Annotated in this window: 48 protein-coding genes (2 of these 48 running past the window's edge); 26 read left to right on the forward strand and 22 right to left on the reverse strand. The window is 63.8% G+C overall.

Going from position 1 to position 57,463, the window contains the following annotated elements; translation table 11 throughout:
• Both AC1DDS_RS14935 and AC1DDS_RS14940 read right to left on the reverse strand, forming a co-directional pair.
• Nucleotides 1-2,253 carry the 5' portion of a GcvT family protein gene (locus tag AC1DDS_RS14935; protein ID WP_477479610.1) on the reverse strand. 195 nt of this gene lie to the left of the window's left edge, so 2,253 of the gene's 2,448 nt are visible here — the first part of the coding sequence; it begins with the start codon at nt 2,251-2,253; its stop codon lies off the left edge, out of view.
• The gene (locus AC1DDS_RS14940) at nt 2,250-4,700 is read right to left on the reverse strand and encodes a GcvT family protein (RefSeq protein WP_477479611.1); all 2,451 of its coding nucleotides are present in this window, start codon (nt 4,698-4,700) and stop codon (nt 2,250-2,252) included. Before AC1DDS_RS14940 ends, AC1DDS_RS14935 begins: the two co-directional genes overlap by 4 nt.
• A 129-nt stretch (nt 4,701-4,829) precedes the next feature.
• On the opposite strand from AC1DDS_RS14940, the gene AC1DDS_RS14945 reads away from it, so the two are divergent.
• The 5 genes from AC1DDS_RS14945 (at nt 4,830) to AC1DDS_RS14965 (ending at nt 12,351) form a co-directional block, all read left to right on the forward strand.
• The gene (locus AC1DDS_RS14945; RefSeq protein WP_310416547.1) at nt 4,830-5,678 is read left to right on the forward strand and encodes a LysR family transcriptional regulator; all 849 of its coding nucleotides are present in this window, start codon (nt 4,830-4,832) and stop codon (nt 5,676-5,678) included.
• Between the two features lie 138 nt (nt 5,679-5,816).
• On the forward strand, nt 5,817-9,101 hold the full coding sequence (locus AC1DDS_RS14950; protein ID WP_477479612.1) for an adenylate/guanylate cyclase domain-containing protein: 3,285 nt from the start codon (nt 5,817-5,819) through the stop codon (nt 9,099-9,101).
• Between the two features lie 16 nt (nt 9,102-9,117).
• Nucleotides 9,118-9,798, forward strand: a complete 681-nt coding sequence (locus AC1DDS_RS14955; RefSeq protein WP_310416552.1) for a redoxin family protein — start codon at nt 9,118-9,120, stop codon at nt 9,796-9,798.
• Nucleotides 9,799-10,180: 382 nt separating this feature from the next.
• Complete coding sequence (locus AC1DDS_RS14960; RefSeq protein WP_477479613.1) at nt 10,181-10,975, forward strand: DUF1194 domain-containing protein; 795 nt, start codon at nt 10,181-10,183, stop codon at nt 10,973-10,975.
• Between the two features lie 185 nt (nt 10,976-11,160).
• Nucleotides 11,161-12,351: an aromatic ring-hydroxylating oxygenase subunit alpha gene (locus AC1DDS_RS14965; RefSeq protein ID WP_477479614.1), complete on the forward strand. Its 1,191-nt coding sequence runs from the start codon at nt 11,161-11,163 to the stop codon at nt 12,349-12,351.
• Between the two features lie 283 nt (nt 12,352-12,634).
• On the opposite strand, the gene AC1DDS_RS14970 is transcribed toward AC1DDS_RS14965, so the two are convergent.
• On the reverse strand, nt 12,635-14,056 hold the full coding sequence (locus AC1DDS_RS14970) for an aminotransferase (RefSeq protein ID WP_477479615.1): 1,422 nt from the start codon (nt 14,054-14,056) through the stop codon (nt 12,635-12,637).
• A gap of 226 nt (nt 14,057-14,282) precedes the next feature.
• Between AC1DDS_RS14970 and AC1DDS_RS14975 the strand changes: the two genes are divergently transcribed.
• From AC1DDS_RS14975 to AC1DDS_RS14985, 3 genes are read left to right on the forward strand one after another with little or no spacing between them, the layout of a single operon-like run.
• A complete protein-coding gene (locus AC1DDS_RS14975) occupies nt 14,283-15,200 on the forward strand; it encodes an ABC transporter permease (protein ID WP_477479616.1) in 918 nt (305 codons plus the stop codon).
• Nucleotides 15,200-16,012, forward strand: coding sequence for an ABC transporter permease (locus AC1DDS_RS14980; RefSeq protein WP_477479617.1), 813 nt, complete (start codon nt 15,200-15,202; stop codon nt 16,010-16,012). Before AC1DDS_RS14975 ends, AC1DDS_RS14980 begins: the two co-directional genes overlap by 1 nt.
• A gap of 26 nt (nt 16,013-16,038) precedes the next feature.
• Nucleotides 16,039-17,136, forward strand: coding sequence for an ABC transporter ATP-binding protein (locus AC1DDS_RS14985; protein WP_477479673.1), 1,098 nt, complete (start codon nt 16,039-16,041; stop codon nt 17,134-17,136).
• Between the two features lie 232 nt (nt 17,137-17,368).
• On the opposite strand, the gene AC1DDS_RS14990 is transcribed toward AC1DDS_RS14985, so the two are convergent.
• Genes AC1DDS_RS14990 through AC1DDS_RS15000 form a run of 3 tightly spaced genes read right to left on the reverse strand, consistent with a single transcriptional unit; the run spans nt 17,369 to nt 19,985 of the window.
• On the reverse strand, nt 17,369-18,451 hold the full coding sequence (locus tag AC1DDS_RS14990) for an extracellular solute-binding protein (RefSeq protein WP_477479618.1): 1,083 nt from the start codon (nt 18,449-18,451) through the stop codon (nt 17,369-17,371).
• Between the two features lie 20 nt (nt 18,452-18,471).
• Entirely contained in the window at nt 18,472-19,131 is a 660-nt protein-coding gene (locus AC1DDS_RS14995) for a TetR family transcriptional regulator C-terminal domain-containing protein (RefSeq protein WP_477479674.1), read from the reverse strand.
• A gap of 41 nt (nt 19,132-19,172) precedes the next feature.
• Nucleotides 19,173-19,985, reverse strand: coding sequence for a methyltransferase domain-containing protein (locus AC1DDS_RS15000; RefSeq protein WP_477479619.1), 813 nt, complete (start codon nt 19,983-19,985; stop codon nt 19,173-19,175).
• 161 nt (nt 19,986-20,146) lie between these two features.
• On the opposite strand from AC1DDS_RS15000, the gene AC1DDS_RS15005 reads away from it, so the two are divergent.
• The 4 genes from AC1DDS_RS15005 to AC1DDS_RS15020 all read left to right on the forward strand — a co-directional run bounded on the left by AC1DDS_RS15005 (nt 20,147) and on the right by AC1DDS_RS15020 (nt 24,938).
• Nucleotides 20,147-21,766 (forward strand): phytoene desaturase family protein, encoded by a 1,620-nt coding sequence (locus AC1DDS_RS15005; RefSeq protein ID WP_477479620.1) that lies wholly within the window; start codon nt 20,147-20,149, stop codon nt 21,764-21,766.
• A complete protein-coding gene (locus AC1DDS_RS15010) occupies nt 21,753-23,345 on the forward strand; it encodes a phytoene desaturase family protein (protein WP_477479621.1) in 1,593 nt (530 codons plus the stop codon). Before AC1DDS_RS15005 ends, AC1DDS_RS15010 begins: the two co-directional genes overlap by 14 nt.
• Before the next feature lie 62 nt (nt 23,346-23,407).
• The gene (locus AC1DDS_RS15015) at nt 23,408-24,580 is read left to right on the forward strand and encodes an aminomethyl transferase family protein (RefSeq protein ID WP_477479675.1); all 1,173 of its coding nucleotides are present in this window, start codon (nt 23,408-23,410) and stop codon (nt 24,578-24,580) included.
• Nucleotides 24,581-24,614: 34 nt separating this feature from the next.
• Nucleotides 24,615-24,938 (forward strand): hypothetical protein, encoded by a 324-nt coding sequence (locus AC1DDS_RS15020; protein ID WP_477479622.1) that lies wholly within the window; start codon nt 24,615-24,617, stop codon nt 24,936-24,938.
• A 51-nt stretch (nt 24,939-24,989) separates the two neighbouring features.
• Here the strand turns inward: AC1DDS_RS15020 and AC1DDS_RS15025 are convergent, their stop codons facing one another.
• The 9 genes from AC1DDS_RS15025 to AC1DDS_RS15065 all read right to left on the reverse strand — a co-directional run bounded on the left by AC1DDS_RS15025 (nt 24,990) and on the right by AC1DDS_RS15065 (nt 36,705).
• Nucleotides 24,990-25,613, reverse strand: coding sequence for a TetR family transcriptional regulator (locus AC1DDS_RS15025; RefSeq protein WP_477479623.1), 624 nt, complete (start codon nt 25,611-25,613; stop codon nt 24,990-24,992).
• A gap of 78 nt (nt 25,614-25,691) precedes the next feature.
• Nucleotides 25,692-28,832, reverse strand: coding sequence for a multidrug efflux RND transporter permease subunit (locus AC1DDS_RS15030; RefSeq protein WP_477479624.1), 3,141 nt, complete (start codon nt 28,830-28,832; stop codon nt 25,692-25,694).
• 11 nt (nt 28,833-28,843) lie between these two features.
• Nucleotides 28,844-30,061, reverse strand: coding sequence for an efflux RND transporter periplasmic adaptor subunit (locus AC1DDS_RS15035; RefSeq protein WP_477479625.1), 1,218 nt, complete (start codon nt 30,059-30,061; stop codon nt 28,844-28,846).
• Between the two features lie 201 nt (nt 30,062-30,262).
• Nucleotides 30,263-31,264 carry an ABC transporter ATP-binding protein gene (locus AC1DDS_RS15040; RefSeq protein WP_477479626.1) on the reverse strand — a complete coding sequence of 334 codons (1,002 nt, stop codon included), beginning with the start codon at nt 31,262-31,264 and terminating at the stop codon, nt 30,263-30,265.
• A gap of 13 nt (nt 31,265-31,277) precedes the next feature.
• Nucleotides 31,278-32,342, reverse strand: a complete 1,065-nt coding sequence (locus tag AC1DDS_RS15045; protein ID WP_477479627.1) for a Gfo/Idh/MocA family protein — start codon at nt 32,340-32,342, stop codon at nt 31,278-31,280.
• Nucleotides 32,339-33,178, reverse strand: a complete 840-nt coding sequence (locus AC1DDS_RS15050; RefSeq protein ID WP_477479628.1) for a carbohydrate ABC transporter permease — start codon at nt 33,176-33,178, stop codon at nt 32,339-32,341. Before AC1DDS_RS15050 ends, AC1DDS_RS15045 begins: the two co-directional genes overlap by 4 nt.
• Before the next feature lie 11 nt (nt 33,179-33,189).
• Nucleotides 33,190-34,140, reverse strand: a complete 951-nt coding sequence (locus tag AC1DDS_RS15055) for a carbohydrate ABC transporter permease (protein ID WP_477479629.1) — start codon at nt 34,138-34,140, stop codon at nt 33,190-33,192.
• A gap of 365 nt (nt 34,141-34,505) precedes the next feature.
• Nucleotides 34,506-35,765: an ABC transporter substrate-binding protein gene (locus tag AC1DDS_RS15060; protein WP_477479630.1), complete on the reverse strand. Its 1,260-nt coding sequence runs from the start codon at nt 35,763-35,765 to the stop codon at nt 34,506-34,508.
• 46 nt (nt 35,766-35,811) lie between these two features.
• Nucleotides 35,812-36,705, reverse strand: coding sequence for an N-acetylmuramic acid 6-phosphate etherase (locus AC1DDS_RS15065; RefSeq protein WP_477479631.1), 894 nt, complete (start codon nt 36,703-36,705; stop codon nt 35,812-35,814).
• A gap of 196 nt (nt 36,706-36,901) precedes the next feature.
• On the opposite strand from AC1DDS_RS15065, the gene AC1DDS_RS15070 reads away from it, so the two are divergent.
• From AC1DDS_RS15070 to AC1DDS_RS15120, 11 genes are all read left to right on the forward strand, one after another.
• Nucleotides 36,902-37,792, forward strand: a complete 891-nt coding sequence (locus AC1DDS_RS15070; protein WP_477479632.1) for a glucosamine kinase nucleotide-binding domain-containing protein — start codon at nt 36,902-36,904, stop codon at nt 37,790-37,792.
• Complete coding sequence (locus AC1DDS_RS15075) at nt 37,789-38,553, forward strand: GntR family transcriptional regulator (RefSeq protein WP_477479633.1); 765 nt, start codon at nt 37,789-37,791, stop codon at nt 38,551-38,553. The genes AC1DDS_RS15070 and AC1DDS_RS15075 overlap by 4 nt, the downstream gene beginning before the upstream one ends.
• 28 nt (nt 38,554-38,581) lie before the next feature.
• Nucleotides 38,582-39,604: an SIS domain-containing protein gene (locus tag AC1DDS_RS15080; protein WP_477479634.1), complete on the forward strand. Its 1,023-nt coding sequence runs from the start codon at nt 38,582-38,584 to the stop codon at nt 39,602-39,604.
• Entirely contained in the window at nt 39,601-40,779 is a 1,179-nt protein-coding gene (gene nagA / locus AC1DDS_RS15085; protein ID WP_477479635.1) for an N-acetylglucosamine-6-phosphate deacetylase, read from the forward strand. Before AC1DDS_RS15080 ends, nagA begins: the two co-directional genes overlap by 4 nt.
• Before the next feature lie 168 nt (nt 40,780-40,947).
• Nucleotides 40,948-42,000, forward strand: coding sequence for a dipeptidase (locus AC1DDS_RS15090; protein ID WP_477479636.1), 1,053 nt, complete (start codon nt 40,948-40,950; stop codon nt 41,998-42,000).
• A gap of 41 nt (nt 42,001-42,041) precedes the next feature.
• Nucleotides 42,042-43,685 (forward strand): ABC transporter substrate-binding protein, encoded by a 1,644-nt coding sequence (locus AC1DDS_RS15095; RefSeq protein WP_477479637.1) that lies wholly within the window; start codon nt 42,042-42,044, stop codon nt 43,683-43,685.
• Between the two features lie 24 nt (nt 43,686-43,709).
• Nucleotides 43,710-44,768, forward strand: a complete 1,059-nt coding sequence (locus AC1DDS_RS15100) for an ABC transporter permease (protein WP_477479676.1) — start codon at nt 43,710-43,712, stop codon at nt 44,766-44,768.
• Nucleotides 44,765-45,694, forward strand: a complete 930-nt coding sequence (gene nikC, locus AC1DDS_RS15105) for a nickel transporter permease (protein WP_477479638.1) — start codon at nt 44,765-44,767, stop codon at nt 45,692-45,694. Before AC1DDS_RS15100 ends, nikC begins: the two co-directional genes overlap by 4 nt.
• Nucleotides 45,691-46,524: an ABC transporter ATP-binding protein gene (locus AC1DDS_RS15110; protein ID WP_477479639.1), complete on the forward strand. Its 834-nt coding sequence runs from the start codon at nt 45,691-45,693 to the stop codon at nt 46,522-46,524. The genes nikC and AC1DDS_RS15110 overlap by 4 nt, the downstream gene beginning before the upstream one ends.
• Nucleotides 46,521-47,279, forward strand: a complete 759-nt coding sequence (locus tag AC1DDS_RS15115; RefSeq protein WP_477479640.1) for an ABC transporter ATP-binding protein — start codon at nt 46,521-46,523, stop codon at nt 47,277-47,279. The genes AC1DDS_RS15110 and AC1DDS_RS15115 overlap by 4 nt, the downstream gene beginning before the upstream one ends.
• 221 nt (nt 47,280-47,500) lie before the next feature.
• Entirely contained in the window at nt 47,501-47,779 is a 279-nt protein-coding gene (locus AC1DDS_RS15120) for a hypothetical protein (protein ID WP_477479641.1), read from the forward strand.
• Between the two features lie 143 nt (nt 47,780-47,922).
• Here the strand turns inward: AC1DDS_RS15120 and AC1DDS_RS15125 are convergent, their stop codons facing one another.
• The 3 genes from AC1DDS_RS15125 to AC1DDS_RS15135 form a co-directional block, all read right to left on the reverse strand.
• Nucleotides 47,923-48,423, reverse strand: a complete 501-nt coding sequence (locus AC1DDS_RS15125; RefSeq protein WP_477479642.1) for a heme-degrading domain-containing protein — start codon at nt 48,421-48,423, stop codon at nt 47,923-47,925.
• An 82-nt stretch (nt 48,424-48,505) separates the two neighbouring features.
• Nucleotides 48,506-49,456 (reverse strand): formylglycine-generating enzyme family protein, encoded by a 951-nt coding sequence (locus tag AC1DDS_RS15130; protein WP_477479643.1) that lies wholly within the window; start codon nt 49,454-49,456, stop codon nt 48,506-48,508.
• A 163-nt stretch (nt 49,457-49,619) separates the two neighbouring features.
• The gene (locus tag AC1DDS_RS15135; protein WP_477479644.1) at nt 49,620-50,168 is read right to left on the reverse strand and encodes a LysE family translocator; all 549 of its coding nucleotides are present in this window, start codon (nt 50,166-50,168) and stop codon (nt 49,620-49,622) included.
• 269 nt (nt 50,169-50,437) lie between these two features.
• Between AC1DDS_RS15135 and AC1DDS_RS15140 the strand changes: the two genes are divergently transcribed.
• Nucleotides 50,438-51,079 (forward strand): alpha/beta hydrolase family protein, encoded by a 642-nt coding sequence (locus AC1DDS_RS15140; RefSeq protein ID WP_477479645.1) that lies wholly within the window; start codon nt 50,438-50,440, stop codon nt 51,077-51,079.
• 16 nt (nt 51,080-51,095) lie between these two features.
• On the opposite strand, the gene AC1DDS_RS15145 is transcribed toward AC1DDS_RS15140, so the two are convergent.
• Nucleotides 51,096-51,713, reverse strand: a complete 618-nt coding sequence (locus tag AC1DDS_RS15145) for a hypothetical protein (protein WP_477479646.1) — start codon at nt 51,711-51,713, stop codon at nt 51,096-51,098.
• A 442-nt stretch (nt 51,714-52,155) separates the two neighbouring features.
• Here AC1DDS_RS15145 and AC1DDS_RS15150 point away from each other — a divergent pair, with 442 nt between their 5' ends.
• The gene (locus tag AC1DDS_RS15150) at nt 52,156-53,613 is read left to right on the forward strand and encodes a peroxidase family protein (RefSeq protein WP_477479647.1); all 1,458 of its coding nucleotides are present in this window, start codon (nt 52,156-52,158) and stop codon (nt 53,611-53,613) included.
• Nucleotides 53,614-53,641: 28 nt separating this feature from the next.
• A complete protein-coding gene (locus AC1DDS_RS15155) occupies nt 53,642-54,064 on the forward strand; it encodes a hypothetical protein (RefSeq protein WP_310416657.1) in 423 nt (140 codons plus the stop codon).
• A 23-nt stretch (nt 54,065-54,087) separates the two neighbouring features.
• On the opposite strand, the gene AC1DDS_RS15160 is transcribed toward AC1DDS_RS15155, so the two are convergent.
• The 3 genes from AC1DDS_RS15160 to AC1DDS_RS15170 all read right to left on the reverse strand — a co-directional run.
• Nucleotides 54,088-55,326, reverse strand: coding sequence for a YcaO-like family protein (locus tag AC1DDS_RS15160; RefSeq protein WP_477479648.1), 1,239 nt, complete (start codon nt 55,324-55,326; stop codon nt 54,088-54,090).
• A 103-nt stretch (nt 55,327-55,429) separates the two neighbouring features.
• Nucleotides 55,430-56,212, reverse strand: a complete 783-nt coding sequence (locus tag AC1DDS_RS15165; protein ID WP_477479649.1) for a transporter substrate-binding domain-containing protein — start codon at nt 56,210-56,212, stop codon at nt 55,430-55,432.
• Between the two features lies 1 nt (nt 56,213).
• A protein-coding gene (locus AC1DDS_RS15170) for a BTAD domain-containing putative transcriptional regulator (RefSeq protein ID WP_477479677.1) crosses the window boundary here: on the reverse strand, nt 56,214-57,463 show its 3' portion. It continues 847 nt past the right edge of the window; only the last 1,250 of its 2,097 coding nucleotides appear in the window; its start codon lies beyond the right edge, outside the window; it ends in the stop codon at nt 56,214-56,216.

Raw genomic sequence — 57,463 nt, forward strand, 5'->3', positions numbered from 1 at the left:
GACGATCTTGCCGTCGCGCACCAGCGCCTCGTTGTGGAAGAGCAGCGGTTCCGGGTCCGCGAGCTTGAACTGCACCATCCGGCGCTTCAGGCCCTCCTCTTCCTTGCGCAGCACCGCGTCGCGACCGATGAACTCGCCTTTCTTGGTCCGCACCGCAAAGCCGAGGCCGGCCTCCAGCACATGGTCCTCGTCGGTGATGTCATGGCCGAAGTGGCGGAAGGCCTTTTCGATGCGGCAGCTGTCGAGCGTGTGCAGGCCGCACAGTTTCAGGCCGACATCCGCACCGGCCGCCTCCAGCGCCTCGAAGACGTGCGCCGTCTGGTCGGTGGAGACGTAGAGCTCCCAGCCGAGCTCGCCGACATAGGTGACGCGGTGGGCGCGGGCCATTCCCATGCCGATCTCGATCTCCCGCGCCGAGGCAAAGGGATGGGCGGCGTTCGAAAAGTCGTTCGGGCTAACCTTCTGCATCAGCTCGCGCGCCTTCGGTCCCATCACGCAGAGTACGCTTTCGGCCGCCGTCACATCGGTGATGACGACGAACTCGTCGCGGACGTGCTTGCGCAGCCAGGCAAGGTCACGCTGCAGCGTCGCGCCGGGCACGACGAGGAAGAAGGCAGTCTCCGACAGCCGCGTCACCGTCAGGTCGCTCTCGATGCCGCCGCGGGCATTGAGCATCTGCGTGTAGACGATGCGGCCGGGGGCCACGTCCATCTGGTTGGCGCAGAGTTTTTGCAGGAAGGCGAGCGCATCGCGGCCCTCGACGCGGATCTTGCCGAAGGAGGTCATGTCGAACAGGCCGACGCCATTGCGGACGGCGAGATGCTCTTCCTTCTGGTTCTCGAACCAGTTCTGCCGCTTCCAGCTGTAGCGGTATTCCCGCTCCTGGCCTTCCTTCGCGAACCAGTTGGCGCGCTCCCAGCCGGCGACCTCGCCGAAGACGGCGCCGCGGGCCTTCAGATGCTCGTGGATCGGCGAGCGGCGCACGCCGCGGGCCGTCGCCATCTGGCGGTAAGGGAAGTGGTCGGCATAGAGCAGGCCGAGCGTTTCGGAAACACGGTCCTTCAGATAGGCGCGATTCTTCTGGAACGGCTGGGCGCGGCGAATGTCGACTTCCCAGAGGTCGAAGGGCGGCTCGCCGTCATTCATCCACTGCGCCAGCGCCATGCCGGCGCCGCCGGACGAGACGATGCCGATCGAATTGTAGCCAGCAGCGACCCAGTAGCCCTTCAGCTCCGGCGCTTCGCCGAGATAGTAGCGGTCATCCGGCGTAAAGCTCTCGGGGCCGTTGAAGAAGGTATGGATGCCGGCGGTTTCCAGCATCGGCATGCGGTTGATCGCGTTTTCGAGGATCGGCTGGAAGTGATCGAAATCCTCCGGCAGCTGGTCGAAGCAGAAGTCCTCGCTGATGCCGTCCATGCCCCAGGGCTTGGCCTTAAGCTCGAAGGCGCCGATCAGCATCTTGCCGGCATCTTCCTTGTAATAGGTGCATTCGTCCGGCACGCGCAGAACCGGCAGCCGCTGCAGGTTGGGGATCGGTTCGGTGACGATGTAGAAATGCTCGCAGGCGTGCAGCGGCAGCGTCACGCCCGACATGTCGGCGAGCGTCCGCCCCCACATGCCGGCGGCGTTGACGACGTTTTCCGTCTCGATCGTGAAGGTCTCGCCGTTCTGCTCGCAGGTGACGCCCGTCACGCGGCCGTCCTTGGTGACAACGGACGTGACCTTGACGTTCTCGATGACGGTGGCGCCGTTTTGCCGCGCGCCCTTCGCCAAGGCCATCGCGATGTTCGCCGGATCGCACTGGCCGTCGAGCGGCAGGTGCACGGCGGCCTTCACATCAGCCGTGTTGAGGTGCGGATACATCGCCTTCACTTCGTCGACCGAAATCTCGCGCACGTCGACGTCGAAGGCCCGCGCCAGCGAGGCCTGGCGATAGATCTCCTCTTTGCGCTCCTCGGTCAGCGCCACCGTCATCGAGCCGCACTGGCGCATGCCGGTGCCGATGCCGGTCTCCGCCTCGAGCTTGACGTACAGGTCGGCGGAATATTTCGCCAGCCGCGTCATGTTCTGGGAGGCGCGCAGCTGGCCGATGAGGCCGGCGGCATGCCAGGTCGTGCCTGACGTGAGTTGCTTGCGCTCGAGCAACACGACATCCGTCCAGCCGAGCTTGGCCAGATGATAGGCGACCGAACAGCCGGAAACGCCGCCGCCGATGATGACGGCTCTCGCCTTGGAGGGAATGGGTTTGCTCATGCACGCAGTCTTTCATTGTTGGGGTCGAAGAGCGGGCCGTCCGGCTGGACGGTCGCCTTGAAGCGGTCGCCGTAGATTTCCACCTCGATTTCCGTGCCCGGTTCGGCGAGATCGGCACGCAGCATACCGAGCGCGATCGACTTGCCGGTGCGATAGCCCCAGTTGCCGGAGGTCGTTTCACCGACCACCTTGCCGCCGTGCCACAGCGTCGACATGTAGGGCGCGTCGCATTCGCCGGCCTCGACCGTCAGCAGCACGAAACGCTTGGAAACACCCTGTTGCTTCTCGCGCTCCATCGCCGCCTTGCCCTTGAAGTCCGGCTTGCCCCAATCGACGAAGCGGTCGAGCCCGCCCTGCAGGATCGTGTAGTCGGTCGAAAGGTCGCCCTTCCAGGCGCGATAGCCCTTCTCGATGCGCAGGCTGTCGAGCGCTTCCATGCCGAAGGGCTTCAGACCGTGCTTCTGGCCGGCCGCCCAGACGGCGTCGAAGATGACAGCGGTGTCCTCGACCTTGGTGTGGATTTCCCAGCCGAGTTCGCCGGCGAAGGAGACGCGCACCAGCTGGCACCAGCGGCCGGCGATCTGGCAGCTCTGGTGCGTCAGCCAGCCCTTGGAAAGGTCGGCATCGGTGACCTCGGCCAGGATCGCCCTGGAATTGGGGCCGGACAGGATCTGGCAGGAGAAGGCCTCGGTGACATCCTCGATCGTGAAGGCGGCATCCTTGGGCAGATGCTTCTTCAGCCACTCGAAATCGTGCCACTGCGCCGTCGCCGCGGTGATGAGGAAGAAGAAATCCTCGTCCAGCATCATCACCGACATTTCCGTGACGATCCGGCCCTTGTCGTCGGCGAAATAGGCAAGGCCGATGCGGCCCGGCTTCGGCAGCTTGCCGGTGGTGAGCGTCGACAGCCACGCCGTCGCGCCCTGACCCTTGACGCGGAAGCGCGAGAAGCCGGGAAGGTCGAGGATGCCGGCGGCCTCGGTGACGGCGCGGCATTCCTCCTCGATGCGCGGCCGCCATGGGCCTTCGCGGTTCCAGGTCTGCGTCGCCTGTTCAGAGGTGTCGTCACCGGGCTTGGCGTACCAGTTGGCGCGTTCCCAGCCGTTAAAGGGCTTGAACTGCGCGCCGAGCGCGGCGATGCGGTCGTGGATCGGCGAGTGCTTCCTGTCGCGCCCGGCCGGCCAAGCGTGTTTTGGGAAATGCATCGCATATTCGTGGCCGTAGATCTCCATGCCCTTGGCGATGCAGTAGTCCTGGTCCGCGGCGAAGCTGGTGTAGCGGCGCGGATCGCACGACCACATGTCCCACTCGGTCTCGCCTTCGGTGATCCATTCGGCCAGCACCTTGCCGGCACCGCCCGCCTGGCAGATGCCGAAGGTGAAGACGCAAGCCTCGAACGCGTTCGGCACGCCCGGCATCGGCCCGATCAGCGGATTGCCGTCCGGCGCATAGGGGATCGGCCCGTTGATCACGCGCGACAGGCCGGCGGTGCCGAGAATCGGCACGCGCTCGCAGGCGTCGTTCAGGTACCATTCCAGCCGCTCCAGATCGTCCGGGTAGAGCTGGAAGGAGAAATCGTCCGGCATCGGATCGTCCGGCGTCGTCCAGTGCGCCTTGCAGTTCTTCTCGTACGGCCCGAGGTTCATGCCGTTCTTTTCCTGGCGCAGGTAGTACGAGCTATCGACGTCACGCATCAACGGCAGCTTGTGGCCGGCCTCCTTCGACCACGCAGCGAGCTCCGGGATTTCCTCGAACAGGACGTACTGGTGGCTCATCACCATCATCGGCACATCGCGGCCGAACCATTTCCCCACCTCGCGGGCGTAGTAGCCGGCGGCGTTGACGACGTATTCGCAGCGGATCTCGCCCTGCGGCGTCGAGATCACCCATTCCTCGTTCTCCCGGCGGGCGCCGGTCGCGGGACAGAAACGGAAGATCTTCGCGCCCATGTCGCGCGCGCCCTTGGCCAGCGCCTGGGTGAGCTGCGCCGGGTCGATGTCGCCGTCATTGGGATCGTAGAGGGCGCCGGTCAGGTCATGCGTCTCGGCGAAGGGATAGCGGGACTTGATCTCGTCCGGCGTCAGGATGTCGAGGTCCATGCCCTGGTAGCGGCCCATGCCGACGACGCGCTTGAACTCCTGCAGCCGCTCCTTGGAGTGGCCGAGGCGGATCGAGCCGGTGACGTGGTAGTTCATCGGGTAGTCGACCAGCGCGCCAAGCTCCCGGTAGAGCGAGGCCGAATAGCGCTGCATGTTCATGATCGACCAGGAGGCGGAGAAGGTCGGCACGTTGCCGGCCGCGTGCCAGGTCGAGCCGGCCGTCAGCTCGTTCTTTTCGAGAAGCACGCAATCCGTCCATCCGGCCTTGGCCAGATGATAGAGCGCGGATGCGCCGACGGCACCTCCGCCGATGATGACGACACGGGCATGGCTTGGCAGTCCGGACATTCTCGCTCCCTTTCTTTGAACCGGATTTGTGGCAACCAAAGCGCACCGCGGCAAGCGGGTGGAATTCGCTTTATTAATCGACTTTATCGATTACACTTTCGCCAAACACGAAGGAATTGCGGCGCATTCATGCAAATTGTCCTGATTGAGACATTCCTCGACCTGATGGAAACGCGAAATTTCAACCGCACCGCGGAACGGCTGAACATCACGCAATCCACGGTCACCCACCGCATCAACGCGCTGGAGGCGATATTCGCCCGCAAGCTCTTCGCGCGGAACAAGGGCGGCACGCAGCCAACGGCGGCCGGCCTGCGGTTTCTCGATCACGCCAAAGCGCTCCAGCACCAGTGGCACGAGGCTTCGCGCGCGGTGGAGACGGCCGGCGCCTACGAGCGCTCGATGCGCATCGGCCTACAGCACGACCTCGCCGCCCACTACGCCGGCGACTGGCTGACGGCGGTCCGCAAGGAACTGCCGGCCACCTCGATCTATCTGGAAGTCGACTATTCCAACCAGATGAACCGCGACCTCGGCGCCGGCGCCCTCGACCTGGCGATCCTCTTCACGCCGCACTACCTGCCCGACCTGCATTATGAGCGCATCGGCGAGGTGCATTACGAGATGGTGAGCAACAAGGTGACCCGGCTCGAAGATGTCCGGCCGGAGGACTATATCCAGGCGGTCTATTCCCCCGCCTTCGATCGCCTGCACCGGCAGGCCTATCCGCATCTGTCTACGGCGCCGATCGCCAGCGGCGAGACAACGGCCATCATCGCGCTCATGACCAAGCTCGGCGGTTCCGCTTTCGTCATCGAACCGGACGCGCGGCGCCTGCTGCGCACCGGCGCCGTCAACCGTGTGGCCGGGGCGGATCCCATCTGGCAGACAGTATACGCCGCCGTCAACGTCCGCACCCGGCATGCCCACCAGCACCGGCGCATCACCAGCTTGATGCAGACACTTCTAAACGGCTGACGCTCCCTTTCGCAGAATACTGGAAAAGCACCTCTCGACACCCGCATTGCCATGGTCCGGCTTCGAGCGCATGATCCGCCATCTGCCGGATGCGCCGCTGTTGCGATGGTGTCCGCCGGTTCGCGAGGCATGTGTCGGATGAACTGCACCGCCTGCGGTTTTGCGGTCGAAAGCGGCTTCGCCTTCTGTCCGAAGTGCGGAACGCCGCAACCGCGGGCTTGCGTCTCCTGCGGATATCCCTGCCCTCCGGAATTCGCCTTCTGTCCGAAATGCGGAGCCGCTCTTTCGGGGACGAGCGGGTCTTCGCCGCGGCAACCAACTCCGCCCGATCGAGCCCGCCCGCTCGAGCCGTCGATACCTTCCGTCACTAGTCGACGGGCTGAACCGAGAGCGGAAATGGAGGCCGACCGGCGCATCGTCACCGCGCTCTTCGCCGATCTCTGCGGCTACACGACACTGGGCGAACAGATCGACCCGGAACTGCTGCAGACACTGCAGAACGAGATCTTCGAGGATCTCAGCGCGGCCGTTGCCACGCATGGCGGCTACGTTGACAAGTTTATAGGTGACGCCCTGCTCGCTCTCTTCGGCGCGCCGGTTGCACACGAGAAAGACCCCGAGCGGGCGCTTGGAGCGGCACTCGACATGCAGCAGCGGATGGCGGGGATCGAGGAGCGCTGGCGGACAAGCCTCGGCCAGCCGCTGACGATCCATATCGGGGTGAACACCGGCCCGGTCGTCACCGGCGTCGTCGGCGCCGGCGACAGCAAATCCTATTCGGTCACCGGTGATACCGTGAACACAGCCCAGCGTCTGCAGGCGATGGCGGGACCCGGCGAAATCCTGGTCGGCACCGTCACGCGCCGGCTCACGCAGCACGCCTTCTCCTTTGCCTCCCTCGGCACCCTGCCGTTGCGCGGCAAGGCCGAGGAAACACCGGTGTACCGGCTGGAGGGAACAGTTGCCGCAGCCCCGACGGCGCGCGGCCTCGGCGGCTTCGGGATTCAACTCCCGATGATCGGCCGCGACGGCGAGTTGGCGAGCCTCGTGCGATGTCTCGACGCCATTCGCGATGGGGCCACCCAACTCGTCCGCGTCGTGGGAGACGCCGGCATCGGAAAGACCCGCCTCGTCGGCGCCTTCCTCGACCGGGTTCAGGCCGACCCGGAGCTGGCCGGCATCACCATCCGCCAGACGGCCTGCTCCTCGTTGGGCGACCCCTCCTACGGCACGCTCGCGGCCATGCTGCGATGCGCCTATCAGATCGACGCCATGGACAACCTGGAGCGCTCCCGTGCCCTACTGCACACCGGATTGACGGGCCTCGGCCTGCCTGCCGACGCAATCGAGCGGCTTGAACCTTTCTTCCTGTTCGTTCTCGGTTTCGGCGATGCCCACGGCGCGCTGAAACATCTGGAGCCCGATCAGTTGCGCCGGCAGATATTTCACGCGGTTCGCACGCTGTTCGATCGCCGCATGGAGCAGTCGCCGCTGCTCCTTGTCATCGAGGACCTTCACTGGGCCGATCGCGTATCCCTCGAGGCCCTGCGCTTCATCATGGACCGGATCGAGCGCCGCCGACTGATGCTGCTTGTGACCCATCGACCCGGCTTCGAGACGGAAGCGCTTAGCTCGGCGCGTGCCAGCCAGACCACCCTGCGCCTCGATCTTCTGTCCGACCGGAACGCGGAATCGCTCCTGTCCACCGCATTCGGCCCGGATGTGCTGCCGGCCGGGCTTCGGAGCAGGATCATCGACCGCGCCGAAGGCAATCCGTTCTTCCTGGAGGAGATCCTGCGCACCTTGATCGAGACCGGCGCCATCCGGCGTAGCGAAGATCACTGGGCCACCTCTTCCGGTGCGGAGGAGACGGAAACGCCGCTTGGCATCCAGGCGATGATGCTCGCGCGCATCGACCGCCTTTCCCCGGATGCGCGGCGGCTCGCTCAGGCCGCATCGGTCATCGGCCACCGCTTCGACAGTCCCTTGCTGCGGGCCTTGCCGATCAATGTCGCCAACATCGAAGACAACCTTCAGCGCCTCTGCGAAGCGGACATAATCGAGGAACAGGCGGACATCCGTGCACAGGGGCCGCCGCGATACACCTTCCGCCAAAGGCTGCTGCACGAAGTCGTCTACGACAATCTGTTGCTGCGTCGCCGCACGGAATTGCACGGTGCAGTCGGCGCCGTGCTTGAGCGACAGCATGGCGAAACGCCGGAGCATCTCGAGCAATTGATCGAGCTCGGGCATCATTTCTCCGCCTCGTCGGATAAATCCAAAGGCGCCCGATACCTGACGTCGGCGGGAGACCTGGCCCGCAAGGCGTACGCGAACGAAGACGCCTTGCGCCTTTATGCGCGCGCGCTTTCCGCCGGCGAGGCAGCCGGTGGCGATGCCTGGCGCGTTCCCGGCGAGCGGTATGCGGACCTCTGCAATCTGACAGGGCGCCGAGAGGAAGCGCGAAACCGATACGACGCGCTGCTCAAGGCCTGCCGTGAGGGCAATGATATTTCCGGCGCGGCGCGCATCCTGCGCAAGCTTGGCAAACTCGCCTTCGATTCCGGCGAGCGCGACAGGGCAACGGCCTGCTTCACGCAAGCTGCCGAATTCCTGGAAGGCATCGACGCACCGATCGAACTCGCCCACCTGATGCAGCGGCAGGGCCATCTGGCATTCCGCACCGGCGATTGGGAAATGGCGGTGCAATGGGCCGAGCGTGCGTTGGAATGCGCAAACCATCTTCCAGCAGGAACCGATGCCGCGGGCAAGGCGGAGATCGCCCTTGCCGTCGCTCGGGCATTCAACACCAAGGGCGTGGCGCTGGCACGCATGCATCGGACCGGCGAAGCCGTCCGGATGGTGGAACGCAGCGTGGAGGTCGCACTGGCCGCAAATCACCTCAACACCGCCTGCCGCGGTTACACCAATCTCGGCGTACTCTATACGACGATCAATCCGGGCCTTGCGATCGACGTCTGCAAGCGCGGCTACGAGATGGCGAAGAGAATTGGCGATCTCGGGCATCAGGCCCGCCTGCTGACCAATCTCGCCGTCGCCTACTGCACCTTCACCGACAGATGCATGCAGGAAGGGCTGCCGGCGGTCGAGGAGGCGATCGCGATCGACCGGGCGCTCGGCCAGCGAGACCACTTGCCGGTGCCCTTGCTGGTACTCGGACAGATCCGGCAATGTCACGGTGCATCGAAGGCGGCGCGCGAAAATTATCTCGAAGCGCTTGAACTCGTCCGCGACAGCGCGGAGGCACAACTGCTCTTTCCGTGCTATGATGGCCTTGCGACGCTGTGCCTCGACATGAATGAAATGGACGAGGCAGAGCGGTACTTCGAACTGGCGCAGGGGGTCTGCGCCAAACACGGTCTCGACCCTGAAGCGCTGATAGTCTTGCCTTTTCTCGACTAGCCGGAGGAACTTACCAATGGCAGAGCATGCAATGGAACGGCTGCTGAAACCGGGGGATCGCGCGCCGAACGTTGTTCTCGACGCGATCAACCATGGCGGCAAGGTAGCAATCGACGACTTTCGCGGCCAATCACCCGTCTTGATTGGCCTCTATCGAGGGCTTCAGTGCCCCTTCTGCCGCCGCCATATCGCGGCGTCTGCGCTGCTCTCCTCGGCACTGCGTGAGAAGGGCATCGACAGTCTCACGGTCGTCAACACGCCGATCGACCGGGCGCGCCTTTATTTTCGCTATCACCCCATGCCCGGTATCATCACCGCCTCGGATCCGGAGAACGTCGCCCACCGGGCTTTCGGCTTGCCCAACCTGCAGTTCACCGAGAATGAGGACGACTGGCCATACAAGGTCTCCATGCCGACCGTGATGGCGATGCGCGTCGATATGCCGGGGGAGCTTCCCGAACCGATGAGTTGCTTTGACGCCGCAGCCTTCCTGAACAACCAGGACGGCTACGAGATGACGCCGGCCGACCAGCAGACGGACGAAAAATATGGCGGCCAACTCGTCGGTGAGTTCCTGCTCGACCGCGACGGCATCGTGCGTTGGTCCTTCACCGAGGTTGAAGGCGGCGGCAGCAACATGTTTGCCATCCCCAAGGCAGACGAAGTGATGTCGGTCGCCTCCCAACTCACCCACTGAGGGTTTCAGTGACAGTACTGCCATGCGCTTCCGGCACGGCAGTGCCAACCCGCTCACCGCCCCTGCATAGGGTCACGCACGAAACAGCATCACGGCTCCGCGGGGGTGGCCCAGACTGGAGCGATGCCCCGCAACAGGCTTACCTCACCGAGAGTTGAACGCGCGAGCGGATCGGTCGAAACAGCCGCATGTGCTAGAGTTTGATTGGGACCGATGGCCCGGCAACTGCCTGGGTGAGCAGGTAGCTGGTGGTGCATACGGCGCCACGCGGGCCGTCCGATACCGCCGACCACATCCGATCGTCCGCTATTGCATTTTGTAAATGCTCCGCCTGCCCGCCCGAGGCGCGGCGGAGACCGGTTCGGAGACAAGGAGGTGCAGGATGTTGCTTGCCGCACTCGCCACGCTTCTCAGTCTGACAGCCTTCGCTGAAACCAGGGACGTCGCCGCAGCATCGGAGACGGCCGTCGACCTCGAGCTTGTGCTTGCTGTCGATATATCCGGATCGATGGACCTGGAGGAAGCGCAGATCCAGCGCGCCGGCTACGTGTCCGCGCTGACGCATCCTGAGTTTCTCGCCGCAGTTCACGAAGGTTTCAACGGACGGATCGCCATCAGCTATTTCGAGTGGGGCGGGGTCATCGGGCAGAACTCGCAGCTGCCGTGGACGCTGATCGCGACGGCCGACGACGCCGCCCGCTTCGCCGAACTGATCAAGAAGCGACCGTTCGCGTCCCTGCGCGGAACCTCGCTCTCCACGGCCATCGCCTACGGTTCGAAATTGTTCGACGCCAACGGCTTTTCCGGCGCGCGGCGGGTCATCGACATTTCCGGCGACGGGCCGAACAACTACGGCGCACCGGTAACGCCGGCCCGCGACGCGGCAACATCCCTCGGCATCGTCGTCAACGGGCTTGCGATCATGGTTCGCCCCTCGGCCGCCTTTGGTCCGCTCGACCGCTACTATGCCGATTGCGTCATCGGCGGCCCCGGGGCTTTCGTCGTCGCGGTGCAGGAGCCGGAAGACTTCGCCATGGCCATTCGTCGCAAGCTGGTCCTCGAGGTCAGCGGCCGCCAGCCCTCGGCCCGCTTCGTTCCGGTTGCGAACGACACCGACTGCATGATCGGCGAAAAGCTGCGCCCCGCCTTCGAGCGGTATCCCGAACTGGACCGGTAGCCCGAACTACCAGGGGCCGCCAAAGGCCGAACAGCAACACATCGGCAAGCGGGCCGCGTCCTCATTCCGACCGATCCGGTGCGAAGGAGATCCGCTCGCGCGTGGATGCACGGAACCAACCTATTCCTTCCTCTATGAAAATATGCTTTACTTGAATGAACGTTCAGCAAGACATAGGGGCGGTCATGAACACGGTTGTGCGCGACATCACCATTCCGAATGACTGGGACCGCAGCGGCCTGCCGGGCTGGTGCTATCACAGTGCCGCCCTGCTGGAACTGGAGAAGCAGCATATTTTCCGAGAACACTGGCAGATCGCCTGTCACGTCTCAGACGTCGCCGAGCCGGGCAACTACATCACCCTCGACATCGTTGGCGAGCGCGCCGTGGTTCTGCGCGGCCAGAGCGGCGAGATCAAAGCGTTCCACAACATCTGCCGCCATCGCGGCTCACGGCTTGTGGCCGACGAGAAGGGCACCTGCCGCAACGCGCTAGTCTGTCCGTTCCATGGCTGGGTCTACAATCTCGACGGCACCCTTCGCGGGGCGGCTCGTCCCCGCTCCTTTCCGCCGATGGACAAGAACGAATTTGCACTGAAGGCCATCGAATGCGAAGTCTGGCAGGGCTTCGTCTTCGTCCGGTTCGCGCCCGGCCCGCAACCCTCGGTCGCCGAGTTGATGAGGCCGTTCGAGGCGGAGCTGTCGTGCTATCGGCCCGCCGAGATGGTGCCGGCAGGCGGCATCTACACCCAGGAAACGCCGGTCAACTGGAAATCGGTGCGCGACGTCGACAACGAGGGCTACCACGTGGCGATGGCGCACCCCGCGCTTCAGGACCTCTACGGTTCGACCTACTTCGACGAACCCTTCGTCAACGGCGTCAGCCGCTCGTTCGCCACCTACAATCCGCACGCCGGACGGCGCTGGAGCGTCGGCCGCTATATGAAGATCGCCCCGGAGAACGCGCTCCTCCCGCAACATCTGCGCAAGGCCTGGATCTATTACGGCCTGTTTCCGAATTCCGTTCTCGCCGTGACGCCGGAGGCGGTGCAGTTCTATCAGGAGTTCCCGTTGTCCGTCGGCAGGACGCTGCTACGCGGCGGCGTCTACCGGTATCGGGACGAGACGCGGGAGCAGGCCGCTGCCCGCTATCTCGCCGCCCGCATCGATCGCGACACCCAGGCTGAGGACGTCCAACTGACGATCTGGTCGAACGAGGCGATGACTTCGGCCGCCTTTGCAGGCTTCTATCTGTCCGACCTCGAATACGGCGTGCGCACCCACCACGATCATCTGCGCAAGGTGCTCCCGGTCATGACGCTGAAGCAGGCACCGGCTGAGAACGAGATGCCAGCGGTCAACGCGGCGATGATCTAGTTTCGGCATGCAGTTGCCGCATTGCCAAGCCGGGGCGCACGCAGCATTCAACCTGTCCGTCATGCCGGACTTGATCCGGCATCCAACTCGCTCAAGTCCTTGAGCGCAGAACTCTTTTCGCGCCGCAGACGCGGCGCCGCTGGACCCCGGATCAAGTCCGGGGTGACGGAAGGAAGGTTGCGTTACGGCTATTGCGGTCTGTGGCCTCGGCCCGCTTTCGCGGGCCGAAATGTGCCAAGGCCCGAAACGAGAAGCCCTGACGTTCACGCAATTTTCGTCGTCATCAGCGCCACAACCCCTCCCGCACCAGATCGTCCATCGTCAACTCGATGCCGCGGCGCAGGATCGCCGCCATGTCGTCGATCTGGCTCATGGTGATCGTCAGCGGCGGGGACATGACGCACATATTGATGAGCGGCCGCACCAGAAGCCCGAGTTCCTGGCAGTGATTATCGATGCGCTTACCCACCTCCAGATCGAGCGTCAGCGGATTGTTGCTGACGCGGTCGGCGACGCACTCGACGCACGCCATCAGCCCGAGCCCACGCACCTCGCCGACCAGCGGCAGGTCTTCCAGCGCCTTGAGGCTCGCCTGGAAGTGGCCGGACACGGCGCGGGCATGATCGAGCAGCCCGCCCTCGAGAATATCGAGGTTCTTCAGCGCGACCGCGCAACCGATGGGATGGCTGGAATAGGTCAGGCCATGCGCGAACATCGCGTCGGAATGGTTCGATCGGCGCAGTTCCTCGAACAGCCGCCCCGCGATCATCACGCCGCCGAGCGGGAAGTAGCCCGAGGTTACCCCCTTGGCGAAGGTGATCATGTCCGGGTCGAGCCCGAAGACATCCTCCGACGCGAAGACATGGCCAAGCCGGCCGAAGGCGGTCACCACCTCGTCGGCGATGAAGAGGATATCGTTGTCCCGGCAAAGTTCGCGCATGCGGACGAGATAGCCCTCCGGTGGGACGATCACACCGCCCGATGCCATGATCGGCTCGGCGATGAACGCGCCGATGCGCTCGGCGCCCACCCTCTCGATCACATCGCGGAACTCGGCCACGAGAACGTCGCAGAACTGCGCCTCATCCACACCTTCGGGCCGGCGGAAGGGGTTGGGGCAGGCCAACTTGATCACCAGGCCTTCGGCACTGTCCATCCAGTCGTGGTCGCGCGGACGGCCGTTCAGCGAGGCAGAGAGATAGGTGGACCCGTGGTAGCCGCCCTGGCGCGACACGATCAGCTTCTTGTCCGGCCGGCCCCTCACGTTGTTGGCAAACTGCATGAAGCGCAGCGCCGTTTCCACCGCCGAGGAGCCGCCTGTCGTGTAGAAGACGTGATCAACGCCGACGGGTGCATGATCGGCCAGCCGTTTCGACAGCACCGCCGATGCCGCGTTCGTCGTGTACCACGGCGAATTATAGGACAGTTCCATGGCCTGCGCGGCCATGACATCGGCAAGCTCCTTGCGCCGGTGACCGGCATTGACGCACCACATGCCGGCGGGACCATCGATCAGCCTGCGGCCGGCCGCGTCGGTGACATAGATCCCCTCGCCCGCCTCCAGTCGCCCGCGCGCCTCGGCGCCGATGGAGCCGGAAACAGGCCACGGCTGCACCAGATGGCGCTCGGCGAGCAAGGTCAGTTCGTCCGGCCCATCGCCAATCGCATCATCATTGCCGCCGTCTGCCCTCGGTATTGCAGCCATGTTCACCCCCATTTAAATTTCAACAAAGCACACAAGATGATGACAACAAAGAATTTTCTTCCATCATATTGAATGTTTGTTCAATCAATATCGCAGAAATAGCGCTTGATTTCAATGGCGATTTGCGCTCATCTTTGAGCCGGGAACAGCAAACAGCCGGAAAGGCGGGCGCGATGAACTCGGCATTCCACGAAAGCGGGCCCTGTCCCGACCGGCGAAAGCAACGATGAGCGCGGCGGCGATCGTCACGACAGCGGAAACGCCGTCCCCTTCCGCGGGCAGCCGGTGGCTGCGAAGCGAGGAGGCCAGAGGCCTCGCGATGATCTCACCGACCTTGCTGTATGCGCTCGCGCTGTTGCTCGTGCCGGTGCTGCTCGTCATCGCCTACAGCTTCTGGACACAGAACTATCTGGAAATCGACCGGACCTTCACCTTCGAGAACTACCGCCTCGCGCTCACCGAACCGATCTACCGCGACCTGTTCGTCCGCTCGCTGTGGATCTCGCTGCTGACCAGCGCCATCACCGTCGGTTTCTCCTACCCCATCGCCTGGTACATCTCGTTCCATGGTGGGGTGCACAAGAACCTGTGGCTGTTCCTTGTGACGATCCCCTGCTGGACGAGCTATCTCCTGCGCGTGATGTCGTGGAAGGTGATCCTCGGCTACGGCGGCGTGCTGAATACCGGGCTCATGTCGGCCGGCATCATCGACCAGCCGATCACGTCGCTGCTCTACAACGCCAACGCCGTCGTCATCACGCTCGTCCATAGCTGGGCGGCCTTTGCGATCCTGCCGATCTACGTCTCGCTGCAGAAGATCGACCGGTCGCTGATCGAGGCGGCGCGGGACCTGGGCGACACGCCGCTGCGCGCCTTCCTGCGCGTGACCCTGCCGCTGTCGATGCCGGGTGTCATCTCCGCCTTCCTGATCGTGATGATCCCGACGGTCGGCGATTACGTCACGCCAAAGCTTGTCGGCGGCAAGGATGGCGTGATGATCGCCACCGCCATCCAGGCGCAGTTCGGCAAGGGCGCAAATTGGCCCCTGGGCGCCGCACTTTCGGTGACGACCATGGTTCTCGTGTCGCTCGCGGCAGCCGTCATCGTGCTGTCGCTGCGCTATGGTGTGCGGAGGCTCCGCTGATGTTGCAACGGATGCGCCTCCTGCCCTTCCTGCCGATCTATGTGGCGGTCTACTTCGTCTTCCTTTACCTGCCGATCCTGCTACTGCCGGTCTTCTCGTTCAACAACGCTGCAACCACGACCTTCCCGCTCGCAGGCTTCACGACCAAGTGGTACGCCTCGCTCTGGGGCAACACCGTCCTGCTGGAGGCGGCCCGCAACAGCCTCGTGGTCGGCATCTGCGTTTCTCTGCTCAGCACGACACTCGGCATTTGCGCTGCACGCGCCATCACGCGCTATCGCTTCCGCGGCCAGAATCCGGCCACCGGCCTGATCATGGCGCCGCTGTTTCTGCCGGAGATCATCGTGGCCGTGTCGCTCCTGATGATCACGCTGCAGCTCGGCCTTGAGCTATCGCTCCTGACCGTGATCCTTGGCCAGGTGGTCTTCTGCATCCCCTATTCGATGTCCGTGCTCGTATCCGGTTTCGAGGGCTTCGATCGCAGCCTCGAGGAGGCCTCCTACGATCTTGGCGAGACCGCGTTCGGCACCTTCCGCCGCGTGACCTTGCCGGTCGTCGCACCGGCGATCGTTTCCAGCCTGCTCGTCACCTTCACCATCTCGCTCGACGAGTTCATCCTTGCCTTCTTCCTTTCCGGCACCGAGCCGACGCTGCCCGTCTACATCTGGGGCCAGCTTCGCTTCGCCGCCAAACTGCCGGCCGTGCTCGCGCTCGGCAGCCTCATGATCGTCGCTTCCGTGCTGCTTTTGACCACCGCCGAAGTCTTGCGCCGGCGGGCGGAGCGACGCACGCAGGCCGCACTTGGACATTGACAGGAGCCACCATGCCGGACCGTCCGATGATCTCCATCGAAAACGTCTCCAAGTACTACGGGATCTACAAGGCGCTGGACGACGTCTCGCTGCAGATCGGCGAAGGCGAATTCTTTTCGCTGCTTGGTCCCTCGGGCTGCGGCAAGACCACGCTTCTGCGCTCGATCGCCGGTTTCGACGTGCCCACCAATGGCGAAATTCGAATCGACGGCGTGCCTTGCACGCTGTTGCCCGCCAACAGGCGCCCGACGAACATGGTCTTCCAGAATTACGCGATCTTCCCTCATCTCGATGTGGGCGAGAACGTCGCGTATGGCCTGAAGCGTCTGCGACTCGGCGCGGCCGAAGAGCACAAGCGTGTTTCCGACGCCCTCGACCAGGTTCGACTGACCGGACTCGACAAGCGCAAGGCGAACGAACTTTCCGGCGGACAGCGCCAGCGGGTGGCACTGGCGCGCGCGCTCGTGATGCGTCCGAAGGTGCTCTTGCTTGACGAACCGCTCTCCGCGCTCGACAAGAAGCTGCGCGAACAGATGCAGGTGGAACTGCGCAGCCTGCAGAAGGCCGTCGGCATCACCTTCATTCTCGTCACGCACGACCAATACGAGGCGCTTGCCCTGTCCGATCGCATCGCCGTCATGTTTGGCGGAAGAATTGCGCAGATCGACACACCGAAGGAGATCTATCAGCACCCCCGGACACGCAAGGTCGCCGACTTCCTCGGCGGCATGAACTTCCTGCAGGCGAAGCTGCTCGGCGACCATTCGGGGAACGTCTCGGTCGAAACATCCAGGTTCGGTACGATCAACCTCAGCAAGCCGCAGGGTTTCGCCGCCGCCAACGGCCATGTCACCGTCGGCATCCGTCCGGAGCGGCTTCGCTTACTCTGGGATGAGGAACGCGCGCCTCATGAATTGACGGGAAGAGTGGAAAACCGCGCCTACTTCGGCGAGGTGACCTATCTCACCATCGGTGTCGACGGACTGGAACAGCCGCTATCCATGGTCGAGACGAACGACTACGGCGCCGACGACCTGCCGATCGGTGCCGAGATCCGGCTGGCCTACGATCCGGATGCGTTCGTGCTTTTGGCAGAGGACGAAGCGGTGTCGCGGGTGGGATGACCCGGGAATCCGAGGCGGGTTAGGCCTCGGCGCAAGAGCGCAATTGGCAACTGCCGCCGAAGCTGGCTTCGTGACGGAAACCGCTCCCGCTTGATGCTCCCCGGTTGTCGGCGATTGAGACCCCCGGGTCGGCAAAGCGCTCGTCGCTAAACATCCCTCGACGGTTTTTCGGGACCCGGATACCGGACCCCGCCAGCTTGAAGCCGATGCGGCCGCCGCTGCGATACTGGCATCAATAGCCCGATTTGATCTTCTCGAACTCGGCGATCATTTTCTGCCGCAGTTCGGTCGGCATCGGCGACTGGAACAATGTGTTGGCAACGAACTTGTCGATGTCGCCATAGCCCTTCTGCTGCAGCATTGCCGGATCGACCGCCGCCATGCCCTTTGCATTGGAGTGGCCGTAGCCCCAGGCTTCCACCATGTACTTCGAGACCGCAGGATCGGTCACGGCATTGAGGTAGTCATACACCTTCTCTTCGCTGCCCTCCCCGCCCTTCAGGTGTACGAAACCGCAAACCCAGGTCGAAAGACCCTCCTTCGTGTCCTTCTTGATCGCGACGGGCACGTTGTCGGTCTGAAGCTGGGTCGAGGTGTCGTTCCAGGCCCAGGCCAGATCGACCTCCCCGCTTGCCATGGCCTGACTGAGTTCGGTGTTGTCGGTCCAGTACAGGCGGACGTTCTTGTGCACCTGCCGCAGGAAGTCGGATGCCTCCTTGAACTGCTCGTCGGTCATCTTCGTCCAGTCCTTCACCCCGATGGCGAGGCTGGCGAGCGCATAGGCGTCATCCACGTTGTCGCCGATCGAGACGCGATCCTTGAACTTCGGATCGGCGAAGACCTTCAGGGACTCGATCTCCTCCGGCTTGACGGTATCGGAGCGGTAGGTGAGGACCGTGTTGCCCCAGTCGAACGGCAGCATCCATGCGGTGCCGTCGGCCGACGTCATGAGGTCCTTCATCGCCTTGAAGCCGGGCAGCACGTCGTTCCAATACTTCAGCTTCGACGTATCCAGCGGCTCCAGCAGGCCTGCTTCACGCCATTTGACGACACTCTGCGAACAGGGATGGCTGATGTCCGCCTTGAAGCCGGAGCGCAATTTTTGGAACGCTTCCTCCTCGTCCCCGAAGAAGGCAAAGTCGGGCTCGGCACCATATTTCTCCGTATAGGCGGGATGGATCGCCGGATCCTCGTAACCCGACCACTCGAAGATGGTAAGTCCATCACCGGCAACGGCCGGCATGGCGGTGGAGAGCGCAAGTGCTGTAACGAAGGCGGTCGTGACCAGTTTTCTGGTTCTGTTCGAAGTGCTCATGCTGCTCCCCTTTTGGCTGGCTATTTTGGCCCGTTTCGCGCGATGTGCATCGGAAAAAGCGCGACGATCGCTTCGATCGCCGCCGTGAGCGCGCTCTCCCGCGTGGTTCCATCGCCCATCATCAGGCGCAGCCACAGCCCTTCGAGCGTCGCGCAAACGGCAAGCGCCATCGCTTCCGGCGCATAGCTGTAGCCGCCCTCTTGCTTGAGAGCTGTGCACAGCGAGATCACGGTTTCCTGGTATTTGACGTCGCGCGCACCGCAGAGCGCCTGATAGGTCGGCCGCGACTTGGCCTCCCCCCAGAAGGCACACCAGGCCGCAAGCTTGCGCTTGGTGCAGATCTTGCGGTCGAAATCGGCCGCAACGAGCGCCCAGAGCCGGTTCGCAGCCCGCTCCCCCGCCTTTTCCAGCGCCGAATTCCAATGATTGGCATACTCGTCCGCCATGTATTGCAGGGTGGCGATGAGCAGGTTTTCCTTGCTCTCGAAATGAAAGTTGACGATGCCGCGCGAAAGCCCTGCCCCATCCGCCACATCGGCAAGAGTCGTCTCGGCATAACCACGCTTGGCCAGCGAATCGATCGTAGCTTCGATCAGCTGCAGCCGCCTCGTTTCCTTGGAGGCCTTGCGTCCCTTTTTCTCGACTTCAGTCACTACCTTCTGCGCTGCGCCAGCCCGCATCTTCACCGCCGTTTTCGTTTTGGGGTCTCGCAGCGCCTCGTTCACGGATGGCCTCCGGCCGGCTTGCTGCCACGGAGATGAGTGGGACAATGCTCGCCGGTGTCAAGGACCTTCTGCATGGCGGTCCAGGTCCGAATGTTCTTGGCGACATACGCCTCGCCGACGACCGCCGCCGCCTCGGCGTGAAGCGCGCCTTGCAGACGCTCCAGTTCGCTGCGAGCGGTCTCCCGATACCAGGCGTTGCGGCTCTCCGCCGACACGTCGACAAAACCCGCGGCGGTCATCGCCGCCAGGTAGCGTTGCGGCGAGGCCATGCCGAAGCTCAAGCCTTCGGCGGCGATGTAGTCCCGCATATCCTGGGACGGTTCGCCGTCATGCGAGATCAGCCAGTCGGACGCCGCAAGCCGCCCACCCGGCTTCAGGACGCGGAAAAGCTCGCCAAAAAGCCATTCCTTGTCCGGCACGTGCACCATTGCATCCTTGGAGAAGACGACGTCGAACTCCGCATCATCGAACGGCAAGCGCCCCGCCGACCCGGCAATGAAGCGAACCCGTGACGACAGCCCCTGCCGAACTGCCGCCGCCCGCGCATGATCGATCACCGGCTGCTCGACATCGTAGCCAACCACCTCGGCGGGCTCGTATTCTTTGGTGATGTGCAGCGAAACACCGCCGGCGCCACAACCGAAATCGAGGATCGTCTTGCCGGCAAGATCGAGCCCCGCCAGGACACGGTCGACTTCCGCCGGCCCGCCGGGCGACAAGAACCCCTCCCCCCAGAGAACCTCGAGGAAGCGAATCGCCGCTTCGTCATATTCCGGTTCGTGCTCTAATCCTGACCCTGCCGCCGTCATGAGGCCTCCCCGCCAGACTGCTTGCATGCTCATCGTCACCGCAGCGAAATTCTAGCGGATAATCAGGCGATTGCAACACGCTTGCTGAATGATCATTCAAAATATCTGGACAAGGTTTGGCGATTGATGCAGCCTTCCTCGGCAGCGAGGGAGAACGTAGAATGCAAACATACGATGCCCTGATCGTTGGCGGCGGCCACAACGGGCTGGTGACGGCATGCTACCTGCAGCGCGCCGGACTGAACGTCGCGGTACTGGAAAAGAACGGCTGGGTCGGCGGTGCTGCGACCAGCCGGGAACTGGCCCCCGGCTTCCTCTACTCCAACTGCTCCTATGTCTGCTCGCTGTTTCGCCCGGAGATCATGCGCGATCTCGAACTGCCGCGGCACGGCCTGCAGGTCGTCGCCTATGAGGGCGGCGCGGTCCTCACCCGCGACGGTGACTATCTGGCCTCCTATCGCGACCACGACAGCCATCGCCGTGAATTCGCCCGCTATTCGAAACGCGACGCCGAAGCCTATGATCGCTATGCCCGCGACGTCACCCGGCAATGCCGCTTCATCCAGCCGCTGCTGATGCGCACCGCGCCCGATCCATTCGGGTTTCGTCCGCGCGACCTGTCGGAACTGCTCTATCTGGCGAAGAAGTTCGGTGAGTTCACCCCGAGCGAGATGGCCGAAACGCTGCGCTTCTGGACCATGTCGATATCGGATTTCCTCGACGAATATTTCGAGACCGACGTGATCAAGGCCTATCTGGCGATCTCCGGCATCATCGGTACGGCGCTGGGGCCGATGTCGCCGGGCACGGCCTATGTCCTTCTGCATCACTACATGGGCGAGGTCGATGGCTCCGTCGGCGCCTGGGGCTATGCGCGCGGCGGGATGGGGGCTGTAACGCAAGCCCTGTCGCGCTCCTTCCAGTCGGTTGGCGGCACGATCCGCACCGATGCGGAGGTGGACAAAATTTTTACGCGCGGCGGACGCACCAGCGGCGTGGTGCTCTCCAACGGTGAAGAGGTGCACGCCAAGCTCGTCGTGTCGAATGCCGACGTAAAACGCACCTTCCTCAAGCTCGTGGACGAAGCAAATCTCCCGGCGGATTTTGTCCACCGCGTCAAGCACTTCAAGATGCGCGGCTCCTCCGGCAAGGTGAACATCGCGCTCGACAGCCTGCCGGAGTTCCCGGCGCTGCCGCACGGATCCTCCTGCATTCGCGGCGACCTGCACTTCACCGATACGATCGAACGGATGGAGCGCGCCTATGACGACTGGAAGGCCGGCCGCTGGTCGGCCGATCCGATGCTCGACACGATGATCCCGACGACGCTCGACCCGACCATGACCTCGCCGGGCAAGCACTTCATGAGTTGCTTCGTGCAATACTGCCCGCCGAAGATCGAGGGCCGTGACTGGACCGACGCCGATCGGGACGCCTTCGCCGAAACCGTCATCAGCCAGATCGCCGACTACTCGCCCGGCTTCCGCGACCGGATCGTCCATATGGAGGTTCGGACGCCGCGCGAACTGGAAAGCGAGGTCGGCCTCACCGAAGGCAACATCTTCCAGGGCGAACTGACCTTCGACCAGTTGCTCTTCAACCGCCCGGTCCCGGGCTACGCGCAATATCGCAGCCCGATCGCCGGTCTCTACATGTGCGGCTCCTCCACCCATCCCGGCGGCGGCGTCATGGGGGCGCCCGGACGCAATGCCGCGATGGAAATCCTTCGCGACCTCAAGCGTAGCCCCGAACAGATGAGCAAGGCCCATGACGTCATTTGATGCGCCCGCCAAGATCACTGCGAACGCCTACGACGCCATTGTCATCGGCGCCGGCCACAACGGCCTCGCCGCCGCAGCCAAGCTCGGCAAGAGCGGCCGGAGGGTCCTTGTCCTCGAGGCCGCGAATGCTCCGGGTGGCGCCGCCCGCGGCCGTGAATTCGCCCCCGGCTTCCGCTCCGCCGGCCTCGCCCACCTCGTCAACCGCCTCGACCCGGAGGTCGCCGGAGACCTTGGCTTGGCGTTGGTGCCTAGATCCGGCCCGGCCATGCCGACCGTCGTACTCGATGGAGCGAATGAGCCCGCAGTTCTGCGCGACGCCTATGGCGAGACGATCGACGGGGTTTCCGCCTCCGAGGCCGAAGCCTTCGGCCGGCTGCGCGAGAAACTCGTCTATCAGGCCGGCATCCTGAAGCGCTTCCTGCGCCGGCCGCCGCCGCAACTCGGCGCGATCGGCATCGGCGACATCTCGACGCTCGCCGCCGCCGGCTTCGGTCTGATCCGCAAGGGCCGCGCCGAGGGGCGTGACTTCCTGCGCATGCTGCTGATGAACGTCGCCGACGTCGCCGACGAGTATCTGGAAGACGACCGCTTGAAGGGGTTGCTCGCTTTCGACGCCACGCTTGGCATCCATCTCGGCCCGCGCTCGCCGACGTCGCTGCTTGGGCTCTACTATCGCCTGACGGGCGAGGTGGACGGCAAGGCCGGCGGCCAGTTCATTCCCGAAGGCGGCATGGCGGCGGTGGCGCCGGCCTTCCTGAAGGCCGCGGAAATCAACGGCGTCACCGTCCGCTGCGGCACCCGCGTCGGCCGCATCCTTGCGGATCGCGGCAAGGCAGGTGGCGTCGTTCTGGGGGATGGCGAGGAGATAGCCGCGCCGGTGATCGTGTCCGCCGTCCACCCGCGAACGACCTTCTTGCATTTGCTCGATCCAGCCGAGAGCGATACCGGCTTCCTTCGCTCCATCAGCCATATCCGCACGGCCGGCAATGTTGCCAAGCTCGACCTGGCACTCGAGCGCATGCCGAACTTCAGCGGCCTCACCGGCCGCGACCACAGCGGCCGCATCGTCATCACCCGTTCGATGGAGCACGTGGAAACGGCCTTCAATCCGGCGAAATACGGCGAGTTCTCCCCCGATCCGGTCATGGAGATCGTCCTGCCGAGCCTGGCCGACCGAACGCTCGCGCCAGACGGCGCCTGTACGCTTTCAGCGCTGATCCAGTATGCGCCCTACAAGCTGAAGATGGGCTGGGCAGCGGGCAAGCCCGCTTTCCTCAGGATCGTTCTCGATATCCTGGAACGCCATGCACCTGGCATCGGCAAGACGATCATTGCAGCGGATCTCAGCACACCTGCCGATATCGAAACGGAATACGACATTCCCGGCGGCCACTGGCACCACGGCGAACTCCAGGCCGACCAACTGCTGATCAACCGGCCGACCCGTGCGGCTTCCGGTTATGCCACCCCGATCGACGGCCTGCATCTTGCGAGCGCCGGAGCGCACCCCGGGGGCGGCATCTCCGGGCTTGCCGGCTGGAACGCCGCACGGCACATCCTGTCGGGAGCCAAGCGATGAACGCCCTAACCCAGCCCCATCACACCGCCGAAGTCCGCCGTGCCGCACGCAATCACATCCTGATGCCGCGCCTCGAAACACCGTTTCACCCTCGCCTCGCAGCCCTCGACGAGGTGAACGACTGGTACAACTGGGCCGGCTACAAGGCGCCGCACTCGCTCTTTGACGAGGAGCTGGAGTACTTCTCCATCCGCTCGACGGCGGCACTTTTCGACATTTCGCCGATGGTGAAATATCGCATCGCCGGCCCGGACGCCGAACGCTACGTCAATCGCCTGACGCTGCGTGACGTGCGCAAGCTCGGCATCAACCGCGTCCACTACACCGCTTGGTGCGACGATCACGGCCACGTGCTGGATGACGGCACGCTGTTCCGGCTCGGCGAGCAGGATTTCCGTCTCTGCTGCCAGGAGCGCCACCTGCCCTGGCTGCTCGACGGCGCCATCGGCTTTGTTGTCGAGATTCGAGAGGAGACCGAGGAGATCGCCGGCGTCGCGCTGCAGGGACCGACGAGCTATGCGGTCCTGAAGGAGGCCGGCTTTGCCGGCGCGGAGCTCCTCAGGCCGTTTGAGATCGGCACGTTCCCGCATGACGCCGGGACGGTCGCCGTCTCACGAACCGGCTTCAGCGGAGATCTCGGCTACGAATTGTTCGTGCCGCGCGTTGCGGCGCTCTCGCTCTGGGATCGGCTCTGGAGCGCCGGCGCCGACCACGGCATCCGCGCGATCGGCTATTCCGCGCTGAACCGCACCCGCATCGAGGCCGGTTTCATCGTCGCCAATGCCGATTTCGTCACCGCTGAAGGCGCCCTTCGCGCGGACCGCGTCCGCCTGCCCGACGAGATCGGCCTCGACTGGCTGGTCGATCCGGACAAACCGCACTTCAACGGCAGAAAGGCGATCCTCGAGGCGCGGCGGAATCAAACTCTCAAGCATGTGCTGGTCGGCCTTGAAATCGAAGGGAATATTCCTGCCGAGCACGCAATCGTCTACCATCGCCGCAAGCACGAAGCCGGTCTTATCACGGCCGCGATCTGGTCGCCGACGGCGAAGCGCAACATCGCCATCGCCAGCCTGGACCGTCCCTACGGCACGAAGTTCGTCAACGATCTTTGGGTGGAAATCTATGCGATGCGGGAGTTGCGCTACCAGAAGATGATGAAGCGTGCGACGATCGTCCCGCGCCCGTTCGTGAAGCTGGCCCGCCGCACCGCCACGCCGCCAGGACTGCGGTGAGGTAAGAAGGACCACCAGGTGAAAGGCAATCACCATGGACAAAGACAGTCGCCACAACTGGACCCTGGTCCGCACCCCGACCGGCATCGATTGGTCGGGCCGTACCCGCTATGCGGCAGCCATGTACTTTTTCCAGAAGGGCGAGATGAGTGCGGAGGTGCTGGAGGTCTACCGCATCTGCTCCCGGCTTGATTCAGAGGATCCGCTTTCGGTGCTAAAGCGTTGGAAAATAGGTGAAGATTGGATCGGCCGGATGGAGGCTGGACCGGACTACAGCATGTCTCGCGAAAATGGGAAGCGGTCTCGGGACAAAGACATGCGAAAGAACAAGGAGCCAAAGCGTGATGAGCGAATCTGAAAGATCGCGACGCGCTTTAGCGGCAGCAACGGCCGTTCCTGCCGCCGTACCTTAGGAAAGGTTCTTTTCCGGCCTGAGGCTCGCGATCATGCGCCGCACTCCCTCTCGCCCTTCCCTGGCGAGATCGAACCGGCGACCATAAAGCAGCCATTCGCTGCAGAGCCCCTTCATCATCCACCGGAGCGCCGACGAGGCAGACTTCGGCGTCCAGCAGGCACCGAGCTGCCCTTTCGCGGCCGCGCGCGTCAGTGCGCTTTCGAGCTTGCACATATGGTCGTCGTCGACATGCTGCTGTTTTTCCAGGACCGGCGCGAACTCGCCGGAATAGTCGCAGCGCAAAAGGATGGTCAGGATGCGCTGGCGCTGCTCGTCGGTGGAGAGCGCGTCGAGCCAACCGGCTGCCGCCCGCTCCACGACGGCGAGCACATCCGCATCCTCGGATTCGAGCTCGCGCGCGACCATGTCTTCCTGCGGCAGCGGCACGGACTTGTAGAGTTCCATGAAGAGAGCGGTCTTGTTGGCGAAGTGCCAGTAGATGGCACCGCGGGTGACGCCGGCAGCCCTCGCCACTTCTTCCATCGTCGCGGTGGACACGCCCTTTTCGAAGAAGACCCGCTCGGCCGCGCATAGGATCTGCTGGCGCGTCGCTTCCGCTTCGGCTTTGGTCCGTCGCAATTGTTCCTCCATCACTGCGGCACGCAGCCGAAGATGCGTGCCCAAGGGAATGCCCGCCTTGCGGCGGGCATTCGTGTCTTACTCGCCTGCAACCGGTGCGGCTTCCGCCACCCGTTTCACCGACTTCGCCTTGCCGCCGAACAGCTTCATGATGAACACGAAGAAGACCGGCACGAAGATGACCGCGAGCACCGTGGCCGAGATCATCCCGCCCATGACCCCGGTGCCGATCGCGTTCTGGCTCGCCGCGCTCGGGCCGGTGGCGATTGCCAGCGGCAGAACGCCGAGCGTGAAGGCCAGCGACGTCATCAGGATCGGGCGGAACCGCAGCCGCGCCGCCTGGATCGCGGCTTCCTTGAGCGACTTGCCCTCGGCCCGCAGGTCCTTGGCGAACTCGATGATGAGGATCGCGTTCTTTGCCGACAGGCCGATGATGGCGATCAGGCCGACCAGGAAGTACACGTCGTTGGACATGCCCCGCAGCATGACGGCGACCACCGAGCCGATGACGCCGAGCGGCACGACGAGCATGACCGACAGCGGGATCGACCAGCTCTCGTACAGCGCTGCCAGGAGCAGGAAGACGAACAGGATCGACAGCGCGATCAGCGCCGGTGCCTGCGAGCCCGACTGGATCTCCTGCAACGACTGCCCGGTCCACTCGTAGCCGAAGCCGTTCGGCAGGTCCGCTGCCAACCGCTCCATCTCGGCGATGGCGTCACCCGAGGAGTATCCAGGGGCAGCCCCGCCGCTGATGCGGACGGACGGATAGCCGTTGTAGCCGACGATCTGCGCCGGGCCGCGGATCCATTCCACCGAAGCGAAGGACGACAGCGGCACCATGCCACCGCTGGCATTGCGGACGTTGAGCTTCAGCAAGTCCGCCGTCTGCATGCGCTTTTCCGCATCCGCCTGCACCGTCACGCGCTGCATGCGGCCGGCGTTCGGGAAGTCGTTGACGTAGGACGAGCCGAGGTTTGCCGAGATCGTCGAGTTAATGTCCGCGAAGGTGACCCCGAAGGCGTTCGCCTTCTCGCGGTCGATAATCAGGTTGACCTGGGCGGCGTCTGGCATGCCTTCGACGCGCAGGCCGGCCACGATCTTGCTCTGCTGGGCGGCGGCCATCAACTGGTCGCCCGCGGCGGAGAGCGCGGCCTGGCCCATGCCGCCGCGGTCCTGCAGGCGGAAGGTGAAACCGCTCGAGTTGCCGAGGCCCTGGATGGGCGGCGGCGAGAGCGAGAACGCCATCGCGTCCTTGACCGTGCCGAAGATCTGCCCGTTGGCCCGTCCGGCGACCGCGTCCGCCGCGTTTTCCGGTCCGCGTTCGGACCAGTCCTTCAGGCTGACGAAGGCTAGGCCGGCATTCTGGCCCGAACCGGAGAAGCTGAAGCCGGAGACGGCCACGACGCTGTCGACCGCCTCTTCCTTGCCGAAGATCTGCTCGACCTGTTCGATCACCTGCTGGGTGCGGCTGCCGCTTGCCTCGGACGGGGCCTGCATGTCGACGATCAGGAAGCCCTGGTCCTCGTTCGGCAGGAACGACGTCGGCAACTGGATATAGACGTAGCCGAGGCCGACGAGCAGCGCGAGGTAGACGACCATCAGCCGCCCGGAGCGCTTGACGACGCCACCAACCATGTTCGAGTAGCCATTCGTGGTCTTGTCGAAGCTGCGGTTGAACCAGCCGAAGAAACCGCGTTTCTGATGATGCCCGTGGGAGATCGGCTTCAGGAACGTGGCGCAGAGGGCCGGCGTCAGTGAGAGCGCCAGGAGACCCGAGAACAGGATCGATACCACCATCGTCAGACTGAACTGCTGGTAGATGATGCCCACTGCGCCAGGGAAGAAGGCCATGGGAACGAACACGGCCGTCAGCACCAGCGTGATACCGATGATCGCGCCGGTAATCTGGCTCATCGCCTTGCGGGTCGCCTCCTTCGGAGGCAACCCCTCCTCCGCCATGATCCGCTCGACGTTCTCCACCACGACGATGGCGTCATCCACGAGGATGCCGATCGCCAGAACCATGGCGAACATGGTCAGCACGTTGATCGAGAAACCGGAAACAAACATCACCGCACAGGTGCCGAGAAGCGCAACCGGCACGACAAGCGTCGGAATGACCGTATAACGGATGTTCTGCAGGAACAGGAACATCACCAGGAACACGAGGCCGATGGCTTCGATGAGCGTGTGGACCACCTTTTCGATCGACGCCTCGACGAAGGGCGTCGTGTCGTAGGGGATCTCATAGCTGATGCCCGGCGGGAAGAACTGTGCCAGTTCATCCATCTTCGTCCGGATGCCCTCCGCCGTGGACATGGCATTGGCGGTCGGCGACAGTTGGACGCCGATGGCCGCGGTCGGCTTGCCGTTCAGGCGGGCAGAGAAATTGTATGTCTCGCCGCCAATCTCGATCCGTGCGACGTCGCGCAGCCGGACGGAGGAACCATCCGGGTTGGCACGCAGGACGATCGAGCCGAACTGCTCGGGCGTGGCGAGCTGGCCGCGAACGAGGACGGTGGCGGAGATCTGCTGGTTGACGGGGTTCGGCTGCGCGCCGATGCGGCCGGCCGAGACCTGCGCATTCTGCGCGGCGATGGCTCTGGTGACGTCGTCGACGGTCAAACTCAGGCCGACCAACTTGTCCGGATCCACCCAGATGCGCATCGAGCGCTGGGTGGAGAACAACGTCGCACTGCCGACGCCCGGTACGCGCCGGATTTCGCCGATGATGTTGCGGCTCATGTAGTCGCCGAGGCCGATCGCATCGGTATTGCCATCGTCGGACTTCAGCGCGACCACCATCAGGAAGCTGGTTCCGGCCTGCTCGACGCGCATGCCCTGCTGGGTCACCGACCGCGGGAGGCGGGGCTCGACACGTGCAATGCGGTTCTGAACCTCGACCTGCGCCTGGTCGATGTCCGTGCCGGGCGCGAAGGTCACGTTGATGGAAATACGTCCGGAGGATTCCGAGGTCGACTCAAAGTAGATCAGCCCGGGAACGCCGTTCAGCTCTTCCTCGATCGGACGCGTGACGCTGAGATACATGTCCTCGGGCGAGGCGCCCGGATAGCTCGTCCCGATCGAGATCTGCGGAGGGGCCACGTTCGGATACTGCGCGACCGGCAGCATCGGAATCGTGATCAGCCCCGCGATCATGATGAATATGGCAACGACCCAGGCGAAGATCGGCCTGTCGATAAAGAAACGTGGCATTGGTCAGGACCTCAATTCGCTGCGGCGGCCGGCTCGGCCTTCGCGTCGGACGCGGGCGTGGCGTCGGCGGTCTCGCCGGCCTCTGCCGCGACTGCTGGCTTCCATTCCGAGGGCGCGACCACGCTGCCGGGGCGCGCCTTCTGGAAGCCCTCGGCGACGATCTTCTCGCCGGCCTGCAAGCCGCTGGTGACGACCCAGCGCTGCCCGACCACCCGGCCGACGGTGATGCGGCGCACTTCGACTGCGTTTTCCGCATTGAGGACATAGACCTGCGCCTGGCCGGCGGTGTCACGCAGCACCGCCTGCTGCGGCACCAGGATCGCGTTCTTCTCGATGCCCTGCTGGATCTGGACGCGGACGTACATCCCCGGCAGCAGGTCGTTGGTCGGGTTCGGGAACTCGCCGCGCAACGTCACCTGGCCGGTGGTGGTGTCCACCGCCGCCTCCGAGAACAGCAGCTTGCCCTGATGCTCATAGGCGGTGCCATCGTCGAACAGCAGCTTGACGTCGGCCGAGTTTCCATCGGTCATCAGGTCGCCTTCCTCAAGCGCCTTGCGAAGGCGAATGAGGTCGGTCGCCGACTGGGTGAAGTCGGCATAGACCGGATCGAGCTGCTGGATGGTGGCCAGCGCCTCGGTGCCGTTGGAGCTGACAAGCGCGCCCTCGGTGATCAGCGCGCGGCCGATCCGGCCGCTGATCGGCGCGGTCACTTGGGAGTATTGAAGGTTGAGCTTGGCCGTGGCCAGGCCCGCTTCGGCGATCGCGACGTCCGCATCGGCAGCCGCCAGGTTCGCGACGGCATCGTCGAACTGCTGTGCCGAGGCGACGTTCGACTTCTTCAGCTGTTCCTGGCGGTCGGCGGCCTGCTTGGCCTGCAGCTGCACGGCCTTGGCGCGGCGCAGCGTGCCCTCGGCGCTCGCGACCTGGACGCGGAACGGCTCGGGGTCGATGCGATAGAGCACATCGCCTTCCTTCACGATCGAGCCCTGCTGGAATACGCGCTCGACCACGATGCCGGAGACGCGCGGCCGCACCTCGGCCGTCCGCGTGGCGGCGATGCGGCCCGGCAGTTCGTTGGTGATCGGCGCTTCCTCGGTCTTCGTGGTGATGACCGCCACCTGTGCCGGCGGAAAGCCGCCTGCGCCTTGCTGGCCCTCTTCCTTCTGGCATCCCGCCAGCACAAGAAGGCTGCTCATCGTCGCAATCACGAAAGGTCTCGTCAAACGCATGGGTTCTTCCATCAAAAGGGGGTCTCGGCTTCCAAGGCCGTCGAGCATACGGCCGCAGGGCCTTGAAAAGACTCGATGCGGAAAGCCGGTCGCCCTCCGCATCGCAGTTATACAAACAGTCATGTATGTTGGATCTTGGCGAAGCGCAATGGATTACTGCGCCGCACAATACCCCTGATCACGAGATTGTGATGAGGGGCCTCATCGTATCGCCCGGCCCTCAGCATCGAAGCGATGCAGGTGTCCGGCGTCTGGCGTCGCATAGACAACATCGTCGGATGCGTAGTGATGTTCTCCGAAAAGTCGAACCGTCAGCAGTCCGATGCTGTCGCTCTCCAGATAGACGATCGTGTCAGCGCCAAGGTGCTCGACGTGAACGATCCTGCCCATCCAGTCACCTCTTTCTCGCGAAAGTGTGATGTGCTCGGGGCGAATGCCGATCGTTTTAACACCATTCTGGCCGAGTCGTTCCGCATCGATGAAGTTCATCGCCGGCGAACCGATGAAGCCGGCGACGAAGAGGTTGGCGGGCTGGTTGTAGAGCTCCATCGGCGAGCCGACCTGCTGGATGACGCCGGCGTCAAGCACGACGATCTTGTCCGCCAGCGTCATCGCCTCGACCTGGTCGTGGGTGACGTAGATCATCGTCGCCTTCAGCTCACGGTGCAGCCGCGCGATCTCCAGGCGGGTGTTGACGCGCAGCGCCGCATCGAGATTCGACAGCGGCTCGTCGAACAGAAACAGCTTCGGCTCGCGCACGATGGCACGCCCGATCGCCACGCGCTGGCGCTGGCCGCCGGAAAGCTCGGCCGGGCGGCGCTCGAGCAGCTTGTCAAGCGACAGCATGGCCGACGCCTTTTTCGTCCGCTCCTCGACCTGCGCCTTCGGTGCGCCGGCCTGCTTCAGCCCCAACCCCATGTTGTCCTTCACCGTCAGGTGCGGATAGAGCGCGTAGGACTGGAACACCATGGCGATGCCGCGCTTGGCCGGCGGTACGGCACTGACCTCGGCACCGTCGATCAGGATGTTTCCAGAAGTGGAGTCCTCAAGCCCGGCGATGATGCGCAGCAGCGTGGACTTCCCGCAGCCGGACGGCCCGACGAAGATGACGAACTCGCCGTCCTTCACCTCGAGATCGATGCCCTTGAGCACGTCGACCGGGCCGAAGGACTTGCGGACGGATTTCAGTTGCAGAGAGCCCATCGATGCTTCCTTCTTACAGCTTGACCGGCTTGCCGGTGCGCACGCTTTCGTCGGCCGCAAGGCAGATGCGCAGCGACTGCACCGCATCCTCCATGTGCCGCGACAGGTCGATATCCTCGCGGATCGCCTTCAGCACATAGGCCTGTTCGCGATCGCAGAGCTCCTGGTGCCCCGGCTCGCCGGCCATCTTCAGGTCCTCGTCGGCCTTGAGGAACCGGCCATTCGGGCCGGTTTCAGCGTTGTGGACGCGGATCACCGCCGTCTTCGTGTGGGTGTCGATGTCGTCGGACTTGGCGTTCGGGTCCATGACGATCGAAACCGAGCCCTTCGGCGACATCACGTCCTTCACGAAGAAGGCGGTTTCCGAAATCATCGGTCCCCAGCCGGCCTCGTACCAGCCGAGCGAGCCGTCGTCGAACAGCACCTGCAGGTGGCCGTAATTGTACATGTCAGCCGCGATCTCGTCGGAGAGGCGCAGCCCCATGCCGCGCACCTCGACCGGCCTGGCATCGGTGATCTGGCACATGACATCGACATAATGCACGCCGCAATCGACGATCGGCGGCGTCGTCTGCATCAGCTGCTTGTGCGTCGCCCAGGTGGGCCCGCTCGACTGCTGGTTCAGGTTCATGCGGAACACGTAGGGACCGCCGAGCTTGCGGGCCTCGGCGATCAGCCGCATCCACGAGGGATGGTGGCGCAGGATGTAGCCGACCACGAGCTTGCGGCCATTGGCCTTCGCGCAGGCCACCACCCGCTCGGCGTCGGCAACGGTCGTCGCCAGCGGCTTCTCGACGAAGACATGCGCACCCGCCTCCATCGCCGCGATCGCATAGTCGGCATGGCTGTCCGAATAGGTGTTGATCGAGCAGAGTTCCGGCTTCAATTCACGCAGCGCCTCTGGGAAAGACGGGTGGATTTCGTAGCCTTCCAGCCCGGTCGGAACCGCAACCTTCGACCGATTGACGAGGCCGACGATCTCGAAACCGTGGTTTTCGTGATAGGCGAGCGCATGGCTGCGGCCCATATTACCGAGACCGGCGGACAGGACGCGGATCGGGGCGGACGAAGGGGTCATTTCACTGCTCCTGAGGTGATGCCGCGGATGAGCTGCCGCGAGAAGGCGAGATAGAGGACAAGCACCGGCAGGATCGCCAGCGACAGGGCGGCGAGCACGGCGTTCCAGTTGGTGACGAACTGGCCGATGAAGATCTGCGAGCCGAGCGTGACGGTCTTCGTGGCTTCACTCGGCGCGAGGATCAGCGGGAACCACAAGTCGTTCCAGATTGGGATCATCGTGAAGACGGCGACCGTCGCCATGGCCGGTCGCACCAGCGGCAGAACAAGACGGAAGAAGATCGAGTATTCAGAAAGCCCATCGATGCGACCCGCATTCTTCAGGTCGTCGGAGACGGTGCGCATGAACTCGGAGAGAATGAAGACCGCGAGCGGCAGGCCCTGCGCCGTATAGACGAGGATCAGCGCCGTCAGCGTGTTGACGAGCCCGGTCGCCACCATGCCCTGCAGGATCGCCACCGTGCCGAGACGGATCGGAATCATGATGCCGAGCGCAAGATAAAGCCCCATCAGCGTGTTGCCCCGGAAACGGTATTCGGAGAGCGCGAACGCGGACATCGCACCGAAGAGCAGCACCAGGGCGATCGAGACGACGGTGACGATCAGGCTATTCTGGAAGTAGGTGGCAAAGTCCCCCTGCCCGAGCACCGTGGCATAACCGACGAGGTCGAACGTTTCTGGCGTCGGAAGCTGCATCGGGTTGCGAAAGATCGCGTTGCGGTTCTTGAACGAGTTGATGAGCGTCAGGAACACCGGGAACACGGCGACCAGCGTGTAGGCGATCAGCGCGAGGTGGACCAGCGCCATGCGACCGTAGGTCGTGCGTGCCTTGGACATGACCGCCTCCCTTAGAACTGGTAGCGGCGGATGCGCCGCTGGATGACGAAAAGATAGAGCGAGACGCCAGCGAGGATAATCAGGAACATCACCGTCGCAATCGTCGCCCCCATCGAGCGGTCGCCGAGCTGCAGCTGGAAGCCGAAGAAGGTGCGGTAGAGCAGCGTGCCCAGGATGTCGGTTGAGCCGTCCGGCCCGGCGAGCGCACCTTGCACAGTATAGACAAGGTCGAAGGCGTTGAAGTTGCCGACGAAGGTGAGGATCGAGATGATGCCGATCGCCGGCAGCACCAGCGGCAGCTTGATCTTGAAGAACTGCGCCCAGCCGGTGATGCCGTCGCATTCGGCCGCCTCGATCACCTCCTCCGGGATGTTCAGGAGAGCGGCATAGATCAGCATCATCGGGATGCCGACATATTGCCAGACCGAGATCAGCGACACGGCGATCAGCGCCGACCCCGGCTTGCCGAGCCAGGGCGCGAACATCCATTTCAGACCGACGAGGTCCATGAGGTAGGGGGAGACGCCCCAGATCGGCGACAGGATCAGCTTCCAGATGAAGCCGACGATGACGAAGGACAGCAGCGTCGGCAGGAAGATCGCGGTGCGGTAGAAGGCGGTGAAGCGCAGCTTCGGCAGCGACAGCAGGGCAGCCAGCGCGATCCCGATCGGGTTCTGCACCAGCATGTGGATGACGAAGAAGATGAAATTGTTCTTCAGCGCATTCCAGAAGTCGGAAGCCCAGCGTCCATCGCCGAACAGAACGCGGAAGTTGTCGAGCCCCACGAAGGTGTATTGCCCGTCGACCGTATTGTAGAACGACAGCCGCAGCGTCTCAAAGAGCGGCAGGATCATCACGGCCGTATAGACGACCAGTGCCGGCAACAGGAACACGCCGATGTGCCAGCGCCGCGGGCGGCGTACGACTTCCATTTCGTCCCTAGATAATGTGGCGTCCGTCATGGCCCTGCCCGTTCGTTGCGACCGATGGTTCGAGTGTTACCCGGTGACGGACCGGCGTCACACGGCCGGTCCCGCCGCATGATGCCGCGCCGGAAGATCCCGGCAGATGACATTCAGCTTACACGTTTTTTGGCGAATAGCGCGGACCGCGGACCGCAATCAACAGGGCAAGCAATTGCCCCTCATCCGCCTGCCGGCACCTTCTCCCCGCGAGCGGGGAGAAGGACCATGCCGCAACCGCGCACCCGCTGCCCTCGTAGCGCAAGAAGCGCCCAAAAACGCGGGCGACGAGCGCTGCGCCAGTTCCCTCTCCCCGCATGCGAGGAGAGGGCTAGGGTGAGGGGCAAGCCTGCGCCGCCCGACGCTTACTTCGCCGGCTTGTACCAGCTGTCGAGGCCTTCCTGCAGCTTCTTGGCAGCATCTTCCGGCGTCTGGGTGCCGTTGATGACGTTGGCGGACGCCGTCCAGGTCTCGTTTTCGAGGCTCGGCGTGCCGCGCGCCAGGATCTGGTAGGTCGAGCGGATCGTCGGCTTGCACTTCTCGCGCCAGGAGACGAATTCCTGGGCGAGCGGATCGGTCATTTTCACCGCCGTCGAGTTCAGGCTGAAGAAGCCCGGCAGCGAGTTGGCGTACATGTCGGCAAATTCCGGCGAGGCGACAAAGGTCAGGAAGGCCTTCGCCGCGTCCGCATTCGCGCTCTTGGCGTTCAGGCCGATGCCGATGTCGTTGTGGTCGGAGATGTAGCAGGTGTCGCCAGCGTTCTGAACCGGCGGCGGGAATGCGCCCATCTTGAACTGGGCCTGGGTGTTGAACAGGCCGATCTCCCACGAACCAGCCGGATAAATGGCGGCGCGGCCGAGCGTGAAGAGGTTCTGGCTGTCGGGATAGGTCTGGGCCTCGAAGCCGTCGCCGAGATAGTCCTTCCACTTGGCGAGCGTCTTGAAGGGCTCTACCCACTGCGGATCGGTCAGCTTCTGCTCGCCCTTGATCAGCGCCAGGCGGCCTTCCTCGCCCTTCCAGTAGTTCGGGCCAATGTTCTGGTAGCCCATCGTCGCGGCTTCCCAGAGATCCTTCGTGCCCATCGCCATCGGGATGTAGTTGCCATCGGCCTTGATCTTGTCGAGGGCGGCGAAGAATTCAGCCTCGGTGGCCGGAACGGAGATGCCGAGCTGGTCGAAGGCGTCCTTGTTGTAGATGAAGCCGTGGATGACCGAGGCCATCGGCACGCAGAAGGTGGCCTTGCCGTCGTCGGTCGTCCAGGCGGACTTGGCGACGTCAGAGAAGTTCTCCATGCCGGTGAGCCCGGTCAGGTCGGCAAGCTGCCCCTTGTTGAACAGTTCGAGCGAGACGTCGAACGGGCGGCAGGTGATGAGGTCACCCGCGGAGCCGGCATCGAGCTTGGCGTTGAGGGCGGCGTTGTATTCGGTCGGCGCCGTCGGCGAGAACACGACCTTGATGCCCGGGTTCTTTGCCTCGAAGGCCGGGATGATCTTGTCCTTCCAGATCGGCAGGTCGTCGTTGCGCCAGCTTTCGATGGTCAGCGTCACGTCCTGCGCATGCGCGATCCCGGCGGTGCCGAGAATGCTCGTGGCAAGGAGCAAGCCCTTGATTGCGTTACGAGTCATCACATTCTCCCCTTTTGATGCGCACGCTGGCGCAGTTCTGATTTCGTTATTCTAGGCTCTTCAGGGCGCCTCGCAGGTTCTGCCCGGATTTGTCCAGCGCGGCCTTCGCCGCAGCGACGTCCGGCGCACCGGCGGCAATCAGGACGGCAACTTTGACCGATCCTTCGGCTTGCTCCAGCAATTTCTGCGCCTCGTCGGTGCCGACGCCGGCGATCCCGGCAACGATGCGGCCGGCGCGCGCCTTCAATTTGATATTGTCGGCCTTCAGGTTGACCATGTATCCGTCGTGGACGTGGCCGAGCTGAATTCCGACAAGCGTCGACAGCATGTTGAAAGCAATCTTTTGCGCTGTGCCCGCCCCCATCCGTGTGGAGCCGGCAATGACTTCCGGTGGCGTCTGCAGCAAAATGGAAATATCGGCATAGGCAAACAACGGCGCGCCGGGGTTGTTGGCAAGCGCGATCACCTGCGCCTCGCGTTCCCGCGCATAGTCCGCAATCGCGATGGCATAGGGCGTCGAACCGCTTGCGGTGACGCAGATGACGCAATCGCCCTTGCCGATACCGGCCTTTTCGGCGTCCGCAATCGCGAGCGCCTCGTCATCCTCGTATCCGCCGGCAAGATCCTGAAGGCTGGCGGCCCCGCCTGCCAGCAGAATGACGATGCGATCCCGCGGGATCCCATAAGTGCCCGGAATCTCGAGCGCATCCGCCATGGCCATGAGTCCGGAGCTGCCGGCGCCGACATACACCAGGCGCCCGCCGGATCGCAGGGCATTCGCCGCAAGCTTCGCCGCTTCGGCAAGATCCGCAATCGCCGCATCAACGACTGCTGCCGCGGCCTGCTGCGCCACCGACAGGACCGCAAGAACCTCCATGGGACTGCGCGCGTCCAGCCCTTCGGCCTGCTCATGCCTGGCTTCGGTTCTGCCTGCCGTCATTGTCGTTCTCCTCGCGACAAGTTAATGCCAAAAAAATACCAATTGTCTATAGGAAATTAACTTCTGGTGGCAGAAAAATCGATAGCCAGGAAATTACCGTCACAATTCAATGCATTGGATGATTAGCCGGAACAACGCTCGGTTTTCCACTTGGTTAATGGTATTTTTTTGGTATTATCTCTCTCGGAGGTGTTTCATGGCAGACTTTATCATCGGCATCGATGGCGGCGGCACCAGTTGCCGCGCCGCGGTCGCGGATCCGCATGGAACCATCCTCGGCCGGGGAAAGAGTGGTGCTGCGAACATTCTGACCGACCCGAACAACGCCATAAACAGCATCACCGAGGCTGCAGAGGCCGCTTTTCGCGATGCCGGTATCCCGCCCGAAGACGTCGCCAAGGCCTGCGCCTTTCTGGGTCTGGCGGGAACCAATGTCGGTAACCTCACCCAGTATGTGCGCGAGCGGCTGCCCTTCCGCCACACGGATATAGACTCCGATGGCCTGATCGCCCTGCAGGGCGCGATCGGCGACGCGGAGGGCTCCGTCGCAATCCTCGGCACCGGCACCATCTTCATGGCCCGCAGGGCCGGCAACGTCCATTATATCGGCGGTTGGGGCTTCATGATCGGCGATCTCGGCGGCGGCGCCCGCCTTGGCCATGCGCTGCTGCAGGAGGCGCTGCTCGCCCATGACGGCATCCACCCGGCTTCCGCCGTCACCGAGGCGATCCTGACCGAATTCAAGAACGACCCGACCGCGATAGTCGAATTCGCGCGGCTCTCCAAGCCCGGTGACTTTGGCCGCTATGCGCCACTCGTCTTCCAATACGCCGAACAGAACGACCCGGGCGCGCTGGCGCTGGTCGAGGCAGCGGCAAGATCCGTCAACGAGGCACTCGACGCCATTACTGCGATCGGCGGGCATGAGCGGCTGTGCCTGCTCGGCGGCCTGGCGCCGCTCTATCCGGGCTGGCTCGAACCGCGCCACCGCGCAATTCTCGTCGAGCCGCAGGCCGATGCCTTGACGGGCGCCGTAGCACTTGCCGCCAACCGTTTCCGCGCCCGAAACGGCGGAGCGGCCGCATGACCGACCTCCTCGCCTCCATCCTGTCGCCGGAGCGCCTGCAGGCGGGCGGGTCCGGCCCGCTGTACCTGAAGCTGCGCCAGACGCTGGAAGAGGCGATCAATTCCGGCAGGCTCAATCATGGCGATGCGCTGCCGCCGGAGCGCGATCTCGCCGAGTATGCCAACATAAGCCGCGTGACGGTGCGCAAGGCGGTTGACGACCTCGTCAAGGACGGCCTGCTCGTGCGGCGTCACGGGTCGGGCACCTTCGTCATCAAGCCGGTCTCGAAGGTACAGCAGTCGCTGTCGCGGCTCACCTCCTTTACCGAAGACATGGCACGCCGCGGGCTCACCACTCGCGCGCAATGGCTCGATCGCGGCCTGTTTCACCCCTCGCCGGACGAGATGATGATCCTCGGCCTGCCCGCCGATGCGCTCGTGGCAAGGCTCGGGCGCCTGCGGATTGCCGACGACATGCCCCTTGCGATCGAACGGGCCTGCATCTCGTCCGAGTTTCTTCCCGATCCCGCCCAGGTCACGGGCTCGCTCTACGCGGCCCTCGACCAGCAGGGTTGCCGCCCGGTACGTGCCGTTCAGCGCATTTCCGCCTATAATATCAAGGAACCGGATGCCGCGCTGCTCGGCGTTGCCGCCGGTGCGGCCGGGCTTTCGATCGAGCGCGTCTCCTATCTCGCCTCCGGCAAGGTCGTCGAATTCACCCGCTCGCTCTACCGCGGCGACGCCTATGATTTCGTCGCGGAACTGACGCTACCGGACGCTTGAGCCGGCCGGTCCAAAGAAAGGCATGATCATGCAAACCAATATGCGTCGCGAAATCAACGAAATCCCGGAAGCGGCCGCCCGTGTGCTGGAGCAGCAGGAGCACGCAATCGCCAGTGCCGGCAAGGCGCTGAAGGCGGCCGATCCGCGCTTCGTCGTTACCGTCGCGCGCGGCTCCTCCGATCACGCTGCCCTGTTCCTGAAATATGCGATCGAACTGACCGCCGGTCGCCCGGTCGCTTCGCTTGGCCCTTCGCTCGCCTCTATCTACGGTGCGAAGCTGAAGCTCGATGGTGCTGCGGCCATTGCCATATCGCAGTCCGGCAAAAGCCCTGACATCGTCGCCATGGCCAGCGCCGCAACAGATGCCGGCGCCCTCTCGCTGGCGCTGACAAATACGATCCCGTCCCCCCTCTCCGAAGCCTGCAGCCATGCGCTCGACATTTGCGCCGGCCCGGAATTGAGCGTGGCGGCGACCAAATCCTACGTGAACTCGATCGTCACCGGCCTTGCGATCCTCGCCGAATGGACCGGGGACGCGTTGCTCAGCAACGCTGTCCAAGCTCTCCCCGAGCAGTTCGGCAAGGCCGTGGCACTCGACTGGAGCGGTCTGATCGAGGACCTCGCCGACACCCAGTCGCTCTACGTCCTCGGCCGCGGACCGGGCCTTGCGATCGCCAGCGAGGCGGCGCTGAAGTTCAAGGAAACGTCAGGTCTGCACGCGGAAGCCTACTCGTCCGCCGAGGTACTCCACGGTCCCGTCGCCCTCGTTGGCCCGTCCTTCCCCGTTATCGCGCTCGCCGCCCGGGATGCCGCCGAACAATCCGTAACCGGCATGGCCGACGGTCTGGCCGACAAGGGGGCCTATGCCTGCGTCACCTCGGCTGGCGCGAAGTCGGCCGGGAAGCTGCCCTTCATCGCCACCGGTCACCCGATCACCGACGCGCTGACGCTGATTGTCCCCTTCTACGGCTTCGTCGAAGCCTGGTCGCGGGCCCGCGGGCTCGACCCCGACAAGCCGGTCAACCTCAAGAAAGTGACGGAGACAAGATGAGCGCGCAAACCGCTATCACCGCCGCCCGCATCTTCGACGGTGACCTCTGGCATGACAACAAGGCGCTCCTGATCGAGAGCGGCAAGGTGGTCGGCATCGTCGGCGGCGACGAAATTCCGCCGACTGCGGCCCGCAAGCCGATGGACGGCGCCCGCATCGTCCCCGGCTTCGTTGACCTGCAGGTGAATGGCGGCGGCGGCGTCCTCCTGAACGAACAGCCGGATCTCGAAGGCATCCGTACCATCTGTTCCGCCCACGCCCGCTTCGGCACCACCGCCCTGTTGCCGACGTTGATTACCGATACACGCGAAATCACGATCCGGACGATCGCAGCCGGCATCGCCGCGCAGCAGGCAGGCGTAGCGGGCTTCCTCGGCCTGCATCTCGAAGGGCCGCACCTGTCGATCGCCCGCAAGGGCGCCCACGACCCGAAGCTTATTCGTCCGATGGAAGCCGACGACCTTGCCCGCACCGTCGAGGCGCGCGGCAAGCTCGCAGCACTAATGATGACCGTTGCCCCCGAGAGCGTGACGAACGACCAGATCGCCACACTTGCGGAAGCCGGCGTCACCGTCAGCCTCGGCCATTCCGACAGCAGCTACGCCACCGTCAGTGCCGCGGTGTCTGCAGGCGCTCGCATGATGACGCATCTCTTCAACGCCATGAGCGCGCTCGGCCACCGCGAACCCGGCATGGTCGGCGGGGCGCTCGATCTCGGCCATATCAATGCCGGCCTGATCGCCGACGGTTATCATGTCGATCCCGTCTCGATCGGCGTGGCGCTGCGAGCCAAGAAGGGACCAGGGCGCATCTTCCTCGTCACCGATGCCATGTCCCCGATCGGCACGGACATGACAAGTTTCACCCTCAACGGCCGCGAAATCTTCCGCAAGGACGGACGCCTGACGCTGGCCGACGGCACGCTCGCCGGCGCCGACATCGACATGGTCTCCTGCGTGCGCTTCATGCACGAACGCGTCGGCCTGGAGCTCGAGGAAGCACTTCGCATGGCCTCGCTCTATCCGGCGGAAGCGATCGGCATGACCGGCCGCAAGGGCCGGCTGACGCACGGGCATGACGCAGATTTCACAGCACTTGATGATCGACTCCGCGTCCTGGCGACCTACATCGGAGGCAAGCCCGTATTCGTTGCCAGTTCGGAATCAACTTCGTAGATATCCGCTTTAAGCCCTTGCAGGGCGCCGCTTTTCAGTTCTAGGATCATTTTCTCATACATCCAGACAGGGACTTCCCGGATCGCGTCGCAGGAGCTTTGACGAAGTTGGCCTCCCCCTTCGTGATCCGTCATGGAAATCCCAGTCACCCTAATGACAGGTAACCGCATGCAACTGATCTTCGACGGGCACAATGACGTGCTGCTCCGGCTGCTCAACAACATGCAGGGCGGGAGCGATCCCGTCGCAGAGTTCAGGGACGGCACCGACCATGGCCACATCGACGGCCCGCGCGCCCGCGCCGGTGGGCTAGCCGGCGGCCTCTGCGCCATCTACATCTCCTCGGGCCATTTCGAACTCCGCCAACCCGGAGAGAACGGCCACTACGCGACGCCGCTCGAAGCGCCGTTGGAACGGCAGCCTTCGCTCGACATCGCGCTCGCCATGGCCGCGATCGCCTACCGGCTCGACCGCGCCGGCGCATGGACACTTTGCCGGACGACGGCGGATATTCGCGCCGCCATCGAGAAAGGCAAATTTGCCGCCGTTCTGCACATGGAAGGCTGCGAGGCGATCGACAAGGACCTGGTTGCGCTCGAGACCTTCTATGCCGCCGGCCTGCGTTCGCTCGGCCCCGTCTGGAGTCGAAACAACATTTTTGGCCACGGCGTCCCCTTCGCCTATCCGATGGGACCCGATACCGGCCCCGGTCTCACCGAAGCGGGCTTCGATCTCGTCCGGGCCTGCAATCGCCTCGGCATCCTGATCGATCTTTCCCACATCACCGAAAAGGGTTTCTGGGATGTGGCGAAGACCTCGGACCAGCCGCTGATCGCCAGCCACTCGAATGCCCATGCGCTGACGCCGGTCGCCCGCAACCTCACGGACAAGCAGATGGACGCAATCCGCGAGAGCCGCGGCCTCGTCGGCCTCAACTACGCCACCACCATGTTGCGTCCCGATGGTCAGGACAGCGCGGACACGCCGCTTTCCGACATGGTTCGCCATGTCGACCATATGGTCGAGCGCATGGGGATCGACTGCGTGGCACTGGGCTCGGACTTCGACGGCGCAACGATTCCCGCCGAGATCCGTGACGCCGCCGGAAACCAGAAGCTCGTTGCCGCCCTGGCCGCTGCCGGATACGGCGCCGACGAACTTGCAAAGATATGCCGGGAAAACTGGCTGAGAGTGCTTGGGCAGGCATGGCACGAAGCCTGATGCCCCGGTATTGAAACTAAAGGAAAACAAGGGAACGGATCATGACGATGAAAATGTTGAATGGCCGCGCAAGGTTGCTCGCAACGAGCGCCGCACTCTCGCTTCTGATGATGACTGCGCCGGCCGCATTTGCGGAAACGCCCAAGGACACGCTCGTCGAGGCGATGGCCTTCGACGACATCATCACCCTGGATCCGGGCGAGGCCTTCGAATTTTCTGCCGCCGAGATGACCGGCAACACCTACGACTTCCTGATCCGCCTCGATCCGGCCGACACCTCGAAGGTGAAGGGCGATCTCGCCGAAAGCTGGACGGTCTCGGATGACAGCCTGACCTACACCTTCAAGCTCAAGCCCGGCCTGAAATTCGCCTCCGGCAACCCGATCACCGCCGAGGACGTCGCCTTCTCGTTCGAGCGCGCCGTCAAGCTCGACAAGAGCCCCGCCTTCATCCTCACCCAGTTCGGTCTCAACGGCGACAATGTCACCGAAAAAGCCAAGGCCGCCGACGAACTGACCTTCGTCTTCACAGTCGACCAGCCCTATGCACCGAGCTTCGTGCTGAACTGCCTGACGGCAACCGTCGCCGCCGTTCTCGACAAGCAGCTCGTGACGGAGCACGCCAAGTCGGTTACGCCGACGGATGAGTACAAGTACGACACGGATTTCGGCAACGAATGGCTGAAGACCAACTTTGCTGGCTCGGGCCCCTTCAAGCTGCGCGAATGGCGCGCCAACGAGCTCGTCGTGCTCGAGCGCAACGACAACTACAACGGCGAGAAAGCAAAGCTTGCCCGCGTCATCTACCGTCACATGAAGGAAAGCTCCGGCCAGCGGCTTGCGCTCGAAGCCGGTGACGTCGACGTTGCCCGCAACCTCGATCCCGGCGATCTCGACGCGATCGCCAAGAACGCCGATCTCGCCGCCACCAGCGCGCCGAAGACGACCCTCTACTACATCAGCCTCAACCAGAAGAACGAGACGCTCGCCAAGCCGGAAGTGCGCGAAGCCTTCAAGTATCTGGTCGACTACGATGCGATCGGCTCGACGCTGATCAAGGGCATCGGCGAGGTTCACCAGACCTTCCTGCCGAAGGGCGTTCTCGGCGCACTCGACGAAAACCCCTTCGAGAAGAACGTTGCCAAGGCGAAGGAACTGCTTGCCAAGGCCGGCGTTCCGGACGGCTTCACCGTCACCATGGACGTGCGCAACACCCAGCCGGTGTCCGGCATTGCTGAATCCTTCCAGCAGACGCTCGGCGAAGCCGGCGTGAAGCTCGAAATCATCCCGGGCGACGGCAAGCAGACGCTGACGAAATACCGCGCCCGCAACCACGACATGTATATCGGCCAGTGGGGCATGGACTACTTCGATCCGAACTCCAACGCCGAGACCTTCACGTCCAACACCGACAACTCGGATGAAGGAAAGAACAAGACGCTCGCCTGGCGCAACGCCTGGGACGTTCCGGATCTGACGGAGAAGACGAAGGCCGCCCTTCTTGAGAAGGACAGCGCCAAGCGTGCCCAGATGTACGAGGAACTGCAGAAGGCCGTGCTCGAGACCAGTCCCTTCGTCGTCATCTTCCAGCAGACCGAAGTGGCCGGGTACCGTGCCAACCTGAAGGAATTCAAGCTGGGGCCGACCTTCGACACGAACTTCGTCTGGTCCGTCTCCAAGGACTGATCGGAAAGAGAAACCTTGTCTTCTATTCCAACACAAGCAGGGGCCGGGCGCACAAGCGCCCGCGCCCGTTCGCTGTTCCTCGCCACGGTGCGTTTTCTCGTCATCGTGGTGACCACCTATCTTGGCCTGCTCGCCGTCACCTTCTTCATCGGCCGGGTCATCCCGATCGATCCGGTTCTCGCCGTCCTGGGCGACCGCGCGCCGCAGCGGGTGGTCGACCGCGTGCGCGAGGAGATGGGCCTCAACCTGCCGATTTACCAACAGTTCTTCATCTACGTGAAGGGCGCGCTGCAGGGCAATTTCGGCACGTCGGTTCTCACCACCAACCAGGTGATGGACGATATCCGCCGCGTCTTTCCGGCGACGATCGAGCTCGCGACGCTCGGCACGATCATCGGTGCGCTGTTCGGCATCCCGCTCGGCGTGCTTGCCGCCGTCAAGCGCGGCAGCCTCGCCGACCAAATCGTCCGCGTCATCGGCCTGATCGGCTATTCGGTGCCGATTTTCTGGCTGGCCTTGCTTTCGCTCGTGCTCTTCTACGCCAAGCTCCAATGGGCCGCATTCCCCGGGCGCGTGGACGTCATCTACGAATATTCCTTCACACCCGTCACCGGTTTCTACCTGATCGATGCGACCATGCAGGGTGCCTGGGACGTGCTGTGGGACCTGATCCGACACATCGCCCTGCCCGCCGGCCTGCTCGGCTATTTTTCGCTGGCCTATATCAGCCGCATGACGCGCAGCTTCATGCTCAACGAACTGAGCCAGGAATACATCGTCGCCGCCCGCGCCAAGGGGCTTTCGGAGACCCGCATCATCTGGGGGCACGCGCTGCGCAACGCCGCCGTCCCGCTCGTCACCGTGATCGCGCTCTCCTATGCCGGCCTTCTCGAAGGCTCGGTGCTGACGGAGACGGTCTTCGCCTGGCCGGGCCTCGGCCTCTACATCACCAATTCGCTCCAGAACGCCGACATGAACGCGGTGCTGGGCGGGACGATCATCATCGGCTCCGTCTTCATCGCCATCAATCTGCTGTCGGATCTGCTGTATCGGACCCTTGACCCGAGGACGCGCACGCGATGAGCGACATGACTTCCCAAGCTCCGCTCTCCTGGCGGGAATGGCTGATGACCGAGCGACCCGGCTCGCGCACGCAGGCCCGTCTCGGCCGCACCTACACGACCTGGCTGCGCTTCTGCGAAAACAAGCTGGCGCTCCTGGGCCTTCTCATCCTGCTGCTGCTGCTGCTGACGGCGGCGTTTGCCGATCTGCTCGCCCCCTATTCGCCCTACATCGGCAACCTGAAGGACGAGCGCCTGCTGGCGCCGAGCGCGCTGCACTGGTTCGGTACGGATGATCAGGGCCGCGACATTCTTTCGCGCGTCATTTACGGCTCGCGGCTGACCCTGTTCGTGGTCTTCCTGGTGGCGATCATCGCCGCTCCGGTCGGGCTTCTGATCGGCACGGTTTCCGGCTACGCCGGCGGCTGGATCGACGCGGTGCTGATGCGCATCACCGACATCTTCCTCGCCTTCCCGAAGCTCGTGCTGGCGCTCGCCTTCGTCGCCGCCCTCGGACCGGGCATCGAGAATGCGGTGCTCGCGATCGCCATCACCTCCTGGCCGCCCTACGCCCGTATTGCGCGGGCAGAGACGATGACTTTCCGCAATGCCGACTACATCTCGGCGGTGAAGCTGATGGGCGCATCGCCGATGCGGATCGTGCTGCGCCATATCATGCCGCTCTGCATGCCCTCGCTGATCGTCCGCGTCACGCTCGACATGGCCGGCATCATCCTGACGGCCGCCGGCCTCGGCTTCCTCGGCCTCGGCGCCCAGCCGCCGCTGCCCGAATGGGGTGCGATGATCGCCTCCGGCCGCCGCTTCATCCTTGACCAGTGGTGGGTTGCCGCCGCCCCGGGTGCGGCGATCCTGATCGTCAGCCTCGGCTTCAACCTGCTCGGCGATGGCTTGCGCGACGCGCTCGATCCGAAGGAGGAAGGCCGGTGAAGCCCCTCCTCGACATCGAAGACCTGCGCGTCACCTTCCCGGGCCGCTCCGGCCCGATCCAGGCCGTGCGGGGCGTCTCGCTCAAGCTCGGCCGCGAACGGCTCGGCATCGTCGGCGAATCCGGCTCCGGCAAGTCGCAGACCGGCCGCGCCATCATGGGCCTGACGCCGCCACAGGCAACGGTCACGGCGAAGAAGATGATGTTCAACGACGTCGACCTTCTCACAGCCAGCCCGAAGCAGCGCAGCTCGCTGCGCGGCAAGCAGATGGCGATGATCCTGCAGGATCCGAAATACTCGCTGAACCCGGTGATGACCATCGGCCGCCAGATCATCGAGACGCTGAAGACGCATGAAAACGTCTCCCGCGCCGAGGCCCGCGACCGGGCGCTCGCCATGCTTGAGGCGGTACAGATCCGCGAGCCGAAGCGCGTGTTCGACCTGCATCCGCATGAGGTCTCCGGCGGCATGGGCCAGCGCGCCATGATCGCAATGATGCTGGTCGCCGGCCCCGAGCTTTTGATCGCCGACGAGCCGACCTCAGCACTCGACGTCACGGTGCAGCTTGAAGTGCTTGCCATTCTCGACCGGCTTGTCGCCGACCGCGGCATGGGCCTGCTCTTCATCTCGCACGACCTGCGGCTGGTCTCGACCTTCTGCGACCGGGTGATCGTCATGTATGCCGGCAAGATCGTCGAAGAACTCGCCAGTGCCGACCTTGCGAACGCGCAGCATCCCTATACACGCGGGCTCTTGAACTCGTTGCCGCGCATCGGCCAGGATCGCCATCCGCTTCCCGTTCTCGACCGCAAACCGGAGTGGGCCCTATGACCGCGGCGCTCGAAGTCAAGGCGCTCGGCGTCGAATACCATGGGCACAAGGCGCTCGATAACGTCAGCGTCTCGGTGGCGCGCGGCGAGTCCTTCGGCCTCGTCGGCGAGTCGGGCTCCGGCAAATCGACGTTGCTGCGTGCCGTCGCCGGGCTGGCGCCGGTCAGCGCCGGCTCGATCGCGATCGATGGCAAGGCGTTGCGGCAGGGCAAGCGCGACCGCGCCTTCTATCGCGAAGTGCAGATGGTCTTCCAGGACCCCTACGGCTCGCTGCACCCGCGCCAGACCATCGACCGCGCGCTCCTGGAGCCGCTCGCAATCCACGGCTTCGACAACACCGAGAACCGCATCGTCCGCGCGCTGGAAGAGGTCGGGCTCGGCAAGGGCTTCCGTTTCCGCTATCCGCATCAGCTCTCCGGCGGTCAGCGCCAGCGCGTCGCCATCGCCCGCGCGCTGATCGTCGAGCCGTCGATCGTGCTGCTCGATGAGCCGACATCCGCACTCGACGCCTCGGTGCAGGCGGAAATCCTGAATCTGCTGGAGCAGACCCGCAAGGCTCGCAAGCTGACCTTCGTCATGGTCAGTCACGACCTCGCGGTCGTCAACCACATGTGCGAGCGCCTGGCGATCATGCAGGGCGGCCACGTGGTCGAGACCCTGCCGGCCACAGCACTGGCCGACCACGCCTTCAAGGCCGACTATACCAAAAAGCTCTTCGAGGCGAGCGAGGGTTTCACCCGCAGGGAGCAGGTCTGATCCCCTTCCCCGGCACGCGCCCTGCCCGGGAGGATTTTGGCATCATCATGCTGCAAGTGCACCCTACGAGGGTGGTCAACGCGGCAAGGGCTTGACGCTGTACGCAGCGCCAAGCGCTGCGCGTATTGCAGAACGGCAACGATTGATATGCTTCGATCAGTCGGGCGGCATCGGTGCGAATGTCGATAGCGCCGCCTGGATGTCGCAGGGGAGCGACGCTGATGAAACGCCAGTTTTTGCTCTGCGCCCTCTCATTATGCCTGGCAGGCTGCTCACCGACAGCGAGCAGCGGAAACTATCCCGAGCCGATTCCGGGGAGCATCACCTATGGCGGACAGCCTCGCACGAAGCTCACCAAATCCCCCGTCGGCAGTTGGTTCCACCATCGCTTCACGGATCAATTTGGCAATCTGGTTCAGGAGACCTACGTCGTCCAACCCGACCGGTCGCTGCTTCTGGTGAACCGCCTCGTCATTGTTGAAGACGCACTGAGCGACTGACGGCAGGATCAGGAATGCCTGCGAGCCGCGAGGATAGTGGGATCCCTGTTTCTGTAATCTAGGGCTGCTGTCAGCGACGGTGATTGCGTAGCGCCCCCGGACGGGTGGCGCCACGTCGATGCATCCTGCAACCATTAGACGGCCTATTCCGCCAGACGTGCATCACCCAGATCGACACCGAGATAGCGCGCCGCGCCGTCAACGACGATCGCATGGTCGATGCGTTGTGGCACGCCCGAAACGGTGATGGCCCCGACACAACCGAGCCCGTCGACGAGGATGGGAAATCCGCCGCCGTGGGTGGCAAAATCGGATAGCGGCAGGTTGTGTGCCTCTTCCTGGACGCGGTGCGAATACGCCAGTCGCCGCCCGACGAGATAGGAGGAATGCCAGAGCCGCAGCACGGTGTTGCGTTTACGGCGGATCCATTCCGCGTTGTCGGTCGTCGTGCCGTCAAGGACGCAGTGGAAGAGGATGCGATCGCGCAGCGAGATATCGATGGCAATCGCCGCGCCGCGCTCGACGGCGACCTCGCGCAATATGCCGCCGAGCGTCCATGCGGTATCCGCGTCGAAGCGATTGAACCGCAGCAGTTCCTCCTGCCGCTCCAATCGCGCGATATCGCCCTTGAGATCTTCCGTCATCATCGCCTCCCCTCAGCTGCACCTGTGCTATCTGGGTAGCCCGCCATGAGCCTTCCTACAAGGGCCGGGCGCATCACCACACTCACGGCCGCCTGATGCAGCGAAAGCCGATATGGGTCGTGGCGGCATTTTCCTCGTGCGCATGCCGCGCTGCCGGCCTGTACCGCCGGCAGTAATTCGGCGCGCAGAGATGGGAGCCGCCCTTGACCACCCGGCGGGCGATCAGGACATCCGGCATGCGCGGATCGCGGCTGCCTTCGATACCGCCGCCATGAGGGTTGACCGGGACGCAACAGCTTTTCTGCGCCGGCTCCGGATGGCGGGACGACCAGTAATCGCTGGTCCATTCCCAGACGTTGCCGATCATGTCGTTGAGGCCGTAGCCGTTCGGTGGAAAGCTGCCGACCGGCGAGGTGCGCTCGAAGCCGTCCGGCTTCAGGTTTTCGGTCGGAAACATCCCATGCCAGGTGTTCGCCATGAAGCGGCCGTCTGGAACCAATTCGTCACCCCAGGCGAACTCCGTTCCCTCGCGCCCGCCTTTGGCGGCAAACTCCCATTCGGCTTCGGTCGGCAGATCCTTGCCCGCCCAGTCGGCATAGGCCTTGGCATCCGCATAGCAAACTTGCACCACCGGATGGTCGTACTTGCCGCGGATATTGCTCTGCCGGCCATAGGGTCGGCGCCAGTCGGCGCCGAACCTGAAGTTCCACCATTGGGACGGATCGGTTCCGGAAATTCGCTTTGGCGGCTCGAAGACGACCGAGCCAGCCCGCAGCATGTGTGGCTGAGCGCCGGGATAGTCCTCGGGATTAGACCTCCGCTCCGCCACCGTGACGTATCCGGTCGCCTCGACGAAAGCCATGAACTGGCGGTTCGTGACGGGCGTCACGTCGATCCAGAAGCCATCGACCCGAACGGGGTGCGAGGGCGCTTCTTCCGGATAATGGTGATCGGAGCCCATCGTGAAGGTTCCGCCCTCGATCCAGACTTCGGCGGACGCCACCTTTGGACCGGCTTGCACTCGATCGTTCATCGGCCAACCTTCCACGCCCCAACACCATGCCGCGATAGCCACGAGGTTCGCCCAGTCCGGCCGGCAGATCAAGTGGCTTGCGGAATCATGAAGCTCGCAGACTGGCGGGCAAGGCGTCACCAGCCCGGCGGCGCGGCATGCCGCATCCGAGGGAACAGGTCGGTCAGGCGAATGCGCTGGTGATGGCGGCGAGGGAAAAGCCGCCAAGGATGAAGGCCGCCCCCTTGTAGGAATGCCGCTTGATGCTGCCTGGAAGCGACGAACCAAGCGCGACCCATCCGATCCCGGCCAAGGTCGACAGCAGCACGAAGGACGCGATCCTCAACGTCACCTCATCACCCGTCGTCTGCGGAATCATCATCGTGCCGACAATCATGGCCTTGGGGTTCAGTATTGTCGTGAAGAACACGCGCGCGTAAGCGCCACTTTCGCTCTGCACCGTATCAGGCGATGCCGACCAGAGCCTCACGGCCGACAGCGCCAGCCACGCGGAAGCCGCGATCTTCATGGCGGGCAATGCCCAGGACAGACCACTCACCATCGCCGCAACGAAGACAAAGAACGAAATCGCCAAGGCATAGCCCGCCGCTTCCGCTAGCGGCAACAGCCGGGCCTCTCGCAGCCCTCGGGCGGCACCGGAAGCGGCCAGGACCGTGTTGGTCGGGCCGGGCGTCATGAGGATGACCGCGGAGGTCAATAGAAACGTCGTCATCATGCGGTTTGCGAAGCCGTTGTGCGAGCGGGCTGGATGCCCATCGACCAGATGCGATCGTATTAGCGCAAGCTCACCATCCTCACAATGTGCGCTTCGGCCGCATGGCGCGGCAGTCGCAGAATGCAAAAAGGGCGCTCGACCCTTTCGGGGAGCGCCCTTATCCTGTCGAACGCCGGCGGCTCGGCGATCGCCGATACCACACGTGTCCGTTTTCCAGGCATGGCCGGGATATGTGGCGCCTCGCGGTCAATTTCAAGGGGTAGAGAATGGATGACAGGTTTCTGCTGGATGGCCCAAAGGACGCCGGGATCACGATCCTGCTGGCGCATGGCGCCGGCGCTCCGATGGACTCCGCATCCATGGCAGCGGCCGCCGGCGCGCTTGCCGACGCGGGCTTTCGTATCGCGCGCTTCGAATTCGCCTACATGGCGGCCCGGCGGACGTCGGGCAACCGAAAGCCGCCGCCGCGCGCCGAAACGCTGAAGCCGGAATACCTCGAGGCCATCGGGCAGCTCAATGCAACCGGTCCGCTGATTATCGGCGGCAAATCGATGGGTGGGCGCGTGGCGAGCATGGTGGCGGACGACCTTCATTCGACCGGAAAGATCGCGGGCTTGCTGTGCCTCGGTTACCCGTTCCACCCGCCGGCAAAGCCGGAGGCGCTTCGTACGCGTCACCTCGCCAATCTTGCGACACCGACACTCATCTGCCAGGGAACCCGCGACGAGTTCGGGACCAAGGATGAAGTCGACGGCTACGATCTCTCCGAGAGCATCCGGTTCCTCTGGCTGGAGGACGGTGATCACGACCTGAAACCACGCAAGAAGATCTCCGGATTTTCGACAGCCGACCATCTGCGCACCATGGCTCAGACCGTGCAGAACTGGGCGAATAGTCTCGGCATGTGACCGTCCGTGCCAGCGATCAACCGTCGACAGAAGGATGCAGGACCGGCCTGTAACCGGCCACAAGCGTCGCCAACGTCGACGGCGGCGTCAGAACACCGTCAATAGGGCCAGCCGCAGCCACGCGTCGGTAGCCGGACGGCGCCCACAGATAAGGTAGGCCATTCACAAGGAGATAGGCAGACGCCCCCGATGCGACGAAGGCGCCATCGGGCAACTCCTCCAACGGCACCGCAAGCGCATGCAGCCGCTTGCGACCGTGATCCAGCCGCTCGGCATGCAGGGTCGCGTCAATCTTTGCCGCCGGCGGAGGCGCAACACCGTTGCCGATACTCCAGAAGCGGCGAAACGCGTCCGCAGCAGCCCGACGACACAGGAAACAGGGCCGGTGTCCGGCCGCAAGTGCCGTCGCCTCGTCGAGGAAGAACAGCTCCGTCCAGCTTCGCTGCGCCATCACCACGCGCCGGATTCCCCTGTAGTCACATGTGCAGGTGATCCACGCCTTGGACGTCCATCGCCGCGCCGAGAGAGTGCGGGTGGCCGGGTCATGAATGATGCCGCGATTGCCGATGAACATGCCGCGCGCATCAACCGAAACGATTTCGCCAAACGGAGTGACACGGTTCTGCAACGGCAAGTCGTTTTCCTCAGGGTTCTACGAAGCGTGGTCGAATTCAGATACGCATCTGCAGGCCGAAAATGCGCGCATCGACAGCAGCGACGCCGAATGTTACGATCATAGCGTGCCGTGTGGCGACAATTTATTCGCTGCCGCAGCAACAGTTATTCGAACGACCATGCCACGCTTTGTGCAGATTCGCGGGATTATGCGCAAGCATAGCCGACAGTCGTCGCAAGACTGAAAAACCAGAGATTGCAGTCTAGATGCAAGTGTTGTCAGTCAGCTGAAGCGCGCGTACCCGGCTTTGGATCACGCGTGTGTTCCAGGGCCAGGGAGGCTCTTCGGCATGGTGACGCGGCGCCATCGTGGATCGACTACCGGTGCGGGCGCTACCCGCCGCAGAAATGCGCCTCGCCCACACGGCATTTCCAAACTCACTTTCCAGACACCGATTGAAATGCCGGGACCGCATGAGAGCGCACCGACCTCCGGAAACCAACCTGCCCCTCCCCTCCATAGGCCGTTCAAACGCTGCTTCGGCAATACGCCTGAAGCAGAACTGCCCGGTGCCTCCCTCCTCTGCGAACTCGGCGCTGCGTTTCGCTTCAACGTCACCGATACCGAGGCCGAAACCGAGATTCCCGTCGGATACACCTACCTTTGCCAGTTCATCTTTCACGACCTGACGTCGATGGTCGCAGACGCAGGCCGAGAACCGTTCAACCTGCGTTCCGGCCGGCTGGACCTGGACAGCGTGTTCGGGACCGGCACCACGGACCCGAGAAAGCCTGCGTCGCCGATGGCCCTCGGCCGGACCGCACCTGGTGCCCGACCCTGCGACCTGCCGCGGGATGCGCTTGGCCAGGCCACGATCGCTGACGCACGGAACGACGACAATCTGGCGCTGGCGCAAACGCACATGGCCGTAATCCGCTTCTACAATGCGATTGTCGCGCGATACCCGGGCATTTCCGAGCGCCAGGCGCGAGCACTCGCGGTCACGCACGTTCAATCAATCGTCCTGCATGACCTCCTGCCACGCCTGATCGATCCTGTCGTCTATGCCGACGTCATGCAAAACGGGCGCTCGGTCATCCATGTCGATCCGCAGGTCACCGAATTTTTAGTCCCACTCGAATTCGCTGCCGCCTCCGCCCGTTTCGGCCATTCAATGATCCGGACGGTCTACCAGCATTGGAATGCCGCAAACCCCGGCGCCATGCTCTACGGCTTCTGGAAAAACACCTACAACAGCAGCGATCCGCCTCTGGACGGCACGCTTGACGAGCCGCGGATACACCTGTCCGACCGATGGATCGCCGAGTGGGAGCGGTTGCTGTCGCCGTGGCCGTCACCATCCGGCCAGCCCGCCCTGCTCGCCTCCCGGATCGACACGGTGTTTGCCTATCCGCTGGCGCAGATACCGCAAATCGCCCTGCCGGCGCTCGCTGCCAGCAGCCTGCTGCCATCCACCAACATTGCCACGCTGTCGCTGCTGCGCGGTCTGTCGCTGCGATTGAGCAGCGGCCAGGCCGTCGCGCGGCAGGTCTTGGCCGCTGTCATGGATCGCGGCGGACCGACCTTCCCCGTCCTCACGCCCGACCAGATCGTGCAGGACGAACCGGAAGCCGTGCGAACCTTGCTTAGCGAGGCGCGGGGCGGCGCCAGAACGCTCGCCGAAAGCACGCCGCTGCTGCTCTACACACTGAAGGAAGCCGCGGTCTTAAACAACGGAAAGCGGCTGGGACCGATGGGAAGCCGCATCGTCATGGAAACCGTGCATGCGGCAATCGAGGCCGCGCAGCCCTCGATTCTCGGACCCCGCTGGAAGCCCGATCCAAGCCTGCGGCCCACCGCCAACGACCGCTACACGTTTTCAGATCTGATCTCCTTCGCAGGCCTCTCAAACCAGTGACATGCCCAACAAAGGAAAGGACCAGGCAATGTCAACGTTCAAGGTATACCAAGGAAACGATGAAGTCGCAGGATCAATCATTGCGGCGACCGAATTCAATGGACTGTATACGCCCACAATAGATCCGACGAAGCTTTTCGAGGAGTGGATCAAGAAACTCATCAATATGGGAGGTGGCGTTCGCGTCACATATGGCGACAACGACTGGGCCGTCTCTTTTCAGAGCAACAAGTTCATCGCAACAGACGCGGCCGGAACCCAGTATGATCTCAAGCTGAAGGGAGATGACGACAACAAGAATACAAAGAAGGTCATGATGATCAAACCCGGACAAAAGCCGGAACTGAACGATCAGTATCTTGCCAACATCGTCGCGAACATCAAGGCGGCGAGCCAACCGCAAGCAATGGCCTACCTTCTCGGAACGATCCTCTTGAGGCGCTGCCGCTGATCGCGGCCGCCGATAGCTGCGGTTTAAATGGCCATCGGCACATCGTTCAGCTCCGCATAGGCTGGTGGCGTTCGGCACCAGCCTAGCTGTTTTGGCACATCGAACAGCCGCCCCGCAGCGAACCGGGCATGCGGCGGCCGCAGGCCCGGTACGATAACCCGCGCAACCGGCACGCCGACGCGGACACGGGTCAGGTCGACAATGAGCAGGCGCAGGCCGCGGTCGTGACAGAGCGCCACGCAGGCATCGAGCGAAGGAGAGATTGCCGCATTACCCTGTCCCTCACGCTGCACTGACGGCAACAGGTGCGGCATCGAATGAAAGCTGACCGAATTCAGCCAGAACTGGAACGGATCGCCGGGCTCGGTCGGTATCGCCTTGCGCATCTCCAGCGACAGAAAGCTCTGCATCATTTCCGTCAACGCCGACGTCGCCGCGCGCTCGGGATCGAAATGCGCGCTCGCACCGATCGCAACACTGCCGCCGCCTCGCTCGGCCGAGATCGCCGCACGCACGGGAATGCCGAAGTCGGACGTCAGGTCGAGAAGGTGGCAGTCGCGGCCCTTATCGGCGAGCCATTCGAGGATCTCCCTCGCCGAGTCGGCTTCGGCGGGATCGGCGGCTGGGCGCGTGTGCTTGCCATACCACCACAGCGCGGCCGCGTCGCGTTCCACAAGCTCCAGAAATCCAGCAATTATGGCCTCGTCAAGCGTCGCGCCGGCAGCGCAGCCGTTGCTGTCGGCCACGGCGAAGGCGCCTGCCTCGCCCGTCTCGGTATATCCGAGATAGGTTTGGGCAGCGGTGACGAGCTTCGGCGCGCCGTCATTTAGATCGACCGCCTCGACCCAATCGACGATTTCCTCTTCATCGAAGCGCTCCGGCAGCCAGTCGTATTCACCGTGCCTGGCGTTCCATTCCGGCCGCTTTTCGTATTGAGCGTCGCTCGCAAGCAGCAACGAAACGGGGTGGACGGCGCGCTCCTTCACCATACCATAGGACGCGCTATGAAATGCCTCGTCTCCCCAGCGGCAGGACGACACGAGTTCCGCCGCCTCGCCCAGGCAGCTAGCCTGCGCCTGTTCGGCCGTCAGGCCCCGGCCCGAGGCGATCCGTCCTCTTTCGGGTGTGGCCGCGGCCGGAATTTCGAGCGGATTATCAGAGGCGCGTGGCAGCGCCACGTTCAAGGCCACCGGGAAATCCGCAGGGCTGACCAGGACCGGGTCGAATGCGGTTGCGATGAAGTCGCGCGCAGAACCGTGCATCGGATCGCCTCCGCCAGCCAACCGTCCAGACCAGCGAGGCCGGATCAGGACGGCATCGTAGCCGGATTCACGGCACCACAACAGCGCGCAATTTCAGGTCGCCTCAATCGCCATAGATGTCGAAAGAAAAATACTTCGCCGTGATTTCGTTGTACTTGCCGTTTGCGCGGATCCCCTTGATCGCCGCATTGAGGGTCTGCCGCAGCGCGGCGTCGTCCTTGCGCAACCCCAGTCCGGCACCCAGCCCAAGGATCTCCGGATCGTCCGGAACGTCGCCCTTGAACTCGCAGCAGGACTTTCCCGGGTCCGCCGCCAGGAACGCATCGAGCCCGATCGCCTCGGCCTGGATGGCATCGATGCGCCCGGCGACCAGATCCTGCTGTGCCTCGTCCTGCGTCTGGTAGATCTTCACCTCGGCGACAGAGTCGGCGAAATGTTTGCGCGCGTAGTCTTCATGGGTCGTCGAGGCTTGGACGCCGAGTACCAGCCCCTTCAGCCCCGCCGGCGTCGCGTCCATCTTCTTGCTCTTGAGGCCGACGATGCGCACGGGCGACCGATAGTAGCGATCGGAAAAGTCGATCAGTTTCTTACGCTCGTCGGTAATCGACATCGACGCGGCAATGACATCGATCTTGCCGGTGTTGAGCGCCGGGATGATGCCGTCCCAGGCGATCGGCGTCAGCACGCAGTCGAGCTTCGCCTCGTCGCAGAGCGCGTTCACGAACTCGATCTCCCAGCCGACCCACTTGCCCGACGCATCGAGCGAGGCGAAGGGCGGATAGGGCTCCGCAGCAATGCCGATCTTGATCGGCTCGGCGCGCACGGCCGACACCCCGAAGGCAACGAGCGCGAACGAAAGTGCAATCATCCTGATCAGGCTTTTCATCTCACCCTCCCGTCTGTTCGGTATTCAGCCCGGCAATGCGAAGGCCATGCACAAACCGCTGCCTGCACTTCTCGTCCTTGAATGGCAGACCGTGGAGCACCCATGAAACGATGCCTGGATCGTCCGGTGCTGCGTCCCCCCATTGCCGGCGCACCGAGGCAAGGAATTCCGCCGAGGCTTCGCCCGCCTCGCGCGGCCGCCCCAGATGCGCCAGCGCGGCCGCGCGCCAGGCGTGGAGGTCAAGCAGGCTTCCCGCGCCTCTTTCAGCCGCCGATACACTCCCCGCGTAGTCCTCGGCGATGAAGTGGATGCCGGCAATGTACCCCCATTGATAGGACGCCACCACCGGCGAGAGTTCCAGCGCCAGCCGCTCAAGCGACGCCGCTTTGTCGCTGTCACCGAGAAAGGCAAGCCCGTGGGCGCAGGAAAGCAATGTGCGGGGGTTGTTGGGATTGAGCTCGAAGGCAAGGTCATAGTGGATCGCCGCCTGTTCGAAGCGCCCGGCCATGATACAGGACCAGGCAAGCGTCAGATGGGCGCGTGTTTCGAGCGGATCGAGCTGCACAGCCGTCTGAGCAAGGCGGAGGGCCTCGGCCGCAAGCTGTGGATCGCGACGAAATCCCGGCACGATCAGATGACGGACATTGAAGATGCTGGCGAGGCTGGAATAGGCCGGGGCGAACTGCGGCATCGCCTGGATGACCTCACGAAACAACACTTCCGCTTCGGCTTCGGCCTCCGGGGCCCAGCGCAGCAGCAGGTTCTCGCCGCGCAGCCAGGCGTCGTAGGCGGAGAGCGAGAGATCGCGCCGCCCGTGACTGCCAGATACGCGCTCGGCTGAAAGGTAGATATCCAGCGTCGCCGCGATCCGTCGCGCAATCCCTGCCGAGGTCTGGATCCAGTCCTCCAGCGCCAGCGGGAAACGCTCGCTCCAAAGGACGTGGTTGCTCTTGACCTCGATGAGCGTGACGACCACCACGCCCTCGCCCACCGGCGAGCGAGCGTCGAGCATGTAGTCGATCGTCGCATTGCCCGGCTCAGCCAGCGCATTGTCCTGATCCTCGATGATCACCCATTCGCGGAACTTGGTCAGGCACCCGATGATATCGGCACGAAACCCGCTCAGAAGATGGGCCGAGGCGATCATGGCGTCGGGGGCAACGAACGGGCGGACTTCGATGACCGGCAAGCGGCCGGCCTGCCCCTTTGCGATGACCGACGGAGCCGCGATCGCGCCTGCCCCGGAGCGAC

The organism is Mycoplana sp. 10N416 (assembly GCF_056394765.1).

Bases quoted from the DNA above. Each gene is read 5' to 3' on its own strand.
- AC1DDS_RS15095 (WP_477479637.1), top strand. From the start codon at position 42,042: ATGACGATGAAAATGTTGAATGGCCGCGCAAGGTTGCTCGCAACGAGC.
- AC1DDS_RS14985 (WP_477479673.1), top strand. From the start codon at position 16,039: ATGATCTCCATCGAAAACGTCTCCAAGTACTACGGGATCTACAAGGCG.
- AC1DDS_RS15055 (WP_477479629.1), bottom strand. From the start codon at position 34,140: ATGACGGACGCCACATTATCTAGGGACGAAATGGAAGTCGTACGCCGC.
- AC1DDS_RS15150 (WP_477479647.1), top strand. From the start codon at position 52,156: ATGCCGGGACCGCATGAGAGCGCACCGACCTCCGGAAACCAACCTGCC.
- AC1DDS_RS15065 (WP_477479631.1), bottom strand. From the start codon at position 36,705: ATGACGGCAGGCAGAACCGAAGCCAGGCATGAGCAGGCCGAAGGGCTG.
- AC1DDS_RS15125 (WP_477479642.1), bottom strand. From the start codon at position 48,423: ATGACGGAAGATCTCAAGGGCGATATCGCGCGATTGGAGCGGCAGGAG.
- AC1DDS_RS15030 (WP_477479624.1), bottom strand. From the start codon at position 28,832: ATGCCACGTTTCTTTATCGACAGGCCGATCTTCGCCTGGGTCGTTGCC.
- AC1DDS_RS15120 (WP_477479641.1), top strand. From the start codon at position 47,501: ATGAAACGCCAGTTTTTGCTCTGCGCCCTCTCATTATGCCTGGCAGGC.
- AC1DDS_RS15155 (WP_310416657.1), top strand. From the start codon at position 53,642: ATGTCAACGTTCAAGGTATACCAAGGAAACGATGAAGTCGCAGGATCA.
- AC1DDS_RS14995 (WP_477479674.1), bottom strand. From the start codon at position 19,131: ATGCGGGCTGGCGCAGCGCAGAAGGTAGTGACTGAAGTCGAGAAAAAG.
- AC1DDS_RS15070 (WP_477479632.1), top strand. From the start codon at position 36,902: ATGGCAGACTTTATCATCGGCATCGATGGCGGCGGCACCAGTTGCCGC.
- AC1DDS_RS14945 (WP_310416547.1), top strand. From the start codon at position 4,830: ATGCAAATTGTCCTGATTGAGACATTCCTCGACCTGATGGAAACGCGA.
- AC1DDS_RS15080 (WP_477479634.1), top strand. From the start codon at position 38,582: ATGCAAACCAATATGCGTCGCGAAATCAACGAAATCCCGGAAGCGGCC.
- AC1DDS_RS15165 (WP_477479649.1), bottom strand. From the start codon at position 56,212: ATGAAAAGCCTGATCAGGATGATTGCACTTTCGTTCGCGCTCGTTGCC.
- AC1DDS_RS15090 (WP_477479636.1), top strand. From the start codon at position 40,948: ATGCAACTGATCTTCGACGGGCACAATGACGTGCTGCTCCGGCTGCTC.
- AC1DDS_RS14970 (WP_477479615.1), bottom strand. From the start codon at position 14,056: ATGGCTGCAATACCGAGGGCAGACGGCGGCAATGATGATGCGATTGGC.
- AC1DDS_RS14965 (WP_477479614.1), top strand. From the start codon at position 11,161: ATGAACACGGTTGTGCGCGACATCACCATTCCGAATGACTGGGACCGC.
- AC1DDS_RS15140 (WP_477479645.1), top strand. From the start codon at position 50,438: ATGGATGACAGGTTTCTGCTGGATGGCCCAAAGGACGCCGGGATCACG.
- AC1DDS_RS15035 (WP_477479625.1), bottom strand. From the start codon at position 30,061: ATGCGTTTGACGAGACCTTTCGTGATTGCGACGATGAGCAGCCTTCTT.
- AC1DDS_RS15005 (WP_477479620.1), top strand. From the start codon at position 20,147: ATGCAAACATACGATGCCCTGATCGTTGGCGGCGGCCACAACGGGCTG.
- AC1DDS_RS15020 (WP_477479622.1), top strand. From the start codon at position 24,615: ATGGACAAAGACAGTCGCCACAACTGGACCCTGGTCCGCACCCCGACC.
- AC1DDS_RS14980 (WP_477479617.1), top strand. From the start codon at position 15,200: ATGTTGCAACGGATGCGCCTCCTGCCCTTCCTGCCGATCTATGTGGCG.
- AC1DDS_RS15115 (WP_477479640.1), top strand. From the start codon at position 46,521: ATGACCGCGGCGCTCGAAGTCAAGGCGCTCGGCGTCGAATACCATGGG.
- AC1DDS_RS15015 (WP_477479675.1), top strand. From the start codon at position 23,408: ATGCCGCGCCTCGAAACACCGTTTCACCCTCGCCTCGCAGCCCTCGAC.
- AC1DDS_RS14955 (WP_310416552.1), top strand. From the start codon at position 9,118: ATGGCAGAGCATGCAATGGAACGGCTGCTGAAACCGGGGGATCGCGCG.
- AC1DDS_RS15040 (WP_477479626.1), bottom strand. From the start codon at position 31,264: ATGGGCTCTCTGCAACTGAAATCCGTCCGCAAGTCCTTCGGCCCGGTC.
- AC1DDS_RS15160 (WP_477479648.1), bottom strand. From the start codon at position 55,326: ATGCACGGTTCTGCGCGCGACTTCATCGCAACCGCATTCGACCCGGTC.
- AC1DDS_RS15075 (WP_477479633.1), top strand. From the start codon at position 37,789: ATGACCGACCTCCTCGCCTCCATCCTGTCGCCGGAGCGCCTGCAGGCG.
- AC1DDS_RS14990 (WP_477479618.1), bottom strand. From the start codon at position 18,451: ATGAGCACTTCGAACAGAACCAGAAAACTGGTCACGACCGCCTTCGTT.
- AC1DDS_RS15010 (WP_477479621.1), top strand. From the start codon at position 21,753: ATGACGTCATTTGATGCGCCCGCCAAGATCACTGCGAACGCCTACGAC.
- AC1DDS_RS15050 (WP_477479628.1), bottom strand. From the start codon at position 33,178: ATGTCCAAGGCACGCACGACCTACGGTCGCATGGCGCTGGTCCACCTC.
- nagA (WP_477479635.1), top strand. From the start codon at position 39,601: ATGAGCGCGCAAACCGCTATCACCGCCGCCCGCATCTTCGACGGTGAC.
- AC1DDS_RS15000 (WP_477479619.1), bottom strand. From the start codon at position 19,985: ATGACGGCGGCAGGGTCAGGATTAGAGCACGAACCGGAATATGACGAA.
- AC1DDS_RS14950 (WP_477479612.1), top strand. From the start codon at position 5,817: ATGAACTGCACCGCCTGCGGTTTTGCGGTCGAAAGCGGCTTCGCCTTC.
- AC1DDS_RS15060 (WP_477479630.1), bottom strand. From the start codon at position 35,765: ATGACTCGTAACGCAATCAAGGGCTTGCTCCTTGCCACGAGCATTCTC.
- nikC (WP_477479638.1), top strand. From the start codon at position 44,765: ATGAGCGACATGACTTCCCAAGCTCCGCTCTCCTGGCGGGAATGGCTG.
- AC1DDS_RS14975 (WP_477479616.1), top strand. From the start codon at position 14,283: ATGAGCGCGGCGGCGATCGTCACGACAGCGGAAACGCCGTCCCCTTCC.
- AC1DDS_RS14960 (WP_477479613.1), top strand. From the start codon at position 10,181: ATGTTGCTTGCCGCACTCGCCACGCTTCTCAGTCTGACAGCCTTCGCT.
- AC1DDS_RS15130 (WP_477479643.1), bottom strand. From the start codon at position 49,456: ATGAACGATCGAGTGCAAGCCGGTCCAAAGGTGGCGTCCGCCGAAGTC.
- AC1DDS_RS15045 (WP_477479627.1), bottom strand. From the start codon at position 32,342: ATGACCCCTTCGTCCGCCCCGATCCGCGTCCTGTCCGCCGGTCTCGGT.
- AC1DDS_RS15135 (WP_477479644.1), bottom strand. From the start codon at position 50,168: ATGACGACGTTTCTATTGACCTCCGCGGTCATCCTCATGACGCCCGGC.
- AC1DDS_RS14940 (WP_477479611.1), bottom strand. From the start codon at position 4,700: ATGTCCGGACTGCCAAGCCATGCCCGTGTCGTCATCATCGGCGGAGGT.